This window comes from Streptomyces sp. NPDC051364 (assembly GCF_040682115.1).
In the GTDB taxonomy this organism is placed as follows: Bacteria; Actinomycetota; Actinomycetes; order Streptomycetales; family Streptomycetaceae; genus Streptomyces.
Genome location: NZ_JBFBAH010000019.1, coordinates 1 through 53,981, shown reverse-complemented (window position 1 = coordinate 53,981; position 53,981 = coordinate 1). Strand labels below are relative to the sequence as shown.

Below are 53,981 nucleotides of genomic sequence, written 5' to 3'. Positions count from 1 at the left end.
CGAGGGAGGTGGCGAGGACGAGCGCGGCTGCGGCCGTCGCTCGCACCCCGTGCTTGAGTAGTGCGCTACGCATGGGTCTCCTGTCGTGGAATGGCCCCCGGACAGGGCGGCACCTTCGGAGCCCGGGCGGCGTCAGCCACGCACGCTACGGGTTCGATCAACGACATCGACGCTCGAACTGACGTATTCGACACAGACGTCAGCCGCAATGACCGCCACGCCCACCGCGTCGAAGAACTCGGTCGACGGCCGGGAGAGGCGGTCGTCAGACGGGCGTGCCGATCCGCGAGATCGCCAGGGTGATCGGCCACCGCCTGAACCTGGACAAGCGCCACTGCTTCGCCTGAGCCGGTGCGCTGCTGCAGACGACGGGGCTCCAGGTCCGTTCGTGCCGATAAGACCCTCGCTCCTGTGCGCTCCCCCACTTGGCGCAAGCATCGTTGAGCCGCACCGACCATGATCAATACCCTGCCGACCGACGCGTGATCTCGCGTCTGTCGGAGGGAAGGCGAGCGACCCCCAGTGAAACTCCCGATGTTGCAGCGCATGGCCCGGCTCACCGCGGCGACCGCGCTGCTGACACTGCTCGGCACCACCCCGGCCGGTGCGGCCGACCAGTGGCAGAAGGTGGGCGGCGACGCCCGGAGCGGTGTCAGCGGCATCGCGTTCGAGAGCCGTACCGCGGACGGAGCCGGGGTGCACGTACTGGTCGTGCACGACAACAAGGGGGCCGGCCAGAAACGCCTCTCCCGGATCACACACTGGGAGGGCTCCGACGGCATCTCCCCCATCAAGTGGGACGGGCCCGAGCCCGTCGACCTGGAGGCCATCGAAGCCATCCCCCAGATGCCCGAGGAGTACCTGGCGCTCACCGGTCGCGGCATCGTGTACCGCCTGAAGGTCGTCGGTGGTACGGCGACGGTCGTCGACTACGCGCCGCTGCCGGCGATCGGGGAGGGCGACGACTTCGAGAGCTTGGCGCTCGTGGCCCAGAACGGGCAGCTCGCAGCCCTGTGGGCTGACCGCGGAGCGGGTGCGGCGCGTCCCGCAACGCTGTACTCGGCGACCCTCTCGTTCGCCCCGTGGGGCCAGCCGCAGTTCGGCAGCGTGACCCGCCGGGCCTACCGGGCCACGTACACGACCGACGACGAGACGCGACACATCTCCGACATCTCGGTGACCGACTCCGGGCGGATCATCGTGAGTTCGGCGGCGGACGCCGGTGACGACGGCCCGTTCGACTCGGCGGTGAGCGAGGCGGGCCGGGTGACGGTATCGGCGGCCGGCCGGGTACGGGTCACGCTGGCGGCGTCCCCGACCCTGCTCGGGACGTTCCCGCAGTACAAGATCGAGAGCGTGGAGTGCCTGCCGGGATCCACCGACGCGCTCCTCGGTACCGACGACGAGAACCTCGGCGGATACGTCCGGAGCATGCCCTTCTGCGGGGTCTGACCCTGGTCGCCGTCGGCAACGCGGCTTCCGAACGCCCGGAATGCGGCGGGCCTCGGACACGCGGCGCCAAAAGGTGAATCGGGACAGTGGTATCGGCGCCCGGCTGGTGGCCGGACGCCGATACCCGTCAGGTGCATGCCTTTGGTTGAGTCGCTCCCGGCGACCGGCCGCACCATCGCCGACGTGGCGGGAATCCGTGTCCGTGGCTGCCGCCGGGCTCCCGCCGTAGGCTGAATCTCGCACGTGATGGACAGGAGGCGCTGGGGTGGCCGAGACGATGGTGACCGAGGTGATGGCCGAGCTGGCCGCGCTCGAGGACCCGAAGGCACGCGAGGTGAACGAGAAGCACGGTGACGATCACGGTGTGAACCTCGGCAAGCTGCGCGCGCTCGCGAAGCGGCTGAAGACGCAGCAAGAACTCGCGTGCGGGCTCTGGGAGACGGATGACACCGCGGCGAAGCTGCTGGCCATCCTGATCTGCCGCCCGAAGGCGTTCGAGCGGGACGAGCTGGACACCATGTTGCGCCAGGCGCGGACACCCAAAGTGCACGACTGGCTCGTGAACTACGTGGTGAAGAAGAATCCGCACTCCGAAGAGCTGCGCGTAGCCTGGTTCGCCGATCCGGATCCAGTGGTCGCCAGTGCCGGCTGGGCCCTGACCACCGAACGTGTGGCGAAGAAGCCCGAGGGCCTCGACCTCTCAGGACTGCTCGACGTCATCGAGGCGGAGATGAAGGACGCCCCGGATCGCCTGCAGTGGGCGATGAACCACTGCCTCGCTGAGATCGGGATCGACCACGCCGAGCACCGCGCCCGGGCGATCGACATCGGTGAGCGCCTGGAGGTGCTCAAGGACTACCCGACCTCCCCGGGCTGCACGTCTCCGTTCGCACCCATCTGGATCGCCGAGCTGGTCCGCCGACAGCAGGACAAGACGCCGGCCTGATGGGTAGGGGCTCGTTGTCTCGGGCCGAGCCTGTCCGGGCGGATCATGTGACAACTAGTGCCGCGTCAGGCAACGTTCGCCCCGTCGCGACGCCCGGCACGCACTCTCGCCACGCCGGCCGAAAGATGCCTTCACCACCGCCGGTTTCCGCCTTGCCGTCATCAGCGAGCCGCAGCCTGACCCGGCCGCCCGTGAGCTGTTCCCCGACGACTTCCACGACCTTTCGATCAAAACCACCTTCCTGTTCTTCGTCGTCGAAGTACCGCCGTCGGCCACCGGCTCGGACGACCAGCCAGTCGCGGATCTGCGCAGGTCCACGCCGCAGCCGCCCCGGGCGGCGACGCCGCACCCCTGAAGTGACATCCACTACGGCGGCTGGACAGGCCCGAATCCCCGCTCGGGCGCCGTCGTCAACTCAACCGCCATCCCCACAGCGGCGACACCCTGGCACACCGCAGACCCCGCGCTGGCCGTCACCTCACGGTGGCGGCCGGCGCCACGGCATGCGGGGTGGACACAGACGGCCAGACGCCACACTGACGCATTCTGTTGCCCTGGTGGTGGTGTGTGCAGCACGGGCCACCCAGGGACCGGTCAGGCGGTGGTTGCCACCGGTGCGTTCTCGGTCTGGGCCGGTACGGCGGCCGGGGCCTCGGCGGCCGGGGTGTTGTGCTGGATCGCCGTGTAGTAGACGGTGGAGCCCTGCTTGGCGCGCTCCGCCAGGCTGCGGGCCACCAGACGCTCGGTGGTCGTGCGCACGAGGTTGTCGCTGAGGTTGCGGTCCGGGTGCGCGGTGGTCAGGGCCTGGGCGATCTCGCGGGCCGTCTTCGGTTCCGCCTGACCGCTCAGGTGCTGGTGGATGAGCTCCGTCAGCGGGACCGGCTTCTCCTTGGCCGCAGCCGCCTTCTCCGCCACGGGCTTCTTCGCCGCAGGCTTCTTCGCCACAGCCTTCACGGCCGTCGCCTTCTTGGCGGTGGCCTTCTTCGTGTCGGCGGTGGTTGCGCTCTTCGCCGCCGCCGGCTTCCTCGCCGACGTCGCGGTCTTCTTGCCGGTGCGCGGGGCGGGCACCGCAGTCGGGGTGTCGCCGATGGCCGCCCGCATCCCGACGAGGAGCTCGTGGTCCTGCTCCAGACCGGTCAGGTTCTCCTGCAGGGACGCGATCTCCTTGCGGATCCGCTCCTGCTCGGCGGTGTTCAGCGCGAGGTCGGCGGTGACCTTTTCGGCGTACTGGGACTTGAGAGTGGGCTCCTGCGCGGTCATGGGGGCTCCTTGATAGAAGGTGTTGCCTGCGGACTCTACCCAGGTCACCTGTGAGGTGTGTGGGTTTGAGCGATACCGGATACTCGCCTGTGGGGGACGAGGCGCGGTGGAGCAGGGCGTCAGGGGAAGCAGGTGTCCATCCCTCGGCGCGGTTGACGAGCGCCCAGTTCCCGCAGGTCAGTTCGGGTCATCGCTCGTGCGGGGTTCGTGGCGTGTGTGTGCAACTCATCGTGCGGTGCTCCGCTCGCGTGCCGCGGTGGAGGTGGGGTGCACGCGGGTGATGGGGCCCTTCCCACGGCGGTGCGGGCCAGTTCGGCCGCTTTCCGTACGAGCGCGGGACCGTCCCCTGCAGTGGGCCGGCCGCACCACAGGCGCATGCGGCCTGCGACGAACACAGCGGTGATCCGGTCGCGGTTGCCGCGTCGTACGAGCTCAACAGCACGGCGTCGGTCTGACCGGTGGCCTCCGCCTTGGAGGCGAGGCTGTAGAGCATCAGCTGCAGCGCCGCGACGAGGCTGAACCGGGGTGAGCCGAAGGGCAGCAGCTGCGGCGCGTTGAGCCGGCCGTTCCGGGCGGCGCGCCCGAGGTCGACGGAGCCGAGCACGGCGGCGAGCAGGCCCGGCATGACGGCAAGTTGGCGCAGGATGCCGGTGAACAGCAGGTTAGGAGACGACGGTGAACCCGATCAAACTGTGGAGGTGGCTGCCGTGGTCGGGAACCACGAGGCCGTGGACACCGTCCGGTTCGGGGAGGGGTCTTGTGGGTCTGCTCCACGTGTGGCCTGACCGTACGACGGTCCCCGGCATCGGGCCTCGACACGATGGGCGGACCGCGCGGGCGTAGGCTTCGCTCAGCACGGGCGCAGCAAGGGGGCGGAGTACATGACGGCTGAGACACCACAGACGTGGAGTTCGACCCTCGATTCGGTCGTGGTGTACGCGCAGGGCGCGGTCTGCCGCCGACTGGTCCGGGGCAGCGTGCCTGCGAACGGTCGGCTGCGGGTGACGGGGCTGCCCCGCTCGCTGGACCCGGGTTCGCTGCGGGTCCGTGTCCTGGGCGCCCCCGGGGTGCGCGTCACCGAGGCCCGGGTGGAGGTCGAGGCCGGGCAGCTCGGCACCGGCGCACCCGACACGTTGCGCCGCGAGGTCGTGCGGTTGCGGGACGACCGCGCGGCCGCGCAGGGACGCCGGGACCGGCAACTGGGTCTGATCGAGGAGGTCAGGGCTCTGCACCCGGTTCCGCCGCCCCGCAGGCGCGATGACCCGCACCGCCGCACGCCCGTCGACGCGTGGCTGGGGCTCGCCGATTTCGTCGAGGAGCGGCTGACACAACTGCACGCCCGCCTCGTCGAGCTGGAGGAAGCACTGCGCCGCGTCGAGCACGAGCTCGCCGTCGCCGCGGACACATTCGCCCGCGCCTCCACCGACGCACCGTCAGCGCACGTGGAGACCACGGTCTCCGCGGTCCTGACCCTCGACGCCATCGGAGACGCGGAGACGGACACGGACACGGACGCGGACGCGGACGCGGAGCTGAAGCTGGAGCTCGAATACGCCGTGCCCGGCGCCGTCTGGGTGCCCGCCTACCGTCTCACCCACCGTCAGGGCGACGGCACCGGCCGACTGGTCCTGCGCGCCTCGGTCGCCCAGCGCACCGGCGAGGACTGGACCGGCGTGCGCATCGCCCTGGCCACCGCCGACCTGCAGCGCCGCACCGACCTGCCGAGGCTCCGCTCGATGCGGATCGGACGCCGTCAGCCCGCCCCTGCGCCGTCCGGCTGGCGCGAGCCTCCTGCGGGGCTCGCCGACCTGTTCGCCGGGTACGAGGCGGCCGGCCCCCGCCCGGCCCCGCCGGCCCCGCGCACGGCACCTGCGGCTGTCCGGGTCGGTTCCGCATCCGGTCCCGTACCACCACCGCCCCCACCGCCGTCGGTGCCGATGCCCCAGGCGCCGCAGGGCTACGGCGCGGCGCCCGGCGCGCTCGCGGTCCCTGGTGGTGTGGACGGCGCCGCGCCGGCGGTTTTCGGCGCCGCCATGCCCGCCCCCGCGCAGCCGGGCCGGTCCCGTACGGCCGGCAGGCCGGGCGGCGGCGGCTTCGGCGCGGCCCCCGCCGCCATGGCTCCGCCGGCTCCCGGAGGGGCCCCGCCACCGCAGCCTCCGCCGCCTCCGGCCGGTCCGCCGCAGCCGAGCGGAGCCGAACTCAACTACGCCGCCCTGGTCCTGTGCGGCCCCGATGAGCAGGGCCGTCGCCGAGGCAGGCTGTTCCCCGTCTCTCCCTTCGACCCGGAGGCGGCCGAGTACCGCCGCCGCGCCGAAGCGGTGGCCGGGCTGCCGCTGCCCGGGCACGCCGTGCGTCCCCGCAGATCGGCAGGTTCCTTCGACCACCGCTTCGATGCCGCCGCCCGCGCCGACATCCCCTCGGACGGCACCTGGCACACTGTCACCGTCGGTGAGATCCCGGTCGGGCTGCGTACCGAGTACCTCTGCGTTCCGTCCGTCGAGCCGACCGTGTACGCGACGCTGCTGCTCTCCAATGCCACCGACCAGGCCCTGCTGGCCGGCCCGGTGGAGGTCACCGTCGACGGCGAATTCCTGCTGACCGCCGCACTGCCCACGCTCGCCCCCGGTGGTGTCCGCCGGGTCGGGCTCGGGCCGGCCGAGGGCATCCGGGTCACCCGTCGTACGAACCTGCACGAGTCGACGTCGGGCCTGCGCAACAACACCACCGTGCTCGACCACCGCGTCCACGTGGAGCTGGCCAACAGGCTCGCGCAGCCCGTCACCGTCGAGGTCCTCGAACGGGTACCCGTCACCACCGAACCGGACGTCCGGATCGAGGAACGGGCCGACTGGACTACACCCGAGGCCGGTACAGGGCCTGAGGACCATGCACCGGGCACCCGCGTCTGGCGGGTTGACCTGCCCGCCGGCGCCACCGCCGCCCTCGACGGGGGCTACGAGATCCGCATCCCGGCCGGCAAGGCCTTGGTCGACGGCAACCGCAGGAGCTGACACACCATGTCCACGGCCCTGAAGCCGATCGCCCTTCCCGTCACCGCCGTCACCTGCCTGGAGGACCGCGCCCACATCGAGCGTGCCATCGTGCTCGACCTTCAGGCCGGAGTCCAGCGGCTGCGTCTCGGGCCGGTCACTGCGCTGGCAGTCGACCGTACCCTCCACGCCGAGCTGACCGCCGATCACCCCGCGACCGTGCTCGACGTACGGATCGTCCGCACCTGGACACCGCGCGGGCCGCTGCCGTCCACCGACGACTCCGCCCTGAGCCAGAGCGTGCACACCCTCGAAGAGGAGCGGCTCGTCCTGGAGCAGCGCCGCGATCGGCTGCATTCCCGCCTCGACGTGCTCGGCCGTCTCGCCGCCGATCTCCTGCGGGAGATCGGCGAAGGCGCCGGCTCCGGGGAGACCGAAGGGCCGCGCTGGGCCGGGGAACTGGACCGGGTGGACGCCGAGCGCGACGCGTGCGGTGAGCAACTCCGCGCCGCACAGTCGCGGCTGGGCATGCTCGATGCCGAACTCGGGGCGGTCCAGCGGGCCATGGCCCTCGCCGAGGAGGAGCCCGCCGAGCTGGTCGGCCATGTCGAGCTGACCGTGGAGGCCGCGGCCGCCGGACCGGTCGGGCTGCGCCTGAGCCACCTCACCCCGTGTGCGCTGTGGCGGCCCGCCTACCGGGCCGTGCTCGAAGGGGACTCCCTGACGCTGGAGACCGACGCGATGGTCTGGCAGCGCACCGGCGAGGACTGGTTGGACGTACGGCTGACGTTGTCGACGGCCCGGTCGGCGTCGGCGACCGATCCACCGCGGCTGGGCGAGGACCGGCTGACGCTCAAGGACCGCTCCGCCGCGGAGCGCCGCACGGTCGACGTCGAGCTGCGCGAGGAGGAGATCGGGGACCTCGGTCCGGCGCCGGTGCTCGGCCTGCCGGGGGTGGACGACGGCGGCGAGGCGCGGGTGCTGAGCGCCCCCGCACCGGTCTCCGTGCCCGGGGACGGGCGCGCGCACCGTGTGCCGGTGTCTGCCTTCACCACGGCCGGGAGCAGCGAGTACGCCTGCTCACCCGAACTGTCCCCGCTGGTGACCCAGGTGGCGCGGTTCGCCAACCTGTCCGGCCATGCGCTGCTCGCCGGTCCCGTGGACCTGGTCCGCAGCAGCGGGTTCAGCGGCCGCGGCACGCTGGACTTCACCGCTCCCGGCGCCCCGGTCGAGCTCGCCTTCGGCAGCTGCGACGACCACAGGGTGGTCCGGCATGCCGAGGAGTCACGCGCCACCGCCGGCATCACGCAGCGGACCGTGGTCACGCGCACGGTTCAGCTGCACCTGTCCCGGTTCTCCGCTCCCGGGGAGCAGGACGAACGGGTGGTCGCCCTCCGGGAGCGGATCCCGGTTTCCGAGGTCTCGGCGGTGGAGGTGCGCCTGCGCAAGGAGGCCTGCTCGCCGGCGCCCGACGTGGTCAACGCCGAAGGCATCGTCCGCTGGGACGTCGCGCTCCCACCCGGCGGCCGGCGCACGGTCACCCTGGTCTACGAGCTGTCGGCGAGCGCCAAGGTCGCCGGGATCTGAGGACCAAGGGGGGTCTCCGCCGCTGAACCTCGACGGCCGACGGCTTCGGTCCGGGGCCTATTCGCCGCGCCCGGTGGCGAAGTCCCGTGCCCGGTCGACCAGTCCGGTGCCGGCGGACAGCAGCTTGCGGTGCGGCCTCGAGGCGAGGGCGCCGGGGTGGGGCCGGGTCGGCGCGAACCTCTTGGCCCGCCGCACCTTGTCGCCCAACTTGTCCAGGACTTCCGACGAGCATGCATGACGGAGCCGGGGAAACAGGTTGTCCTCCTCATCGTGCACATGGGCGATGACCTCCGCCTTCAGCACGGCGAGCACCCGGTCGAACTCCGGTCCCGCCGCGTCCAGTCCCTCGAGGTCCTTCAGCAGCTTCTCGACACGGGCATGGTCGGCCAATTCCTTGTCCGCAATGAGGTCGCCGTCCGGGAAATGCTCCCGGACCGCCGGGTAGAGGTGTTCTTCCTCCGCCACCTGGTGCCGGACCAGTTCGATGGTCAGCAGTTCGGCCGCCTTCTGCCGCTCGCCCGCCGGGGTCGTGTGCTCGATCCTGACGAACAGCCCGTCCACCTCGCGGTGATCGGCGGTCAGTTCGGCGATGATGTCCAGTGCGTGTCGCATGCCGTGGTTCCTTCCCGATCGGCCTCGACCGGGCGGGGCGCGCCGGTCCCTGCGCGCGTACCCGGGAGGACGCGGCCCTAACGGGACGGCGGAGCCGATCGGTCGGCCGGGCCGACGCGGACAGCGCGGGCACGGGCCAGGCAGGGCCGGGAAGAGACGGTGACGGCAACGGAGACCGCAGCCAGAGCAGCGATCACCGTACCGGGGGTGAAGTGCTGGGCGAGCCCGCCGGCGATCGCGGCTCCGATGCCCTGCCACGTCATCCGGCCGGCGGACTCGACGCCCTGGACCTGGCCGCGGACCGGATCCGGGGTCAAGGCGAGGAGCTGCTCCTGGAGCGGCAGGGTGGCGGCGAACCCTGCGCTGGAAAGGAACACCGCGGCCATCAACACCGGCACGGGCGGGTGGACGGCGAACAGCACGAACGGAGCGGCGAGCAGCAGTCTCAGGGCGAAGGCATAGCGGCGTCGCTGGTCGGCGGTCAGCATGCGCCCCACAGCCAGGTCTCCGAGGAGCATGCCGGCTGATCCGGCGGCCAGGAAGGCACCCGCGTGATCCGGTGCGTACGAGATGAACAGGGCCTCGCAGCCGACGATCAGGCCGTTCGGGACCCACAGGTTCACCAGGAGTGCTCGCCGGCCCGTGTCCGAGAAGAGCGCGATGTTCGTCGCCCAGGTCTGGCGCAGTCCGGGTCGTCGGGTCAGCCGGATCGAGCGTTCCCTGACGGTCGTGGCCACGACGCCCAGGCCGAGTCCGGCAAGGACCGCGGCGATGACGAAGACCTCCTGCGGGCTCAGGTGGCGCAGCAGTACGGCCCCGACGGCGTAGCCGACGACGGCCATGCCGCCGGAGGTGATGTTCATCAGCGAACGTGCCAGCGCATACGTGGCGGTCGGCACGGCTTCGGCGAGCAGTCCCATCCGCGTTCCGGTCCCCAGGGATTGGAAGAACCCCAGTACCAGGAGAAGGCCGAACCGGGCGGCCAGCGGCAGCCCTGGCACCGCCTGCGCGGCAACGCCCACCAGCGCGGCGCACTGGAGCGTGACGAGGGTCCGGCGAGGTCGGCTCCCGTCGGCGACCGACATGAGCGTCAGGGCGCCGAGCACCGTCGCGAACGTGGCGCCGTACATGCTCACGGCAGTCAGGAACGGCGATCCGGTGCGGCGATGGACCAGCGTGCCGAGCGCAAAGCCCGACAAGGTGTTCGCGGCGACGGTCAGGGTGAAGCTCGCATACAGGCCGGCGAACTCTCTGTTGCGGAGAAGGGCGAGGTAGCCGGTGGCGGGAGGGGCGGCGGGCTTGGAAAGGTCGGAAGGCATGAAAAAAGCCTCCGGACACACACCCGTCGGGTGCGGCGCCGAAGGCCAACGCGATCATTCTAGCAGTCGGCCCGGCTCTCGCTTCGCGGATGTGCAGGCGCTCGGTGAGCGATTCGGGGACGAGCAGTCCCACGACGTGCCCGCCGATCACGAAGAGCAGTCCGTACTGGAAGAGCGGGGCGCCGATGCTCAGCAGCCGGTGCTCGTGCAGCTGACCGGAGCGGGTGGTGAACCCGAAGCGGTCGTAGTGGTGGCGCCAGGCAGTACCGGCGACGAGCACGACGGCGACGAGGTAGGGCAGCACGCCCCACAGGGCGGTGTGCACGTGGTTCATCGACGGATCTCCTCGGCTGGGGCTGCCTGCGGGCGCAGCGCGGGAAAGGGCAGCAGGCCCACGGTCTCGGTGGGCGGGCCGCTGTGTGCCAGCTGCAGGGCGGCTGCGCGGCCGGCCGGTGAGGGGCCCGGCAACGTGAGGCAGACGGCCGTCAGGATGTCGGCGCAGGGAGTCTTGTGGTCGGCCAGGGCCATGCGGAGCAGTTCGAGAGCGGCCCGGTGTTCCTGCAGGGCCCGACGGCCTGCCTCGGGGCAGCGGGCGGCGAACTCCAGAGCCGGCGGGAGGAAGCCGGGCAGTTCGTCCACGGGCGGCTGCCGGCCGTGATCGCGGTACAGCTGCTGCCGGCCCGGCAGGGCCTGGCCGCGGCGGCGGGTGTCGCCGTCCGTGCAGTACGTGAGGTGCAGGGTGCGGCGGCGGCGGTCGAAGGTGGTCACGTAGTGGGCGGGCTGACGCGGCCCCGCGAGTCCGGCTGCCCGGTGGAGCCGCGGATGGCTGTCGGACGGCAGCGGTCACACACCCGCCTCGATCGTGGCAGAGCTCAACGGGAGCCCCTGAGTGTCGGTGATGGAGCAGCCGGTCAGTGCTCGGACTGCAGGCTCCGCCTTCCGTCCGGTGCCGGGGCCGGCGCGGCCGGGTCGACGGTCGCCGTGATGACCGTGGCGGTCAGCACGCTGGCCAGGGTGAGCCCGGCGACGAGCCACCTGGAGCGCGGGCGCTTCCGGTGCCGGGCGGTCACCCGGCGGGCCCGCGGGTGCGGTGTGGTGTCGCGTCGCTGGAGGGGCTCCTGGGGTGCGGGGTACCGGTTCATCGCAGATCGGGGTCCTCGGTAGGTCCGGCGGGTTCAGTGGGCGCTCAGTAGGTGAAGCACTCCGTGTGGATGCGCGCGGAGGGGACGCCTGCCCTGATCAGTGCCGCAGTGGTCGCATCGGCCATGCCGGGAGGCCCGCAGAGGTAGACGTCACGGTCGGACAGGTCGGGAACGAGCGCACGCAGGGCTTGGGGCGCGAGCGGGTCGTATGCGGCGTCGGAGCGTCCCACCAGGTAGTGCAGTGCGGCCTGTCGGTCGGCGGCGATGGCCTCCAGCTCATCGCGCAGGACCAGTTGGTCGGCGTCACCCGCCCGGTAGAGCAGAGTCAGGTCGCCGGGGCCCGCGGGCAGGGACTCGAAGAGGGCGCGCATCGGAGTGATCCCGATGCCGCCGGCGATCAGCAATACCTTGGGGCGGGTGCGCCGCCGCTCGGTGAGCGCACCGAACGGGCCGGTCGCAAGGACTCTGGTGCCGGGCCGGAGCCCGCGCACGCGCCGTGAGTGCCCGCCGAGCGCCTTCACGGTGATGCGGAGGCGGTCGTCGCGGGCGGGTGCGGAAAGCGAGAACGGCAGGGCGGTGTGCCACAGGCCACCGGTCAGGAACCGCCAGCGGAAGAACTGACCCGGCTCGGCCCGGAGTTCACGGAGCCGGCCTCCTCGGACGGTGACGGAGACCACGCCGGGGCCTTCCCGTTCGACGGTGGCGACGCGCAGCCCGTGCCGCAGGGCCTGACGGACCGGCACGATCCCGCGGTACCAGGCGAGCAGTACGCCGACGACGGTGTGCAGCAGGGCCCAGAACCAGGCGGTGAGGGCGGTGACGGCGACGTCGGGGCCGGCGAGCTGGTGGACGAAGCCGAGCGCGGCGGCAAGGTAGGTGAGGAGGTGGATGCCGCGCCAGGCCTCGTGCGAGACCCGGCGGCGGACGGCCCGGGCAGAGCACAGGCCCACACCTGCCAGCAGGGCGGCTCCCGCGAACGCGGCGGTGACGGCCGGATACCGGAACAGGGCCCCGGTGGCGGTCAGCAGGTCGGTCCCGGTGCACAGGGAGTACACGACGAGGGCGAACAGCCCGTGGGCGCCGCACAGGACCAGAACCCACCGGCCGCCGAAGGCGTGCCAGCGGGCGAGGCGGTCGGCGCCCACCCCGTGCTCGACCGCGGGCACGCGCGCCATCAGGAAGAGCATGGCGAGGATCCCGTAGCCCGCGAGGAGACCGGTGAGGTGTGCGGCCGCCCCGATGAGTTCGTCGGGGCGGGCGGACGGATGCACCTGCACGGCCCACAGCAGGGTGACGGCGGCCGCCCCGCCGGCCAGGCCGGCGCGCAACCGCTCGGGCGCGGTCTTCATCTGCGCCGGCCCGCGCCGGGGCCGGCGGCGGTCGCGGGGCCGGGAGGGCGCGCGGGAGAGCCATGCCAAGTTCGTTTCACTCGGCAACTATGTGCAAACTCGCTCGCGTCAAGCAATGGCGATGACTTCCGTCACGGACGACGAAAGGAGCGATATGTCCGCTCCTGAGAGTTATGGATGCCCCCAGTCGGCTCGCCGACAGCTTTACGCACTCGCCGTTTCGGCTTTGCATTCCTGCAGTACAGACACGTGGCGAGTGCCTGCCTAGCACACGCGGACGCGCGTTTTGGGCAATTCTTTACGCTTGCACGGCACTGGCGCAGCCCGGGTGCCCCCAGCGGCTGTCGACCTTGGTGATCATGTCGCCGACCGCGTACGACGTTCCGCAGGGGCAGCTGCCGGGGAACTTCGCCTTGATGGAGCCCCGGCTGCGGGTGGACTTCTTGGCTCCGGCTCCGGCTGCGGCTGCGGCTGCGGGCTTTGAGCGCGACGCGGACGTGCGGGCTGGAGCGGGCACGGGCATCGACGCGCTGCCGAGTGCCGTGCCGGCCGCCTGCTGGGTGACGGCGGCGTCACTGGCGGCCTGGTCGGCGATCGCATTCAAGTGGTCGCCGTCCTCACGGTGGGCCGGAACATAGCGGAATTCCACATCCCGCTCGGCCAGCAGCGCGTCGATCTGCTCGACGAGCTCCCGGTTGGCCACGGGTTTGCCCGCCGCGGTCTTCCACCCGTTGCGCTTCCAGGCCGGGAGCCATTGGGTGACCGCCTTCATGGCGTACTGGGAGTCCATACGGACCTCGACTGCGGTCCCCGGGGCCAGGGACTCCAGCAGCCGCTGGAGGGCGGTGAGCTCACCCACGTTGTTGGTGGCCCGGCCCAGCGGGCCGGCCTCCCAGCGCTCCGGTCGGCCCAGTGTGTCGGCGACGACCCACGCCCAGCCGGCCGGTCCGGGGTTCCCCTTGGCCGCGCCGTCGCAGGCGGCAATGATGCGATCAGACATCCCCCGATCATGCACCACAGCCGCCCCGCCGCGAATTCGGCTCGTAGGGACGGCACGGTGAGCGGGCCGACCGGATGCGTCGACCAGGAATTCCGCGCAGCCGGTCCGAAAGCCTCCTGGCCACGGGGGTGCCGGAGCGGCACAATGGGCCGGGTCAGCGCCGCCCGGCAGGAGAGCGTGTGCCCGTACCGATCATCATCGACTGCGACCCCGGACACGACGACGCCCTCGCGATCATGCTTGCGGCGGGTGACCCCGCAGTCGACCTGCTGGCCATCACCACGGTCGCAGGCAATCAGACGCTCGCGAAAACCACGCTGAACGCGCGCCGGGTCTGCACGGTCGCGGGCATCACCGATGTGCCCATCGCAGCCGGCTGCGCCCGGCCGCTGGTCCAGACGCTGAACGTGGCGGACGACGTGCACGGCGTGTCCGGTCTCGACGGGCCAAGCTTCCCCGAACCCACCGTGGACGTGGTCGCCGAGCACGCGGTGGACCTCATGTACCGGATCCTGACCCGGCACCCGGAGCCGGTCACTCTCGTCCCGACGGCGCCGTTGACCAACATCGCCCTGCTGCTGACCCGCCATCCCGATGTTGCCTCCCGCATCCGGGAGATCGTCCTCATGGGCGGCTCGACGGAGCGGGGCAACCGGACCCCGGCCGCCGAGTTCAACATCCAGGCAGACCCGGAAGCCGCGGACATCGTCTTCCGCAGCGGTGTTCCGCTCACCATGTGCGGCCTGAACGTCACGCACCAAGCGCTCGCCACGCCCGAGATCGTCGCCCGTTTCGAGCTCCTGGGCACCGACCTGGGGCAGGTCTGCGCCGAGCTGCTGACGTTCTTCGCGTCCACCTACCGCACGCTGTGGGGGTTCCAGGACCCGCCGTTGCACGATCCGGTCGCGGTCGCCCGGGTGATCGATCCGGGCATCGTGCACTGCGTGGATGCGAACGTCGTCGTCGAGCTGCAGGGCCGGTACACACGGGGCGCCACCGTCGTGGATCTGCACCGGTACATGGACCGACCGGTGAACGCGCAGGTGGCGCTCACCCTGGAAACCGGCCTGTTCTGGGACCGGATGGTCGCCGCCGTGACGGCTCTCGGCAACCGTATGGCCTGACCGGTCCGGAAGTCGTCACGAAGTGGGCTCGGCCATCAGACGGGCTGGGTGGCGAAGAGTTCCAGGTGGCCGCACTTCGGGCAGCGGTAGGCATCGATCTGGCGGCGGGGCCGCCCCAACCGCTTCGCGCCGCCGAACAGGCCACGCTCCAACGGCCCTACGATCCAACGGGCGTAGCCTCGCGACCCTTCGCCGGTGTCCTCGACGAATCCGGGCTCGAGGCCGACGGTCCCGCAGTACGTGCACCTGACATCACTCACCCCGCGAGCGTCTCACAACTGCTCCGGCATCGACACGGGTTGCGTGAAGTGGACGCCCACGGCGGTGCGATGCGGGCGGGGTTGGTCAGGCGGGCGTGAAGACGTCTTCGCGGGTGTCGTCGAGGATGAACCCGAGGTCGAGGCGGACGCGGACGGTCACGCGGTGCCTCTGCTCCTCGTACGCGATCCACTCGGGTTGCAGGGCGCCGACCTGCTCTTCGAGCTGCCGCCTGCTTTCCGTGGGCATTTCGTGGCCGAAGGTGTCGAGAAGCGACTTGAGCCGCTCGTACTCGCGAGCCTCGTGACTCTGATGGTGGTGCTCGACAACCCGCTCGACGGTGCCCTCGGTGCCTGCTGCCAGATACACGGACCCGGCGACGGCCTCCGGCGACGTCGTGGGCTCCCCCGTCATCGCAACCCAATCGGTCAGCCTGGTGTCCGCGGCCAGTTTCACCCGCTGGCCTTCTTTCAGCGTCATTGATTCTTCGTCTCTCAGATCGGTGCAGCCTGAAGTTGACATCCTCAGCGCTTGCGAAATACCTTCACCATTACTTAAGGGTATCAATCATCTAGTTCCTTAAGCATTCTCGCCACCCGGGGCGCACCATCAGAGGAAGGCCGGACATGAACCCCGCCCAGCACGGAGCGGCCGTCGCAGCCGAGACCGCCCGATTCGTCGCCGCGGTCAAGGCCGCCGACCTCTCCACCCCGGTGCCGACCTGCCCCGGCTGGACTCTCGCCGACCTCACGCAACACGTCGGCAGCGTGCACCGCTGGTTCACCGAGCTGCTTCGCCGGCGCATCCAGCAGCCGCCGACCAGCCGTGAGGTGGACCTGCGCCTGCCGGAACACCCCGAGGGCCTCCCGGACTGGCTGGCCGCGAGCGCCGCGGAGGCGGCGGAGGTGTTCGCCGCAACCGACCTGGACGCACCGATGTGGGCCTGGGGAGTCGACCAGCACGCCCGGTTCTGGGTCCGGCGCATGCTCTTCGAGACCCTCGTCCACCGCGCCGACGCGGAACTCGCACTCGGCATCTCCCCGTACATCGACCGCGTACTGGCGGTCGACGGCATTGACGAGTTCCTCACCAACCTGCCGTTCGCATCCTCCTTCGCGCCGCTGACCGGCCAACTGCGCGCCCCGGACCGGACCATTCGCTTCAGCTGCACGGACGGCGAAGGCGACTGGCTGGTCGGCCTGCTGCCCGACCGCTTCGCGCTCGTGGCCGACAGCGCCGGACCCCGTACGGCGGACGCCACGGTGCGCGGGTCGGCTGCGGACCTGCTCCTGCTCCTCTACGGCCGCCTGGACCGCCGGAGCGACGCCTTCCACGAGCTCGGCGACCCGGACCTGCTCACCCACTGGTTCGCCCACTCGGCCTTCTAAGCGGCCTCGGGGAAGTGGCGTGCGTTTTCGCGTCGTCCGGTGCGGTGCATCGCAAGGCGGAGCGGCACGCTTGTACTGGACGTACTTGAGCTTTCGGCCGGGGGGCGAGAGTGCGTGCCGGGCGTCGCGACGGGGCGAACGTCGCCTGACGCGGCACTAGACATCGCCTACGGGCTGCCAGGGCGCGGCGCGGAGGTCGGCAGTGCTGCGTCGCTCCCGCACCACGGGAGGTTCGTCGGCCGCCTGGCCGACCGCGATCATGGAAACGATCGACCAGCCGGGGTTCGGCCGAAGTTCCCCGGCGAGGGCGTCGAGATCGAAGGCCCGGAACTGGTGGGATGCCAGTCCCATGGCCTGGGCCTGGATACTCAGGTGGGCAACGGCCTGTCCGAGGTCGTAGTCGGCGAACTCGGAGTAGACGATCCGGGAGCCGTCGACATGGCGGCGGGTGAGCGCAACGACGAGCAGACCTGCGTCTCCCGCCCACCCGGCGGAGCTGGGCGCGAGATGGCGCAGCACCCGCTCGTGGTCCGGCTCGCCCGGCCTGACGGGAAGGAACGCCCACGGCTGGGAGTTCCCGGCGGACGGCGACCACCTCGCGGCTTCCAGGAGCAGCTCGAGGGCGTGGTCGTCGACGAGGCCCGACGGGTCGAACTTGTAGGGGCTGAACCGGTTGGCCAGCAGGGGGTGGATCCGGTCGGACCGCTCGAGATCATGAGGCACGTCCCGGACAACAGGCTGCCTGGGCGATTCATTTCCGCCCGAGCCGGTCGGCCAGGAAGGCGATGATCTCGTCGCGGGCCTGCACGGTGGGGTGACCGTCCTGGTCGACGAGATGTGCCGTGACGACGCTGTGGGCGCATCCGACGACGTCACGGAAGAACGGCGGAGGGTTCGTGTTCGCCGCGTCGGCCGGCAGGACGCGGCCGTCGAATGCATCGCCGAGCAGTGCTCGGTAGGCCGCGAACCGCTGACCGGTGCACCACTTGTCGTTCTCGAAGCGGTAGGCGAGAACCTTCAGTCCGTCTCGCCCGATGCGTTCCGCCACGGCAGCAGCGTCTTCGTCGCCGATCTCCAGACCGCCGGCGTCGTCGACGAGGACCATGCTCCGCCGCATCGGCGACGAAGCCGGCCGGACGCCCCTCGCGTACCTGCAAGCGGCCCGGGTGCGTCGGGCTCGGCACCTGCTGGAGACGACCGATCGGAGCGTCGCGGGCATCGCTGCCGACGTCGGGTGCCGCGACCCCGGTACCTTCAGCGGAATCTTTGCCAGACACACCGGCCTGCGGCCAAGGGAGTACCGCGCGATGTTCCGTCGGCACGATGACCACCGCGGCTGAACCAGGAAAGACACGCCCTCCACTCACACTCCGTGCACGTATCGGCCGGTACGCTACACAACGTGACGAACCATGTGGACGGTTCACCGTCCCGCTCAGACGCCCCCAGTCACGTCTACTACTTCGACGTGGGGACCGGCGACTGGCAGGGGCTCTTCACCTTCCGGGTCACGTCCTGGAGACGCCTGCGACACACCCGCGGGGTCGGGCTGCTGAACCGGGTGCTCGTCGTCGCCATGGACCTCACGCAGCGGCTGACCGGGCCGTCCCGGCTGGATTCGACCATCGTGGCGAGCCCGTCCGCGGGCGCGTTCGGCGTCGCCGACAACGTGGTCAGGGTCTCCAAGTTCGGCGTGACGCTGTACCTGTTGAAGGAGCGGTACGTTCTCGCCCCTGACGGCAGGGGTGTCACCGTCGAGGCGAACGAGCAGTTCAGTCCGGTCCCGGCCATCCTGACGCGGAAGTTCACCTACCCCGCGGAGATCCGGCCTTCGGGCCTGGGCTCCACCTACCACATGCCACTGCTGGGGAGCCCCTGGACCGCGACGTACGAGGTGGGGGCCGATCGGCAGAGCCTCGCGGGCGAACTCGTGTGCGACTGGGCGAAGGCGACGGAGAGCGCCCGCCGGATCTCATGACGGAGGACGCCACGGCTGTTGCCGCCGACAAGGTTCTCGGGGTCGTCGGAGAACTGACCGCCCGCGTCATGCGGTACGACGCCGCGCGGGATCCCCGCGCGGTGTTCGCGTACACGTACTTCCGCCTGTCCTCGGACCTCGCCGCGAGCCTGCGGACCGACGGGCCGGCGTTCAAGGCGCCGGAGTGGGTCGCCGAGCTCTCCGTCTCCCTCGCCGCGGCTTACTTCACGGCGATGGACGCCATCGACACCTGGCTGGGCCCCGGCTCCCGCCCCCGCGGGGAAGTCCGCTCCGCCGACATGCCGGAGAGCATCCCGAAACCCTGGCGGGACGTGTACGCCGCCTCGACCGTACGGCACTCCTACGTCCTGGAGGAGGTGCTGTTCTCGATGATGGCGCACATGTCGTACGACCTGCCGCTGGCGCTCCAGGCCCTGGCCCGGGCGGGCCAAGGGGAACTCCGCGACCACATCGCCGACTTCCACCGGATGAACGACCTCCTGGCCTCCTCCGTCGACGTGGTCCAGGACGAGATCTCCGCCCGGTACTGCCGTCGACTGCATTCGCTGGACCGCTTGTTCACCGGCGACGACGAGCTGTTCACGAGTTACGGGATCCGGGTCGCGCGGGGCATGGCATGGTTCAACTGCGACAGGCTCCTGGATCCTCAGGCGACCGCCGAGGCCAAGGGCTCCATCAGCAGGTCGACCGCCGCGTTCATCGCCGAGTTCCGCTCGCCGGACGATTTTCTGCGCCGCCACGCCTTCCGAATCCTGCGGGCCGTGGTCCCCTCCCGGCGGCAGTGGCCGCCACCGGGCACTCCCGTACAGGCAGCTCTGCGGTCCGTCTGAGCTCCGGTCCACGGGCCATTAGGGTCGTGCGGAACCGTCCCGGGTCACGTGGAGGCATTGTGGGCACAACTCTGGTCGCGTTGGCCGCCGCCACCGTCGGCGTGGTCGGCACGCTCCTCGCGCCCGTCCTGTCCCAGCGTCTGACGGCCCGTGCCCAGGCAGAGCAGTTCGACCGCCAGCAGCGGACGGACCGCGCCGTACGGCTCCATGAGCGGCAGATCGCCGAGGAGGAGCGGCGGCGCGACTGCTACGTGGCCGCCAACGCCGCGTACCGCCGCCACCGGGTCGAGCTGATGAACTTCCTGTGGCTGGTGCAGAAGGGGGAGGTCACGCCGGAGGGCCGGCAGGCGATGGAGGCCGCCCGGCATGCCCACCACGCCGCCTTCGCCGAGGCGCAGATGATCGCCTCCACCGCGGTGATGGACGAGCTGGATGTCATGACCACCGCGCTGTCCGAACTGTACGGACGGACGATGCGGCTGGAGGAGGGCCACCCGGTGCCGGGCGGCTCCTTCCAGGAGATACACGACGAGCTGCAGGAACTCTGGAGCCGCGGGCAGGACCTCCGCGCCGTGATGCGCGCCGACCTGGGCGTCGACGTCGGCCCGATCACCCGCCCCACGGCGCGCCCCTGAGCCGGGCGGCAAGGCGTCGCGAGGTGATCGACAGATGGCGCACTGACCCGACCCCCGTACGGGGCAGTGCGCCAAGAGGGGCCATCCCGCGTCACGCCGATCTCGTCCCTCTGCCTCCCGAGAACGATCACCACGCTATGGCGGCGGACTCTGCCCGGCACAGGGCAGCGCACGCCAGCGAGGGGACCGTGCGCGCCAAGGGGGACTCTCCACGCCGTGATGGGGACATCAGGCGCCGTGCCACGGCGATGACCTGGTAATTCCTGCTGGTCTATGCTCATCCGCTGTGATCTTGCATGCGCACCAGGGGACGACCTCCTCGGCCCTCACCCGTCTGAGCGTCAATGCCGCTCGTCGGCTCGGCATACCCCGGGACGGGTACGCGCATCTGCTGGGCGTGGCGCCTGAGCACCTCAACGACGACCTGTGCCGAACCCCCGCGGCCACGAGCATCCGTATCGCGGAACTGACGACCGTCCACGCTTCCTGGACCGAGTTGGCCTTGGTGCTGGCCGAGCAGTCGGACATCGGCGCCCTCGGGGTCTGGGACTACCTGATCACCTCCGCGCCCACACCGGTCGAAGGGATCCGAGACGCCTCGGCGTACTTCGCCACCGTCGCCGACACCGGAACGGACAACCTGCGGATCGTCGAGGACGGCGAGCAGATCACCATCAGCCACGTCAACGAGGCCGATCTGACGTACGAGGCGGCCTGCGCCATCCGCGCCTACGCCCTCGGCCTGTACCAACGGCGTCTGAGCGAAGCCGCACAGCGCCGCCTCGTTCCCCTCCGTGTCACCCTGGCCGCCGAAGCACCCCGTCGGCACGAGGCCCTGACCGGGCTGTACGGTACCCGCGCCATCGAGTTCGAGGCGCCGGTCAGCTCGATCACCTTCCTCGCCTCCGACTTGACCGCGCCGACGCCACACGCCCAGCCCGGCCTGTCGACCGTGCTTCGAAGACACGCCGAGCAGACCCTCGCCGGCGCGATCCCGCTGCACGACTGGCTGGACCTCTTCCGCACCGCCCTGGCCTCCGTCCACGACGAGGCCACCACTCCGACGCTGCCCGCGGTGGCACGCCGCATGGCCGTCAGTACGAGAACCCTCCAGCGCCGCCTCGACGAACACGGCACCACCTGGAGCAACGAGGTCGAGGCCGTGCGGCGGGCCCACATCACGCGCCTGCTCCACGACACCGACCTCGGCATCGACGCGATAGCCGCCCGAAGCGGCTACGCCGACGCCCGCGCCCTGCGGCGGGCGGTCCAACGCTGGTACGGCACCACGCCCGCCAGGCTGCGCCGCGACGGGCGCTCGCTCTGAAGGCCTCCCTCCACCCCTTCCCCGTCAGAGGCTGTTGCGGCGGCGCATCCTGAGGGGGTGTCCGTTCGGGTCGCTCAGGGCACGGTGCAGTGGCGTCGCAAGGAGGCGTCGGGCGGTCGGCAGGTCCGGCGGGACATGGCGGCGCAGTCTGCCCACAGGGCGCGGCCCACGACGGCCGCCCGCGAGCCACGCGTCCAGTGCCGAGGCGGCCCCCCTGAACGCATCGAATGCAGTCCCCGGATCGCACAGCCCCGGCTCTGCCCCGTCCTGCGCGTCGAGGTGTTCGCGCATCAGCTCCAGCCGCAGCTCCCGGGCGATGCGCCGGGCGCCGTCCCCCAGTCCGCCCGGATCGTGCGGCGGCCGCGGATCACGGCTCCGGTCGACGAGCTCGGCGAAGTACGCCGCTCCGTGGACCAGGGGCCGCGCGTCGTTGCCCTCGGACCAGGCGATACCGTCCGCCCAGCGCTTTTCCAGCCGGGTGGCGGGGTTTCCGCGTTCTCCGGGTTCCAGCAGCCAGTCCGAGGGGAACATGGCGCGACCGCCACGCACCCGCCTGCCCACTGCCGGCCCATCCACCCGCACAGCCCTGTGAGACGGCCTGGTCCGCGGCCGTACGGAGCGATGGTGCAGGTGTGCCGGCCGAGTGGGGCGTGGCTTGCGGGGCCGCGGCGGCGGTCCCATAGTCCGAGGTATGGATGCGCGCGAGAGGGCGCTCCGACGAGCGTACGGCCATGCCGCCCGCTGGTTGGCGAGCCTGGCCGACCGCCGGGTCCCCGCCCGCGCTTCGGTCGACGAGATCGTGCGTGCGCTCGGTGCCGAGCTGCCCGACGGGCCGAGCATGCCGACCGACGTCGTCGACCTGCTGGCCACGGCCTGTGACCCGGGGCTCACCGCTTTCCCCAGTGGCCGTTTCTACGGCTTCGTGGTCGGGGGCACCGAACCGGCTGCGCTGGCCGCAGACTGGCTGGTCAGTGCCTGGGACCAGAACTGCGTGATGCGCGCCGCCTCGCCCGCGTACGCGGCGGTGGAGGACGTAGCCGGCAGGTGGTTGCTCGATCTGCTCGGCCTGCCGAGCGCCAGCGCCGTCGGCTTCACCACGGGTGCCACGATGGCGAACTTCACCTGTCTCGCCGCCGGGCGCGACGCGGTACTGCGCCGCACCGGCTGGAACATCGCCCGCGACGGGCTCGCAGGTGGGCCGCCCGTACGCGCGATAGCCGGCGAGGACCGGCACATGGCCATAGACCTGGCGCTGCGCTATCTCGGGCTCGGCAGTCCGGAACTGGTGAAGGCGGACGATCAGGGACGCATCGAGCCCGAGGCCCTGCGGCGCACCCTGGCGGGCGGCGGGCAGAGCCCCACGATCGTGATCCTCCAGGCCGGAGACATCCACTCCGGCGCCTTCGACCCCTTCGTCGAAACGATCCGTGCCGCTCGCGAGGCGGACGCATGGGTGCACATCGACGGCGCCTTCGGACTGTGGGCAGCCGCCTCTCCGACGTACGCACACCTGACCGCGGGCTGCACATACGCCGACTCGTGGGCAACGGACGCCCACAAGACCCTGAACGTCCCCTACGACTGCGGGCTCGCCATCGTGCGCGACCCGTCCGCGCTCCGGGCAGCCATGGGCCTGCGCGGCGATTACCTCATCCAGGACGAGCACGGCGACCCCATCGACAAGGTGCCCGAGCTCTCCCGGCGCGGCAGAGCCTTCACCGTGTGGGCCGCGCTCAGGTCCCTCGGCCGATCGGGTGTGGCCGACCTCGTGGAGCGGCTGTGCCGACACGCCTCCGCTTTCGCCGCCGGCATCGCCGAGATCGAAGGAGCGACCGTCCTCAACGACGTGGTGTTCACTCAGGTCTGCGCCGAGTTCGGCGGCGACGAACGCACGGAGCGGGTGCTCACTCGGCTGCTCGACGACGGTACGGCGTGGATCAGTGGCTCCACCTGGCACGGTCGTCGCGTCATGCGGATCTCGGTGAGCAACTGGTCGACGACCGACGACGATGTGACACGCACCCTCGACGCCATCCGGCGGGCAGCCGTCAGGTGACCGGGTTCCGCCCGTGGTTCCATGGCGGCGTGGAGAGCATCACTCAGCGCCTCCTGACCAGAGGGTTCGGCCGGCCCAGCGGGCTGCTCGGCCGGCTGGGTGGCCGGCTCATGGCCCACGGCAACGCCGCGACCGAGCTGCATGCCGTCGCCCTCGCCGCGCCCGCCGAACAGGACGTCGTCCTGGCCGCCGCCCCTACGCGTGAGGCCGACGCCTGATGATCGGTTTCCCCCTGTCCGCGCGGATCCGGCCATCGCGCCGCGATTGCCTGCGCAGTCTGCTGCCTCCGGTCGTCGCATGGCTGATGACCAACCTCATCACCTGGCTGATCGCGAAAGCTTCTGTTTCCGGCGATGGATCCAAAGTGGCGTATTGGTCCACAAACGGTCGTCGCCGCTGGGATTCCGAACACTATCTGTCCATCGCCAAGACCGGCTACGAGATGTTTCGGTGCCGGGATCGCTACGCGAACTTTCCCGATGTCATGTGCGGAAATGTCGCCTGGTTTCCCGGATATCCGATGTCGGTCCGGGCGGTTTCCGCCACCGGCCTCTCCTACGAGATATCCGCTGTTGTCGTCACCGAAGCGTCCCTGTTCGGCATGTTCGCGGTGTTGTGGTGGCTTCTCGGCGTCCGGCTCACCTGGGCCACCGGCCTCACCCTGGCCATTGGCGTGGTTTTCCCCGGCGGTATCTATTTCCATGCGTTGTTTCCGATCGCCACCGGAACGCTGGCGTTGCTCGTCTGTATCGCCGGAGTGAAACGCGGCTCCTGGGGCATTGCCGCTGCCGGTGGTTTCGTGGCGGCCTCCTGCCATCCGGTCGGTGCGGTCGCCGTCGGCATGCTGCTGTTGAGCGCGTTCTTCGCATGGCAGCGAGACACGTGGCCTGTACGGCTCGCGAAGGGCGGGGCGTCAGCGGCCATCGCCAGCTGCGGCGTCCTGTGGGCCACATGGCTGATGTGGCAGGCGACGGGCCACTGGGACGCGTACGAGACCATCCAGAAGTCCAGTTACCAGCAAGGTGTCCTACGTCAGCCCTTCGACGAGATGAGGAAGGCGTACGATTTCCCGTTCAGCGACTGGTACCGGCCCGAAGGGCACCTGCCATGGCTGGTGGAGCACAGCCTCACCGCGCACAGGACCCAGCTCTGGCTGAATGCGGCCTTCTTACTGCTCGTAGTGGCGACGGCCATGGTTCGGCTCATCCGGAACCGCCGGCTCGGCGCCGAGGAGTGGGCCGCCTTGATTCTGACGGTGGCCATCTTCCTGTTGCCGTTCTTCGCCGGCGCGGAAATGTCGTGGTATCGCAACCATGCGCAAATGTTTGTCGGGCTCATCTTGGTCAAGCACATGTCCCGATGGGTCCAGGTACCGCTGTTGGCCTTTTGCTCGATCCAGTACGCCCTTTTGGGGGCGATGTTCTTCGCCGGGGTGCTGGTGTAACTGCTCCGCGCACAGCCAGGGCCGTAACCTGGCGTGGTGGACGGTGCAGCAAGTGGTGGCCCTGTGGACGTCGTTGTCCGCTTCAACGACTGCATCAACGCGCAGGACGTGGACGGCCTCGCCCTGCTGATGTCCGAGGATCATGTCTTCGTCGACTCGGCCGGCAGCAGGACCGGAGGCAGACAGGCCTGCCTCGAGGCGTGGCGGGGGTTCTTCGCCGCCTTCCCCGACTACCGCAACGTCTTCACGTCCCTGCGGTCCGAGGGAGACCTGGTGACGATCGAGGGGCACTCGGTGTGTACGGAGCCCGCGCTCGCGGGCCCGGTGCTGTGGACGGCCAGGGCCACAGGGAACCGGCTCGCCGAGTGGAGGGTCCACGAGGACTCGCCGGCCAACCGCAGGCGGCTGGACCTGCCCTTGAGGCCGGCCTGAACGCGATACCCCACATCTGCCCGCGGCTCGCATCGCCCCTGGCGCGGTGCCAGACTCTTCGTGCGCGCCGGAGGCGGTCATGGGTTTCTACGCCGAGCACATAGTCCCGCGGATCCTCAACCTCGCATGCGGCATGGGCGAGGCCGAGGCTCTGCGGCGCCGGGTCTGCCAGGGCCTGGAAGGCGAAGTGCTGGAGATCGGGTTCGGCTCCGGGCACAACGTCCCCTTCTACCCGCCGGCCGTCACCCGGGTGGCCGCCGGCGATCCCTCGGACGTCGGCTGGAAGCTGGCCGCCAAGCGTCTCGCTGCGACCACCACCCCGGTCGAGCGCTCGGGCCTCGACGGCCAGTCGCTGCCCTTCGCGGACGAAGGGCGCCCCGAAGTCCCTGGCCGCCGACTCCCTCGGCATCGCAGTGTCCCGTTGACAGCCCTCGGCGTGCGTCGCGCCGCAGGCCTCGCCGACAACGCCGTTCAGCGCGTCCCGTTCCTGTGCTCGGCGCCGTGAGGCCGCACGGTACCTTGGAGGGTCGCTCCGTCCCTCCGTACGTCCGCCTGCCGATTGGCGGTGTGCCCGCCTGACAGGTCTGCTCCCCTTGCCTCACTCTGCCGTCTCCATATCCGCGCGGCTGCGTGGCGTCCGGCCGTCCTGGCTGTCGCCCAAGGTGCTGCGCACCGAGGTACTGGCCGGGCTCGTGGTCGCACTGGCGCTGATCCCGGAGGCGATCTCGTTCTCGATCATCGCCGGGGTGGATCCGGCGATCGGCCTGTTCGCCTCCTTCACCATGGCCGTGACCATCGCCGTCGTCGGCGGCCGGCCCGCGATGATCTCCGCTGCCACCGGGGCGGTGGCCCTGGTCATCGCACCGCTGAACCGGGAGCACGGGTTCGGGTACCTGGTGGCCGCGGTCATCCTGGCCGGGATGTTCCAGATCGTCCTCGGCGCGCTGGGGGTGGGGAAGCTGCTGCGGTTCATCCCGCGCTCGGTGATGGTCGGCTTCGTCAACTCGCTCGCCATCCTGGTCTTCATGGCCCAGGTGAAGGAGCTGCGGGACGTGCCGTGGGCCGTGTACCCGCTGCTCGCGGCCGGTCTGGCGCTCATGGTGCTGTTCCCGAGGATCACCACCGCTGTCCCCGCCCCGCTGGTCTCGATCGTGATCCTGACGGTGATCACCGTGGCCGCCGGCATCGCCGTTCCGACCGTCGGCGACAAGGGTGCACTGCCGTCCTCGCTGCCGGTGCCCGGACTGCCCGACGTGCCGTTCACCCTCGACACCCTCACCACCATCGCTCCGTACGCCTTCGCCATGGCACTCGTCGGGCTGATGGAGTCCCTGATGACGGCGAAGCTGGTCGACGAGATCACCGACACCCCCTCGTCGAAGACCCGGGAGTCCGTCGGGCAGGGCATCGCGAACATCGTCACCGGCTTCCTCGGCGGCATGGGCGGCTGCGCGATGATCGGCCAGACCATGATCAATGTGAAGGTCTCCGGCGCCCGGACCCGGCTCTCCACCTTCCTGGCGGGCGCGTTTCTGATGGTGCTGTGCATCGCCTTCGGGCCGGTCGTGTCCGACATCCCGATGGCCGCGCTGGTCGCGGTCATGATCATGGTCTGCTTCGCGACCTTCGACTGGCACTCGATAGCGCCGAAGACACTCAAGCGGCTGCCCGCGGGCGAGATCACCGTCATGGCCCTCACCGTGGCCTGCGTCGTCGCCACGCACAACCTCGCCGTCGGCGTCGTCGCGGGATCCGTCACCGCCATGGTCATCTTCGCCAAGCGTGTCGCCAGGCTCGCCGACGTCACGGCGGTCACGGACCCCGACGGCGGGCAGGTCGTCTACGCCGTCACCGGTGAGCTGTTCTTCGCCTCCTCCAACGAGCTCGTCGGCCGCTTCGACTACACCGGCGACCCCGACAAGGTCGTCATCGACCTGTCCGCAGCGCACATCTGGGACGCCTCATCGGTTGCCGCACTGGACGCGATCGAGCACCGGTACGCGCAGCGCGGCAAGAGCGTCGAGATCACGGGACTGAACGAGCCCAGCGCCCGCCTGCACAAGACCCTGAGTGGCGAGCTCGCCTCCGCCGGCTGACCGAGGATGATGAACGGCATGAGTGACCGTGCCGAGTTCCTCACGTGGGTCAGGACCGCCCTGTACGAGGCGGAGCGTGCGCTGCACAACGGCGACCTGGCCACCCGCCGGGCACTCCGGTCACAGAGCGAGCCCGTGAGCGTCCTGGGGGCATGGCGCAACACCAACGGCCGGCAGGAGCTCGGCACGCTCTTCAGCGCCCTCGGGTAGAGCGTCTCCGACTGCACGTCGTACGCGTTCGAACTGCAGGCGTACGACGCCCGGCGCGCGGCCCGTACCGGGCCCGTGGAGATCCTCGACCATGCGGTCGCGGTGGCCATGGTGCACGGGCCGGAGCGGCCCCTCGCGCTGCTCGGCGTACTGGACGAGGACGACCGGCTCGCCGGACACCACCGCCTGCACGCGGTGCGCGGCCCGTATCGCGCAGGACGGCATGCGGGGCGTCGGCCGTCAGGAATCGAAGCGGCGGCGGGAGGACGTGCTGGAGCGCTACGGCCTGCTCGAGCGGACCGTGTACCCCACCGCCCGGTCTCCCGCCATCTCCAACAAGTGGGCGCCTCGTTCCGATCGCCTTCGTCCGGAACGGCTCGGAAATCGTCATGTGCACACCGACGAACGCCCCGAAACTCCCGGCTCTGCGCCACAACCCGGCCGTCGCCCTGACGATGGACATCGAGAAGGTGCACCCGCCGAAGATCCTGCTGCTCCGCGGTCGGGCCGAGCTGGACGTGGTCGAAGGCATCCCGGACGAGTTCCTTCGATCGAACGGCGCCGAGGCGATGACACCCGAGCAGCGGGTCGAGTGGGAGGCCGAGGTCCGATCGCTGTACGACGGGATGGTGCGGATCGTCGTGACCCCGACCTGGGCGAAGCTGATCGACTTCGAGACGACCCTGCCGAGCGCGGTGGAGGAACTGGCCCGGCAGCGGAGCGAACGCGAACGCGGCTGACCTGCATGATCCGCACGGCGGGCGGTTGCCTCGATGCGCAGTGAGCCGGGGCCGCGGCGGGGCGGGAATGCGTGGACCGGGGCTTCGGTTACACCAGGCAGCTGGCATGCGCGAGTCAAATATCGCGCCAGTGTCGCTGAGAGGAGCACCACGTGGCACGCAACGTCACGCGCCCCGTCGTCCGACTGAAGTCGACGGCCGGGACCGGCACCACCTATACGACGCGGAAGAACACCCGGAACAGCCCCGACCGGCTCGTCCTGCGGAAGTACGACCCGCTGGCGGGGCGGCACGTCGCGTTCCGAGAGGAACGCTGAGGCCCACCGGACGCCGCCGGGCGCGCACGCATGCACTCGGCACACGCGCATGAGGAAGGAAACCGCATGAAGCCCCGTATCCACCCCGAATCCCGCTCCGTCGTCTTCCGCGACCGCGCAGCCGACATGGCGTTCCTGTCCCGGTCGACCGCGCACGCCTCGGGAACGATCGAGTGGGAGGATGGCAAGACCTACCCGCTGGTCGACGTCGAGATCTCGTCGGCGAGCCACCCGCTGTACACGGGGACCTCACGGATCGTGGACACCGAGGGCCGCGTAGAGCGCTTCAACCGTCGCTACGGCCGCTGAGCGCGGTCCCACAGCTGACCCGCTCGGCCCGGTACGGCGTGTTCCGCGAAGCGGGAGGCGATACTGGCATTCCACGTACGGCAGGCTGCTTCGGCCGGACTGTACGCCTGTCGGGCGGCGGGCCGGCCGGTGGGGGCGCAGCAGTTCCGATGACTCCGAGGGGAGCCGTTCATGACCACGGCGAAAGACCTGTTCATCATCGCCATGGACCCGCAGCCGGACCGTTCGGTGGGGCAGGGGGACCTGTCGCTCGCACTCGCGGGAGCCGAGCTGATCGATCTCATCGGCGCGCAGGCAGTCGCCTTGGACGGGGACAGCATCGTGCCGGGTCCGCAGTCTGCGCTGGATGATCGCCAGCTGGGCGAGGCGTCGGCGGCGCTGGTTCGGCAGGTGCCGTACGAGCAGGTCGAGGACTGGCTGTGGCGCAGGGGCCGCGACCTCGCCGCGGCGTACCAGGCCGCCCTCGAGGCGGACGGTCAACTGGCTCGGGGGCGAAGCGGCCGGTCCCTCTTCGGGGCCGAGCGCCTGGAAGTGGTCGATTCACCCGCTCGCCGCCAGGCCCTCGGCCGCCGGGAGGCGGACGAGCCCGTCCTCGCCGCCCTCGCGGCCGTCGTGGGGATTGCGAGCGGGCCGTCCGAGGAGCAGCCGAGCCTCGACGACGAAGCGGTGACGACCGTGCTGGCCTTCGTCAACGACGCGGTGATGGAGCTGGAAGCCGTACGCCAGAGGCGGTCCATCGAGAAGGCGGCGTTCGCCAACGTCTGGCGCGGTCCGTGACCGGTAGGTGACGTGGCCTGCGTTCGACCGCTCCCGGCCCCGGTGCTGTCGGCTCGACGACCTCGGCTGAAAGACGGCCGAAATGCAGCAGGTCGCCGAACCGGCTCCCGGACCGGGGCGCGAGCTTCTAGGCTGGTCACATGCGCCACACGCTCACCAGCCTCGCCAGTGCCTACGAACTGGAGCGCGTCAAGCGTGCCCCGGCCGGCGGGCGCGACTTCATGGCCCGGGCCGCCGCCTATGAAGAACGGATGGCACAGCGCCCCGACCTGCGCCACTGGTCCCCCGTGGACAACGCCGATCCCGGAGACGACGGGCCCACACGTGTTCTCGACGCCGACCTCGACGCGTGGACACGCCTCGGCGACGGCCCGAACCGCGGCGCGTGGCGGATGGCGCGGTTCAACCGCCCCGAGCAGGAGGAGCAGCCCGGCGGCGCGCTGACCTGGCAGGAGCTCACGTACCACTACGGGCCCCTCACCGAAGACAGCCCCTGAGGCACCGCCGGCCGGGTGGTGCAGCGGCAGGCCCGTCGTGCCGACGATGCGACGAGCTGGTTCCGTGCGAAGCCGAACGGTCAGGCCGACACCGTGGGCAGAGCGCCGAGGAACGCGCGGACGTGGCGGAGCCACGTCGCGCGGTCGGCGTCGTTCAGGACGTGGGCCGCGCCGGGCAGTTCGAACAGCCTGGCGCCCGGGATGCCTGCCGCCAGACGCCGCGAACTCACGGGGTGCACCAGCCGGTCGCCGGTGGGTGCCACCACCAGGGTAGGCACGGACAGGTTCTCGAGGTCTGCCCGGACATCCACGCGGGACACCAGGTCGAAGTGGTCCACTGTGCCGGGCGGCAGCCCGGTCAGGGTCCGGGCCACCAAATCCTCGAGGTCGGCCGGAGCGATGGTCGCCAGGTCGGTCGGCGACATGCACGACAGACAGGCGAACCGGGCCACGTCGCTCCACTGACCCGCCCCGGCCAGGGTCTTGATGAGCCGCGCAGCCAACCCCACGACGGGGTCTGCCACAGCGAACCCGGCGGTGAGGACGAGCGCCGTGACCCGCTCGGGGTGCCGGGCGGCGACACGGACGGCCACGGCGCTGCCCAGCGACTCTCCGAGCACGGCGAACGACTCCTGCCCTACAGCCAGAGCGGAGACGACCAGTCGGTCGGCGAGTTCGTCCAGTTCCAAGGGCTCGGTGGCCACAGGAGAGCCGCCCGCCCCCGGGTAGTGCGGGCCGATGAGCGTGTGGTCGCGGGCGAGGTCGTCGAGCCCGATGCCGAAGTTGCCGTGGATGCCGCCGCCGGCGCCGTGGGCGAGCAGCAAGGCGGGACCGCTGCCCATGAGGACGACGTCGAGGTGAGAGGGAGGAAGCGCGTGCTCGGTGTTCATGCCCCGACGCTAAACTCTGACACCGGTGTCAGAGTCAAGTCGCCGTGCTGCGGAGGGGGGTGGGTCACGTGCTGATGAAGGAGATGGTCCGGCGTACGGGAGTCCATGAACGGCTGCTGCGCTATTACGAACAGCAAGGGCTGCTGGCTCCCCAACGGCTGCCGAGCGGCTACCGGGTCTACGGCGAGGCGGATGTGGAGACCGTGCGCCGTATCCGGTGCCTGCTGGCGGCAGGACTTCCCACTGCGACGATCGCCCAGGTACTGCCTTGCATTCGCCCGGACGACGACCGCCTGGTGCCCACCTGCCCTGACTTGCTGACCCGGTTGGAGCAGGAAAGGGAGCGGATCACCCGCTCCATCGAGGAACTACAGGCTTCCCGCACCATCCTCGACTCCGTCCTGATGCCGCCCCGCCCCCGGTCGGCAGCGGCCGGGGGCGGGCAGGCGTGACGGTCGATCAGCAGTTGCGGATGGAGTAGACCGGCGTCCAGTCCTGGCCTTGCTGACCGCCACCGGGCGTGAAGGACTTCACGACGCCGCCGCCCTGGTTGTACAGGTACGACGCGGGGTTTCCGGTCTGGTTGTCGAAGTACCACCCGTTGCCGTTCCAGTTGTACACCGAGTACCGGTTGCAGTTGTAGAGGTAGAAGATCTTCCAGTCCGACGTCGTCGGATCCCAGACGAGGGTGCAGAGGTTCCCGCTGTCGCAGCCGTAGCTGCCACTCGCCGGCACGTGAGAGGTGCGGACGCCGGGCGAGATGCCCGGGGACGAGGCAGCTGCGAGGGACGCCGGCCGGGCGTTTGCGGGCGCGGCCGGCGCGACCAGGACGCGGGCGCTCGCGCCCTGGTCCGAGGGCGTGGCGGCCTCGGCCGACCCGGTGGTGAACGCCGCCGTGAGCAGCATCGTGGTGACGCCGACCATGCCGAGAACGGAACGCTTGACGCGCATCGTGGACTCCTTGCCAGAGCGGTGTGAAGTACCTCGAGACTCGTGGAGGAGCCGTCCCGGCAGTACCTCGCACCTGCGAGGGTCAGCAGTTCGGTACCCAGGCGTGGGAGCGCGGCCGGTCCGAACCGGCGAGGTTGGTCCTGGTGCGCACCTTCACGCAGCCCAGCAGCTCCCGCCGGTCGGGCTGCGCGTAGTAGAGGACGTCGACCTGGGTCGCCCCCTCGGCGAGGTCGAAGCCGTTGTTGTAGACCGACCGGGGCCCGCTGTGGGCCGCCCACGGGCAGGGGGCCTGGCCGTCGCTCCAGTCGGTGTCGCCGTCGACCCAGGAGCAGATCTCGCCCCGGCCGTCCTCCTCCGCGAAGAAGCAGACGGCACCGCGCCGGCACCGGCCGTACCCCGCATCGGCTGCGCCCCTCAGCGGGAGCAGCCCGGTGCCCCAAACGACCCCCAGGACGGCGAGCGCCGCCGTCCCGGCCGTGATCACCACGCGGCCCCGCCGTCGCGGCCCGAGGGCGCGCGAGCCCTTCGGTGCCCGCCTCGGCGCGGTGCGGCCCGCGGCCGCCGCCTCGACCCGGCTCAGCAGTGACGCCGCAGTGTGCCGGGCCCGGTCCTCGTGGCTGCGGGCCAGGCAGTCGCCGACGATGTCGCGCCAGGGCTCCGGCAGTTCCGGCGACAGGCGCAGTTCCTCCTCGCCCCTGGCGTAGCGCAGCGCCGCGTCCCGGCGGGCGGCGGACGCGCCGCCGGGCAGCGGCAGCGAGCCGGTCAGGACGACGTGGGCCAGTACGCCGAAGGCCCATATGTCGGCGGTGGGACGGATCTTCGTCCCGCGTTCACCGATCTCCGACCAGAGGAGGTCCGGCGGTGTGTAGTCGGGCGTCGCGAACGCCGCCGAGTACGCGTGGGTGCCCTCCAGCTCCGCCGCCGTGTTGAAGTCGCCGAGGCGCGCCGTACCGTCGGGCATCAGCAGGACGTTGCCGGGCTTGAGGTCACCGTGCACCCAGCCCGCCCTGTGCAGTTGGTCGAGCCCCTCGCAGACCTGGGCGAGGAGGGTGGGCCCCGTCGGCGGCACGCCGTCGGCCAGCAGGGCGTCCAGGGACCCCTTCGCCTCCTCCAGGACGAGTACGGTGGCGCCGTCGAGTTCGGGGCGGCCGGGATCGTCGAGCGTGAGCACCTCGTACATCCGGATCAGCCGGGGCGTGCACACCCGGCGCAGCACCTCGGTCTCGCGGTCGGCGAGTTCGCTCAGGTGCCGCAGCTGGCGCGGGGTACGGGTGCCGGTCGGGAGGAGCTTGAGCGCGGCCCGGCCGGGCAGGCCCGGCTCGGGGACGGCGCGTCGAGCCGCGTACACGCTGGCGAAGGCGCCGGCTCCGAGCAGGTGGCCGACGACCCAGGGGCCGATCCGGTAGCCCGGCGGGACCGCGAGGGCGCCCCGCTGCCCGGCCCGCCCGGTCAGGGGGCGGTACCGGTCGGGGCGGCCGGCAGGGCCGCCAGGTCGTGCTCGCGGACCAGGTCGAAGCGCAGGGCCAGCGACACCAGGGTGTCCTTCTTGCCGACCAGCCGCGGTCCCGGATCCGCCGTGTCGGGTCCGGGCTTGAGGCGGAGCTTGACCGCGAGGTAGTCGATGCTCCACTGCACGGCGGCCCGGTTCGCGGCCGGCCACGACGGCCTCAGCCGTTCGACGACCTGCTCGACGGTGGGCAGCGGAGCGTGCGGTACACCGCGCAGCCGCGGCTCGCAGAGCGCGGTGAGGACCAGGAAGTACCGGCTGGAGCGGTCGAGCGGGAAGGCGAGCGCCGTCGGCTCCCCGCCGGGCTCGCCGAGCTCGCCGGGTTCGTCCTGGTCGGCGTAGTCGTGGCGCGGCGCCCAGACGTCCAGGGTCAGCAGTTCGGAGCCGGCCGGCAGGACGAGGCGGGCGAACTCGAACGGGACGGGTGCGCCCAGCCGACCGGGCGCGATCTTGATGTGCTCGCCGGCGCCTTCCGGGTTCTCGACCACGTACGTCGACGCACGGCTCAGGTTGCTGAGCGACCAGTACGTGCCGGTGGCGATGATCTCCCCCGCGGAGCGCGAGACGCCGGCGTGCGGGACGTGCAGGCGGCCGTCGCCCGCGCTCTCGCGGCCGAACCGGAGGGTCTGCCCCGGTGCCAGGCGGATCTGTGCGGCCGGGGACATGGTGGGTCCCGGAACCACGACGATGCTGTACACGCTGCTCCCATCCCCCAAGGTGCCGGGGGCAGGTTAGCCAGCGGAATCAATCGTTTCTGTAAAGGTTGGCCGGTACTCAACACTCGCCGCGCCACTCGAAGCGGTCGATGGTCCGGCCGCCGGCGGGCAGGTTTCCGCGCCCCTCGTCCCAGCCGTAGTGCAGGCAGGCGGTGCCGCCCTCCCTGAAGTACACCTGCACGTGGTCGTAACCCGGCTGCGGCGTACCGTTGTTGAAGAAGGACCTGCGCAGGCCGCAGCGGCTTTCGGGCTCGTCGACGGCGGAGCGGCAGACGGTGCCGGTGCCGTCGGCTCCCGAGTAGAAGCAGACGTGGCCGGACGGGCAGTCCAGCCAAGCTGCCGGCGCGCCGGTGCAGTTGCGGCTCGTCACGCTCGGCCAGTCCTTCCCTGCGCCCGTGTACGCGACACCGTCGAAGTAGGCCGGAACCCGATGGCTCTCGTCGGTGAAGTCGCCGGAGGCCAGGAAGCGCTGCTCGTAGTGCAGGTGGGCCCAGTCGGAGGCGCCCGAGGTGCCGATCCGGCCGATCCGTGTGGACGGCTCGACGGCGTCGCCCTTCTTGACGTAGGTCGCCGGGTCGTCCTTCAGGTGGTAGTACGCCGTGAACCAGCCGTTGCCGTGGCTGATCTGGATCGTGTTGCCCGAGCCGTTGTTCCAGTACGCGGCGGACACCGTACCGGCGGCGGACGCCAGTACGGGCAGGCCGTCGGATCCGGTGTTGCCCTCCACCACCATGTCCAGCGCGGGGTCGTGGCCCCAGGTGTGCAGCTCCCAGGTCGTGCCGCACGGGAACGGCAGCTGGAACAGCGGCTTCGCCCCGGCCGCCGCCCTCGGGGGCGCGGCCGAGGCGGGCACGCCCGCCAGGACGAGTCCCGCCACGGACATCAGCACCAGCGCATGCAGCATGCGCACGTACCGCTTCATGTCTCCCCCTCGCGGCCCTGTGGACGGCGCCCTGCCAGGCGTTGTCGCGCACCATGGTCGGGGGCGGGGGACGATCACGACACCTCGCAGGTACGAGGGTGCCCGCGGCCTGATGGCTGGCGGGGCGTCCGCCTTCAGTCCGCGCCGGCGGGTACCAGGACCTGCCCGAGGTACTCGGGCGGGAAGAACTCCGCGGGCGAGGTGACGCCCGCGGCCACTCGGGCAAAGCCGTCCATGGCCGGAACGCTGTGGCACACGGCCTCCAGCAGCCGTGCCCTCTCCGGCGTCGGCCCTTCGCCGCCTCGCTGACGGCGTCCCGGGTATCCGGGGCCGGGGCTGGATCCGGGTGCATATGCCCAGTTTCGCAGCCTGGAGGCCCGCGCCGCGCGTGTGCACGCAGCGCCGGTCCGTGCGCCGCACAAGGCCGGGGTGCGGGCGGGGGTGGTCAGGCGGCCGGGGTGTTCAGCACGTACGTACGCGAGGCGTGTACGGCACTGCGCAGTGCGGGGAGGTCGACGTCGAGGACCTGTCCGTTCCACTTCCGGGGTTCGCCGTTGATCAGGACCGTGCTGATGTTGCGCGGGTCGGAGCCCAGGACGATGGTGCCGATGGGATCGTTGAGCGGCATGTTGTTGAGGTCCTCGGCCTGGATGACCAGAAGGTCGGCCTTCTTGCCCGGTGTGAGCGAGCCGGTGACGCCTGCGAGTCCGTTGGTCCGTGCGCCCTGGAGGGTGGCGAAGTCCAGGACGTCGTGGGTGGTGATCCGGGAGGGCTGCCGGTCGGTGCCGTAGGCGGCGTTGACCGCGCGCATCCGCTGGAGGGCGTGCAGGGTCCGCATCTGGGTGAACATGTCGCTGGCCAGGGCGACTTCGACGTCGATGCTGAGGCCGGGGCGGATGCCGGCGGACAGGGCCTCGTCGACGGCGGGAATCGCGGTCTCCAGGCCGATCTGGGCGTCGGAGGTGGGGGCGAGCGACACGGTGCTGCCGGTCTCCCCCATGGCCTTCCATGCCTCGGAGGTGAGTCCGGTGGAGTGGATGAGGGTGACGTCGGGGCCGAGGATGCCGTCCTCGGCCCAGCGCAGCACCGCCTCGGAGGACGCCGCGCCGAAGACGGCGTCCACACTCACCCCGATGCCCAATTCTTTGGCCACATCGGCCAGTTCGGGTCCGTAGGAGAGTGCAGGTCCGGCGATCTCATCGGTGGCCAAGGCCGCCAGCCGCAGGGTCAGCAGCTGGTCGTCGCTGCTGAAGTACCGGTCCTTGATGCGGGTGAGATCGCCGGGCCACTGCCGGTCCCAGTCGCCGAAGTGCGGGCCCATGGAGGCGTGCACTCCGCGGATTCCGGTGTCGAGGAGGGCCTGGATCGCGGCGTCGGAGTGCTCGCGGGTGCGGGAGTTGTGGGAGAAGTCGAGCATCGTCGTGATACCGCTGTCGATCGCCGTCAGGGCGGCCAGCCTGGTGCCGATGTACATGTCCTCGGGCCGGTAGACGGTGGCGTGGCCGGCCAGGGTGGTCATGACGTAGCCGGCCAGGTCGTCGACGTCCGGCATGATCCGGCGCAGCTGGGCCTGCCAGGCGTGCCGGTGGGTGTCGACGAAGCCGGGGGTGAGGATCGTGCCGGTGGCGTCGACGACAACGGCGTCGCCCCCGCCGAGGTCGCCGCCGACCGCGGTGATCGTGTCGCCCTCGACCAGGAGATCGCCGCGGTCGATGACGCCGAGGCCGGGGTCCATGGTGACGATCGTCGCGCCGGTGAAGAGGATGCGCCGCCGGCCGGCGGGCCGGCGCCGGATCTGCGCGAGGACGGCATCGAAGGCGTTGGCTTGGACGTTCATGACAGGACTTCTTTCCGTACACCGAAGAGGGAGATGGTGAGTTGCGGCTGCCGGGCGGCGACCGGAACGGCTCTGCCATCAGCCTCGGTTGCGTTGTCTGCGGCAACCAGGCCGCCGTGTTCCCTGGTGTCGCGCACCCAGGATGCGGACGTGTCGTCGCGCGCAGCGGCCACGGCCGTCCCCGCCGCTTGGTCGCCGGTCCCCCGGTCTGCCATCATGGACGAAACGGAACCTTGCTCCGCGGAAACAATACGGAGCATCGTTCCGCTGTGCGGGACTCGTTGAAGGAGCGTCGCAGTGAACGACGGCGGACAGGGCGCGGGAAGCGCAGCCGGGTCCAAGCGCAAGGACGCCCGGCGCAATCAGCAGACCCTGCTGGAGGCAGCCGCCGCGGTGTTCGTCACCTCGGGGGTGGAAGCGCCGGTACGGGACATCGCGGCTGCGGCCGGCGTCGGCATGGGCACGATCTACCGCCACTTCCCCACCCGGGCGGACCTCGTCATCGCCGTCTACCGCCACCAGGTCGACGCCTGCGCCGAAGCCGGCCCGGCCCTGCTGGCCGCCGGTCCGACACCGCACGCCGCCCTCGAGCGGTGGGTCGACCTCTTCGTCGACTTCCTCGTCACCAAACACGGCCTCGCGGCCGCGATGCAGGCCGACAATTCCGGCTTCGAGGCGCTGCACGCCTACTTCCTCGACCGCCTGGTGCCGGTGTGCGCCCAGCTCCTCGACGCTGCCGCCGCCGCGGGCGAGATCCGCTCCGACCTCACCGCGTACCCCCTCATGCGCGGCATCGGCAACCTCTGCATCGGCGCCGAGAGCGACCCCCGCTACGACGCCCGCCGACTGGTCGCACTCCTCGTCGCAGGACTACGCCAACCCTGCTGACTGCGGCGCGGGTCCCATGGAACGGAGTTCCGCGAAGGCGGCCACGGTGGCACTGGCGGGCTCGGCCTGGTAGACGACCAGCTGCTGGTGCGGGGCATCGTTGACGGTGAAGGCCGAGAACTGGATCTCCAGAGCGCCGACCCCGGGGTGTACGAGGTGCTTGGGCTGCCGCGTCTTGCCCCGCACCTCGTGCCGCGCCCACCGTGCGGCGAATTCCGGGCTCTTCGCGCACAGCGTGTCGACGACCTCGGTGATCCGCGGGGACTCGGGGTCGTATCCGTACGCGGCACGGATTTCGGCGACGCAGGAGTTCGCGGCCTTCTCCCAGTCCTGGTGGAATCTGCGTCCGGCCGGGTCCAGGAAGACCATACGGGCCAGGTTGTCGAACTGATGGAATCCGCTGTGCAGGGCCGCGGCGAGGGTGTTGTACGCCAGGACGTCCAGGGCCGGTCCCAGGACGAAGGCGGGGGTGTCGGACCAGCTGTCGAGCAACTGCAGGAGCTGGGGGCTGACCCGGGAACGAGCGGCGGGAATCCCACGGCGCCCGTGGGGCGCCCGGGTGAGTCTGCGCAGGTGGCCGAGTGCCTCGTCGTCGAGGTGCAGGGCTGCGGCGATCGCGTCGACGACCTGGGGCGACGGGCCGGTCTCCCGGCCCTGTTCCAGGCGCATGTAGTAGTCGGGGCTCACGCCCGCGAGGAGGGCGACCTCCTCGCGGCGCAGCCCCGGTACCCGCCTGCGGCCGTGCGCGGGCAGGCCTATGTCCTGCGGCTTGAGGGCTTCGCGCCGCGCTCTGAGGAACTCTCCCATGGGACTGCCGTCGCGCATGAAGTCAACGTACTGGACAAGAAATGCCGGCCGGTGTGGTGGGGAGGCGGGACGGCTACTGGAACTGCTCGGTCCGGCTGGCGACGAGCCGGCCGCTCGCGAACCCTTCCACCCGGGCGGACTGCGCGGTGGCGGCGTCCGGCACGGTGACGTCGGCCTGACCGTCGGTGAGGTCGATCGAAGCGCGCGGCCGCTGGTCGACGTAGACGTCCAGTCGGTCGACGTTGGTGACCTTCACCTTGAGCCGCAGGGCGCCGTCGGTGGTGCTGGCCTCCGTGATGGACACGGCGTGCGGCGTCAGGCTCTGCAGGATCTGGCCCGCCCGCTCCAGCAGGTCGGCGTTGTCCTCGAGCAGGTCCGCGCGCGTCATGCCGTGAAGCTCGTCGGGCGTGACGCCGAGGTCCTCGACGGGGGTGCCGGAGTTGTCGCGTACGCGCAGGGTCCGGCGGATCGCGACGCGCATGCCGGCCTGCTTCGGCAGCCGCACGTACGGCGATGCCGGATCGCCTGCCAGGAGGTCGGTGAGGAGCTCCTGCGTCCACACGTTGGCGCCGCCCGCGCCCGTGCACTGATCGGTGCCCAGGACCGGGCCGATCCGATGGTCCTGGAAGCCGGCGGAGAAGATGTCGGTGGCGGAGTAGCAGCGGGCGTTGGTGATGAGCACGACCGGACCGAAGTACTGCTGGCCGATGGAGTTGGCGGCGTCCTCCGGGCTGAGCGGGAAGGCACCGGAGTACACGGCCCCGATCTCGACGGCCTGGTCCATGGAGGGCACCCACGCACCGAGATCGATCCGCGGGTCGTCCCGGTGCTTCCGGCAGATCCGCAGGTTGAGCGGCGTGTTGATGAACTGCACGGGCTCGGGGGTGATCCGGCCGGGCGTGAAGAGCTGCAGGGCCAACTCGGCGGCGTACACCAGGCCGCCGCCGTTGTCCCGGACGTCGAGGATCAGGCCGCGGTCCGGCAACAGGCGGATCAGCCGCACGAGTTCCCCGAGGTACGACTCGAGGTCGTCCACGGCGAAGGTGAAGATCCGCAGGTGGCCGTAGGTGCCGGCCGAGGTCTGCACCTCCTTGGCCCGGAAGACCTTTGGCAGCGTGGTGGCGATCTCCCCGGCGCGCAGTCCGGGAGCGGGATCGCCGGCCTCGACGGCCCTGGCCTGCGCGAGGATGCGCGGAGCGAAGAGCAGCACCTTGGCGCGGCTGATCTCGTCGGCTTCGAGGTCCAGCCCCTGGGCCGCCGCAACGCTGCTGACCGAGTCCGCATCGACGAAGGTGGGCAGGTTGTCGACGATCCTCCAGCTCTCGCGGAACTCGCGCTTGGTGCCGTCCGTATCCAGGTAGCTGACGGTCACCCACTCCTCGAACGGGGGCAGGTGGATGCGCAGCGGTCGCAGGGTCAGCGACTGGACACCGCGGCTGCGGCGGGCCTCGGGGTTGCTGCCGGCGAAGCGGGCGGCGTTGAGGTCGACGGCGTCGGCGATGGGGATGCCGCTCCAGTGGGTGATCTCGGTGCCCGGCGCGAAGCCCGGGGCCGAGAAGCCCTCGGCCACGTGCGTGACCATGAAGTGGGCGCCCTGCTGGTCGGTGTACCGCTCGATGAGGAACGGCAGGTAGGCGATCTTCCCGACGAACGGCGTGGGGAGGAGGTAGTTGGTGTGCAGGTCCCTGACCGAGTGGAAGATCTCCGACATCTCGGAGTGGAACATCCATTCCTGCGGCATGGTCTGAGGCGTCTGCCGCTCCATGCGGTGGATGAGCAGCCGCAGGCGCTGGGTCGGGTTGACGGCGTACATCGCCGACTTGAGCGGCAGGTGGACGTAGTTCTGCTCCAGCATGATCAGCGCCTGGGCGGCGATGAGCCGCCGCTCGTCCAGCGTCAGCGCGCCGGCACCCTGCAGGAAGGTGGCCAGGCCGATGGAGGCCGCCAGGTGCTCGCGTACCGGCTCGGCTGCGTTCGGGAGGAAGTCGGGGATGGTCCTGTCGGCTGCGTCGGTCATCGCGGCTCCTGAGGGCGGGACGGATCTCGGGGCTGTCGCCGTCAGTTATCGGGTGGCTCAGCCTCCACGATGAGTCGTCCACGAGTTCTTCGCCCGAACGGGTGCGCAGCGGACGCGGAAGGAAACGTGACGACTGCACTTCGTCCTAGACGCGGATCGCGATCTTGCCGCGTACTCGGCCCTCCCGCAGGCGGCGTATCGCGTCCGGGACTTCGGCCAGCGGGTACGTACGGTCCACCACCGGGGTGAGCGCGCCGGACTCCACGAGCTCCCCCAGGACGCGCAGGTCCTCGGGGCGGGGCGTGGAGGCGAGGCCGCGCAGGCGGTGGCGGGTGAACGGCGACAGCAGCAGGGCTCGCAGCTGCCGGTCGTGGCCGCCGATCCAGCGGCCGTCGGTCTCGCCGCCGACGATGACCAGCGTCCCGCGCGGGGTCAGGGCCCGGCGCAGCCTGTGGAGGGGACGGTTGCCGGCGATGTCGAGAACGAGGTCGTAGCGGTGGACCCCGTCGGTGGGGTCCTCGCGGGTGTAGTCCACGGCCTGATCGGCGCCGAGGGAGCGGACCAGGTCCGCCTTGGGGGCGCTGCACACCGCGGTGACCTGTGCGGCCCCGAGCGCCTTGGCCAGTTGCACGGCGTAGGTCCCGACCCCGCCTGCGGCGCCGATCACCAGGACCCGCTGGCCGGGCTTCAGCCGGCCGGTGCGCAGGGCCTGGAGGGCCGTGGTCGCCGAGATCGTGACGACCGCCGCCTCCTCGGGCGTGAGCCGGGCCGGCCGCGGCGCCAACTCGTCCTCCTTGGCGCAGGCGTACTCCGCGAAGGAGCCGGTGCACGTGCCGTACACCTCGTCGCCCGCACGGAAGCGGCTGACGCCCGGCCCGACGGCCTCGACGCAGCCTGCGACGTCCAGACCGCGGACCCGTTGTTTGGGTGCCCGCAGGCCGAAGCCCGCTGCGCGGAGCGCGTAGGGCGTGCCCGTCATGAGGTGCCAGACCCCCTGGTCGAGGCCGGCCGCCTGCACGCGCAGGAGGACCTCGCCCGGCCCGGGGACGGGCTGTTCGGTCTCTTCGAGGCGCAGGACGTCGGGCGGTCCGTACACGTCCTGGACGATGGCTCTCATCGGCTGTCTCCCTCGTTGCCTGTGCTGCCGCTGGTGGGATCCGAGTACTGGAAGACGCTGTCGAGGGGGACCCCGAACACCCGGGCGATCTGGAAGGCCATCTCGAGCGAGGGCGAGTAGCGGCCCTGTTCGATGGCGATGACCGTCTGGCGGCTGACGCCGATGCGGCGGGCGAGCTCGGCCTGGGTCATCTCGCCGTGGGCGAAACGCTGGGCCCGGATGGTGTTGGTGACCCGCGTCGCCTTCACCACGGGTGGAATCCGAACCGGTACGAAATGACCTTGACCACCGAGCTGAGCACCGACGACAGGACGAAGGCCAGGTAGATGGCGTTGGCGATCCAGAACGGAGCGGCTTCGGCCATCGCGAGGAGCAGGCCGGCCACGCCGCCGATCACGACGAAGGACTGCCCTACGTACTCGCCGAAGCGGTGGATCTCGCGGTCGCGCTGGTCCTTGACGTTCGCCTCCTTCGGCGAGAGGGCGGCGATCGCGATGTGGGCGGCGATGGACGCGACGATCGACAGGCCGACCGTCCACAGCAGGGCTCCCGCGTACGGCGCGCGGGTCAACGGCACCCCTGCCGGGCGCCCCAGTACGACCCACAGGTACACCGCGTAGGACCCGACCGCGACCACCAACATGCTCCAGGCACGTTTCTCCTCGACTGCCACTGCCACTCCCCATGTCAAGAAAACCAGACATGGGAAGTGTCAAACAGTCGCGACACGATGTCAAGAATTCTTGACCAAGACCCCACCGGGGCAGCGACCCCCAAAGCCCCTGGGGCATGCACATTTCCGGTGGTCACAGCGGCGCCACGGCTTCGGAATGCCGACGGGGTGGCCCCATGCCACGCTGAGACGGGGAATCGCGCCGGCTCCGGCATGCACGGCCGACCGGACGGCGCTGCCAAGCAAGGAGGCCGACATGGCCAGTGACTCCACCCAACCCACAGCGGCCGCCGTCAACCCGAGCCCGTGGCACGGGCCCACGTCCGGAACCACCGTCCTCGCCGGAGCGCTGATGATCTTCGGTGGGGCGATGGCGATCTTCGAGGGGATCTCGGCCGTCGTCAAGGACCCCCTGTTCATCGCCACACGCCACTACGTGTTCGAGTTCAGCCTGGCGGGCTGGGGCTGGGTCCATCTCATCGTGGGCATCGTTCTCGTTCTGGCCGGCTGCGCCGTGCTCAGCGGAGCCCTGTGGGCGCGCTACTTCGGCGTATTCGTCGCGGGGCTGGGCGCGGTCGCCAACTTCCTGTGGATCCCGTACTACCCCTTGTGGGCCACGATTCTGGTCGCCGTCGACCTCTTCATCATCTGGGCGCTGTGCCATGGCATGCACCAAGAGGCCGCCGGCTGACAGGCGCCGGTTGACTCGTCAACCCCAGAGCGAGCAGGAGGAGTTCGACATGCCCGAAGCGGACACCGGGGTGGCCGCCGAGGTAGACGCCGAGGTGGCCGTCCTGATCGTCGGGGGTGGGCCCGTCGGACTCACTGCGCGAGCGCTGCTGGAACGCTGGGGCGTGCGGGCCTTGCTGGTCGAGAAACACGTCGAACTGTCGCCCTTCCCCCGGTCCCGGCTGGTCAACGTGCGCACGATGGAGATCTATCGCCAGCTCGGTCTCGCAGCCGAGATCACGGCCAACGCGTTCGCACCCGAGTACGGCCGCGTCCGCTTCCGCGACACCCTGCACGGCGACGACTTCGCCACGGCGGCGATGGTCGGTGTCCACGCGCCGGTGCCGGAAAGTCCTGCCATCGGCGTGGTCACCTCGCAGGACCGGCTGGAACCCACCCTGCTCGCCGCAGCAGACTCCCACGTGCGGTTCGGGGTCGAGCTCATCGACCTGGTCGAGGAGGCCGAGAGCGTCGTGGCCGTACTCGTCGACCACCGGCAGGGCCGCGGTCGGGAGACTCGCGTCCGGGCCCGTTACGTGGTCGCCGCCGACGGCGCGAACTCCGGCGTCCGGCAACGGCTGGCCATCGACACCGTCGGCCCCGGAGCGCTGGGGAGCTTCACCACCGTACTGTTCGACGCCGACCTCGACCGCTGGCGCGCCCACCAGCCCGCCGGGGTCTACTTCACCGCGCACGGATCGTTCGGACCGCTCTACCCCGAAGGGGGCTGGGCCTGGTTCGGTCCGACGCCCGAGGATGCTGCGCACGTCGACTGGTCCGCCCTGGTCTCACGCGCCCTCGGCCCCGGTGCCGGTGTACGAGCCGATGTGCTGCGGGTCCAGCAGTGGATGATGAACGCCTTCGTCGCCGAACGCTTCCGCCGCGGCCGGATCCTGCTCGCAGGCGATGCCGCGCATGCGATCCCCCCGATCGGCGGCCTGGGCATGAACACCGGCGTCGCCGATGTGCACAACCTGTGCTGGAAACTGGCCGGCGTTCTCCACGGGTGGGCCGGCCCAGGCCTGTTGGAAACGTACGAGACGGAGCGACACCCCGTCGCCCACCGGACTCTGCGCCGGTCGGTGGCCAACACCCAGCTCATGGTCCAGGTACTGAACCGGCGCCGCGACCAGCTCCAAGCCGGCGAGGGAGCCTCGGCCCAGGTCGAACTCCCCTGGTCGGAAAGGTACTTTGCCCAACTCGGTCTCGTGCTCGGCGTCGGCTACCACTCTGCCGCCGTACTCGGCGACGACGGCACCCCACCCGAGCCCTCCGACAGCGGAACGGACTACGTCCCCACCACGAGGCCGGGCCACCGGATGCCGCACCTCTGGCTGGCACACAGCCGCTCCACGCTCGACGCCTTCGGCGAATGGTTCACACTTCTCACCCCGGACCCCGCCCGGTGGGAGCAGCAGTCCCGCACACCGTGGCCGCTTCGCGTCGAGCTCCTTCCCGAGGAGCACCTCGAACGCTGCGGTCTCCGCCCCCATGGGGCACTCCTCGTCCGACCCGACGGCCACATCGTCGCCCGCTGGAGCGACCGCCCGCCGAGCGACTCGGTCCTGCGCCACGCCGTGACCACGACCACGCGCCCGACAGCCCCCGGCGCCGGCCGGTGAGTCAGCTTGCGTACCGGCACACGACGACCCACCCGCCACCGGGAATGGGAACGCCGCTCTTCGCACCGCAACCGATCTTCTGGTACTTGCTGTCGATCATGTTGTAGTAGTGACCCCACTTCCGGTAGCCGGCGGGGTTGCTGACGTAGTCGTGGTCGGGATCGGCGTCGTAGTCGCTCTTCTCTGCGGCCCATGACCCCGTGGCCTGACCCGGCGGATAACCCGACATGTTCTCGGCGGCGTTGTTGATCGGGGCGTGGTTCAGCCGGCCGCCTGCCGTGGACGCCGGGTCGTCGGCCCAGGCCTGGGCCTCGGCGGCGAGCGCGGCATCCCAGACCAAAGGCTGCTGGTTGGCCTGTTGGCGCACGGTGTTCGTCTCGGCGACGATGGCCTGTTGCTCCGCGGGACTGAGCTCGGCGGGGACCACCGAGTGGGAGACGGTCGCGGTCGCACCCGTCGCCGCCAGCACCATGCCTCCGGTCATCAGTGCCGCCGCGAAGAGGGCCGAGGCCCGATGGTGTACCCGAGAAAAAGTCTCCATTGCGACTCCCTGGTCGCACAGAAAACAGCAGCAGGAACAAGCCTGCTGGGACGTGCCGGCACGGGTCGCGGCCGTCGGTAGCGGGCCGCACGGCCGGCTGTGCGATGGCCGAGAGGCCATCGGCGACGAAGCGGTCTGATCGGCGGCCGCACACGGCCGCCCTCCGTAGGACCAGCCTATGACCCGGGCGTCCGCGCGGCGAACGGAGTGACAGGCAGGAAGGCGTCAGCAGCGGGTCGACGGGCCGCTCTGGCGGGTGAGGTTGTCGTTGGACATCCAGCCGGATGCGCTCGAGTCGGCGGCGCGGACGAAAGTCCACTTGTTGCCGTACGCGTTGACGGTGTAGCAGTGGAGCAGGAGTTTCGTGCCGGACTTGGCCGTCGCCACGGAGGAACACGTTTGGTAGGGCCCGGTCACGATGTGGTAGTTGCCGGTCATGTAGCCGTATGTACCCGGGTTCCGGTCCTGATGGTTCCAACCGGTGCAGCTCGTGGATACGGGGCTGGGCTCGGCCGGCGGAGAGGCCGACGCCTTCGGGGCCGAGCCGCCCTTGCCGCTCGTCGTCGGCGTGGGCGACTTGCCGGCCTTGCCGCCGGTCTTCTTCGGCTCCGGAAGCCGGGAGTCGTCGGACGCGGGCACGGAGGGGCTGCGGGCGCCCTGAGGCGACGCCGCTTGTGCCTGCTGCTGACCGCTCTTGCCGCCCGGCCGTCCCACCACGGCGTACGTGATGCCGCCCCCGGCGAGTACGACGGCGACCGCCGCGGCGATGACGATGCGTCCGCGGGCCGCTCTTGCGGCGCCGGGAGCCTGGGCGGCGGTCGGTGTGCCGGTCTGCCCGAACGTGCCCGGCCCGCCGGGGGCCGGGTAGCCGGCGTAGGGCGGCTGCGGGGAAGGCTGGAGAGAGGGCTGCGGGTACGCCACCGGAGCCGGGCCGTAGCCGGGCGGAGGCACCGGGACGACGGGGGGTGCGACCGAAGCGGTGCCCGCCGTCGCGGGCGGGGCAGTCACAGGGGCAGCCACAGGAGTGGCAGCAGGGGCGGTCACCGGGGCGGTCACGGGGGCGGCTCGGTCCCAGCTCCGGCCCTGGGCCACCGCCTCCAGCATCTCGCGCGCCTGCCCGGCGGTCGGCCGGTTCGCCGGATCCTTCGCCATGAGCGCCTGGAGCACGGGCGCGAGCGCTCCGGCTCGACGGGCCTGCGGCAGCGGCTCGGTGACGATCGCCGACAACGTGGACCACGCGGACGTGCGGCGGAACGGTGACGTGCCCTCCACGGCGGCGTACAGCGTCATGCCGAGTGACCAGATGTCCGACGCGGGACCGGGCTCCGTACCCTGCGCCCGCTCCGGCGGGAGGTAGTCGAGCGAGCCGATGATGTCGCCGCTGCGGGTCAGCTTGGCCATGGCCTCGTCGCCCGAGGCGTCCAAGGTGGCGATGCCGAAGTCGGTGAGCACGACCCGGCCGTCGCGCTCCAGCAGCACGTTGGCCGGCTTGACGTCACGGTGCAGGACCCCGGCCCGGTGCGCGGCGTCGAGTGCGTCCATCAGCCTTGCGCCGATCGTCGCGGCCTCGCGCGGCTCGAGCGGGCCGCGCCTCGTCAGTACGTCGTCGAGCGAGGGCCCGTCGACGAGTTCCATCACGATGACCGGCAGGCCCTGTTCCTCGGTGACATCGTGCACGGTGACCACACCGCCGTGCCGGATACGGGCGGCGGCCTGCGCCTCCCGCTGCATCCGGGTCCGCAGATCGGCCAGTTCGGCCCCGGAGGCGTCGGTGTAGGCCCGCATGACCTTGACGGCGACCTTTCGGCCGAGGAGTTCGTCCACGGCCCGGGCCACCACGCCCATGCCGCCGCGTCCGATGACCGCGGTCACCCGGTACCGCCCGCCGAGCACCTTGCCGACCAGCTCCGAGCCGTTCGCCTCCCCCGCCGTCACCACACGCTCCATCCATCACCGTTGGTCAACTCCCGTACTGAGCAGGCCCCAGCGTAATGGCACGCACATTCGGACAGGCATGCGCCCGAGCCCGGCGCGTCGAGCGCGCCCGCTAGGGTGCCGGCCATGACTGATGATCGGATACGGGTCGAGCAGACCGTCACGGCCTGGCGCAGGATCGAGACGTGGCTCGAGGAGTACGCGCCGCGGAGCCACCGGCGTCTGCCACCGCCGGCCTCCGAGGAGGAGATCCGGACCGTGGAACGGGAGCTCGACCTGGTGATCCCCGCCGACGTCCGGGCGTTCTACCGGATCCACAACGGCACCGGCCCCGACGTCGACTTCGAGTGGTCGACCTGGGACGGTCCACTGCCGATCCCCGAAGACGCGTGGGATCCCGAGCAGGACCCCAGCGGATACATCCTTCCGGAAGGGGGGATCGGGCCGCTGGAGAAGGTGACGTACTGGTTCGACGGACCGGCCGGGTACGAGCGCGAGGAAGAACCGCAGCAGCGATATCTGGCTTTCGTCGCGTCGGACCCGGACGGGCTCTACGGGCTGTTCGCCGATTGCACTCCCGGGGAGGGGTACGGCGGGCTCGGCAGTTACGCCGAGGCCGACGTACCCACGCCGGGGCCCTGGCCGTCGTTCGCCGCGTACCTGACCGCCGTGGCGGACGCGTTGCACGACGGGCGGGGCGTCGGCACCGACACCGACGTACCGGGTGTCCTGCACCAGTCCTTGCACTGGGACGACCCGCGGTCGCCGTCGGCGCAGGCCTGGGCGCCGATCCGCGGATAGCCGCCGGTCAGGGGCCTTCGTCGTACGTTCCCGCCTCCACCTCGAGGGCGAGCTGCTGGAGTACCTCGATCGACGAGATGTCCGTCCGGCCGCCGTCGTGCGCCATGGCGAGGCTGGTGAACGCCAGGCTGAATCCGGCGACCATCGTGTGCAGAGCCGGCCCCAGTGCCTCCGCGACGAGGCGGGCCACCTGCTGCGGGGCCGAGTCGGCCGGCACGCTGATCGAGGGCAGCATCTCGTTCAGCAGCTGGGTGACGACGCCTGCTTCCGTCTCGGGACCGTCGTCGTGCTCGCCGGCTTCGGCTGCCCGGCGGATCTCCTGGGCCTCGGTGAGGATGCCGATGACTCGCTTGAGGACCTCTGCACGTTCCATCGTCGGAGCGTAGCCCCAGCGCGCTCGGGCCGGGCTCACGTTCCCGGATCTCCTCCTTCCCTGGTGGCAGCCGCGTGATGACGGGGGGGGAGGCCTCGTTCGGTGGCCCGGGGCGGCCGTTAGGGTGAGTTGATCATTTCTTCAAGAAAGGCCACGCGGCTCACAGTGACCGAATCACGCCCCCACACCCTGTTCTCCTTCGGCACGCTGATGGACGAAAGGGTGCAGACCGCTCTCTTCGGCCGAGCCGTGCCCACTGCTCCGGCGTCGCTGGCCGGCTACACCACCCGGCCCCTGCCGATCACCGACCCGGCCGTGATCGCCGCCAGCGGCCTCGACGTACACCTGATCCTGGAGCGCAAGATCGGCGCCGCTGTCGAGGGCGCCGTACTGCACCTCACCGATCAGGACCTCGCCGCCGCCGACGCCTACGAAGTCGACGACTACGCGCGCCGACGGGTGGTGCTCACCTCCGGGGAGAGCACCTGGGCCTACCTGGACGCGAAACCGCTGCGCTCCGCACAGCGCATCGTGATCGTGGGCGACAGCATCGCGTACGGGCGCTGTGATCCGCGGGGAGGGTGGGCAGGCCACCTGGCGGCTGCCCACATCGCGGGGAACGAGGCTGAACACCGGGTCTTCAACCTGGCCATACCCGGCAGCACCCTGACCGACATCAGCGAGCAGACACCCGCGCTGCTGGGCCCGCGCCTGCCGGACACCCTCCTCGTCGCCGCCGGTATCAACGACTCCGCCCTGCCGCTCGCCGTCGCGGAGACTCACGTCGACGGGCCGGCGCCGGCGCACCTCGCGGACCGTCTCGGCTCGCTGGCCGCCACGGCCCTCGGCCACAATGCGCGACTCGTCGTCGCGGGACCGACATGGATCGACGAAGCACGCACCCGCGACTACGAGGGCCTGCGATTCACCCGGGCACGAGCGCTGGACCTGCGTGCATCCCTGCGGGCCTGGTGCGTTGGGAACCACGTCGACTTCCTCGACATGTGGGAGCCGCTGCGCGAGAAGAGCGAACTGCTCGTCGACGGCCTGCACCCCACCCCCGAAGGGCACGAGGCGGTCTATCGGCATCTCAACGCCCTCAGTCGCTGAGGAACACGGAGTGAACGACTCGAACGGACTGGGTTTCTACGTACCAGGAGTCCTGCTGCTCGTGGCTGCGGGCCTCAAGCTCCCCGCCCTCTGGCGCAACCCCCGCGACGAACTCCTGCGGTCCGTCTGCATCCTCCTCGCGCTGGCGACCGCCGTGTTCGGGTTCACCGCGATTCCCACCATCGTCGCGGTCAACCGGATCACGGGAGTCCCGAACGCCGCCGCACCGCTCGTGTTCTCGCTGCTCACGGCCTTCTCCGGGGCCAACATCGTGCTCATCTTCCGCTGGAGCAGCGGCCCGGAGGACGCCGAGCGGACACGCCGACGCTCCCGCCTGTGCAACGTGGTCACCCTCGCGGTGATCGCCACCATCAACGTGCTCTTCGCGCTCGGTGACGCCCCCGTCGAGCGCCTGCGCGATCTGGACACCTATTACGCGTCCACGCCGTACATCAGGGAGATGATCCTCCTCTACCTCGCGGCTCACACCACCGCAGCCGTCACCATGACGCTGCTGTGCTGGAGGTGGGCGCGCGAGGTGCAGGGCGCGCTCCGCTCGGGGCTCGGGCTGATCGCCGTCGGGTACGTGCTCAACCTCTTGTACGACATCGCCAAGTTCACCGCGATCGGGGCCCGCTGGGCGGGCAGCAACGACTGGGACGTCCTCAGCTCCGAGATCGCACCGGCCCTCGCCTCCGTGTCCGCGCTCCTGATTGCGACCGGGTTCGTCCTGCCGCTCATCTCCCAGCACATGACGGGCCAATGGCGGATGTGGCGCCGGTACCGTCAGCTCCGCCCGCTGTCCCAGGAACTGAAAGCGGCGACGCGGCGCAGCATCGAGCTGGCCAACGGGCCCTGGACGTCCATCGAGATCCGGTTGACCCAGCGCGAGTCGGACATCCACGACGGGATCCTCGCGGTCAGTCCCTACCTGCACGCCGGCGTACGGGAACAGGCGCTCCGGGAGGAGCTGGAAGCCGGCCGTCCGGCTGATGAGGCTGCGGCCGTGGCCGACGCCGCCGCCCTGGCGAATGCCGTCGTCCAGTGGGGCCGTGCGCAGAACGCGGCGCAAGAGGAGCCCGTGTCACGGGACGCGGGCCCGGTCCTTGCCTCGCCGAACAGCCCCCTGGGCCTGGTCCGGATGTCCCAGGCACTGACCAGGTCGGCCACCGTCCGTTCCTGCCGGCGAAGCGCCGCCCTGGAGAGCAGCACACCATGACATCGCACCCTTCCGCGTTACCCCGCGTGGTCGTTCTCGGCGGAGGCCTGGCCGGCACTCTCGCCGCGGCGGCCCTCGCCCCCCACGTCGGCGAGATCCTGATCCTGGAGCGCGACAGCGCGCTGCCGCAGGCACCCGCGCCGCGGGCGAGGCTCCCCCAGGCCGCGCACGCCCACACGCTGTGGGCCGGCGGGGCCGATGCCATGGAGGAACTCCTTCCGGGGGTCACGGCCGACTGGCTCGCGGCCGGCGCCCACCGCATCCCGATCCCCAACGGGATGGTCTCGTTCTCGCCGGCCGGCTGGTACCGCCGCTCATGGGATCCGACCCACTACGTGATCGGCGCCGGCCGCGACCTGATCGACTGGGCCGTACGCAGGCGGGTCCTGGGGATGCCCAACGTCGGACTCCGGACGCGTACGAAGATCACCGGGCTGGCAGGAGACGGCGCGCGGGTGCGCGGCGTGTACGTCGAACAGGCCGCGCACGACGGACAGGAAGCGCCCGGGGGTCCGAGCCTGGTCGAGGCCGACCTCGTCATCGACGCAACCGGCCGCGGCTCGAAGAGCACCCGGTGGCTCCTCGACATCGGCGGCCCCGAGGTGCGCGAGACGGTGGTCGACGCCGGCGTCCGCTACGCCAGCCGGCGGTACCGCGCGCCGGAAGGAGCGGAGACCGACTGGCCGGTGGTGCACATTCCTGCCGATCCCCGACAGGCCCGGCCCGGGCTCTTCGCCACCATCATCCCCATCGAGGACGGCCAGTGGCACGTCAGCCTCTCGGGCACGCGCGGCGGCGAGCCCGCCTCGAGCGAGGAGCACTTCGAGGAGTTCGCCCGCGGGGTCCGCCATCCCCTCGTGGCCGATCTCCTCGCCCGCGCGGAGCCGATCAGCGACGTCAGCGTGTACGCGCGCACCGCCAACCACCACCGCCACTTCGAGCGGGCCGGGCTCCCCGAGGGATTCCTCGTCCTCGGTGATGCCGCCACCAGCCTCAACCCCGTCTACGGACACGGCATGTCCGCCGCGGCCCTCGGCGCCCTCGCTCTGCGCGGCCAGGCCGCACGGACGCCGGTCACCTCGGCGGGCTTCACTTCACGGGCGCAGCGTGCGATGACGCGGCCGGCGGCTGCGGCATGGCTGCTGGCGGTCGGCCAGGACCGCTTCTACCCCGGCGCGATCGGCAGGAAGCCGAACCTCGCGGACCGGCTGAGCGCGCAGTACGTCCACCGCCTCGTCCACACGGCCACGGGCAACGGCATGGTCGTCAAACGGGTCACCGACGTCGTCACCCTGCGGAAGCCGGCCGGCATCCTCGCCGGCCCGGCAGTTCTCCTGGCGGCAGCACTCGGGCCCCGCAAGCCCGTGCTCGACGGCCCTGAACTGACGGCACGGGAGCGGGAAGTCCTGGCCCGGCCCCCACTGCGCTCACCGGAGACCTCGAGCGCGACCGACCCCCGGTAGTCCCACCGCTCACCGTGCAGCGGCGTCGGCCAGAATCGCCTCGAGGCGTGCCCGGCATTCGGCGACGAAGGCGGGGTAGGTGTGCCAGTAGTACGAGAGCCCGCTCACGGCGACCGCGATCGCCCAGGCCCGGGCGCGGGCCCAGGTCGGTTCGTCGAGGTCGAGGGTGTTCCAGTAGGCCTGCCGCGCTTGGGGCGGCAGGTCCCAGACCGTGGCGTGTTCGGCGTCGGGAAAGCCGACCGACAGGGCTCCGAAGTCGATGACCGCGTGGAGCTTGCCCTCCCTAACCAGGAGGTTGGTGGGCTTGAGGTCCCCGTGCAGCCACACGTGAGGCCCGGGAGGCTCGGGCAGCACGAGCGCGGTGCGCCACAGCTGTTCCAATGCCTCGACGTCGAGCTCCGAACCCAGGGTGGTGCGGCAGTCGTCAAGGCCCTTGCCGAACCACTCGTCGCAGGCCTGCAGGCTGCCCCCGCGGTACCACCTGAGGTCGTCCGAGCGAGTCGCTCCCATGAGGCCGACGCCGTGGAGCTGCCGTACGACCGCCGCCAGGTCGGCTCCGAAGGCGGTCCAGTCCCGGACGGTGTCCGGGCCTGCTTCGTCGCCGTCGAACCAGCGGTAGACCGACCAGACGAGCGGGAAGGCAGCGGTGGGGGTCCCGGCGTGGACGGGCTCGGGGATGGGACACGCGAGGCGGGGTGCCAGGCGCGGGAGCCACTCCTGTTCCTTGTGCACCGACCGGGCGTTGTCGGCGGTTCGGGGAAGTCGCACGACCAGGTCGTCGCCGAGCCGGTACATGACGTTGTCCGTACCCGCACCCGCGGGCGACAGCGGCAGGCCGGCCCACTCCGGGCGCTGGGCCTCCAGCAGTGACCTGACGAGCGCCTGGTCGATCGGGACCTCATTGTGGTGAAGCGTCATGTGCGCAGCTTCTCCGCCGGATGGGACGGCGGGCCAGTGGTTTTCGTTCCACGGTGCGTTGTCAGTGCCGGCTGGCATGATCCCTGCCATGTCTGATCCCACCCGTGCCATTGCCGCGTACTGGGACGCAGCCGCGGCGGCGTTCGACGACGAGCCGGATCACGGCCTGCGTCACGAGCGCACCCGCGCCGCTTGGGCCCGGCTCTTGAAATCCTGGCTCCCCCTCGGGCCGGCCGATGCTCTCGATGTCGGTTGCGGTACCGGGTCGTTGTCCCTACTGCTGGCCGAGGCCGGGCACCGGGTCACCGGCGTGGACCTGGCGCCCCTGATGGTGGAGCAGGCCGAGGCCAAGCTCACGGCCGCCGGCTTTGCGGGCCGGTTCCTCGTCGGCGACGCCGCCGTTCCGCCGACCGGGCAGGAGCGGTACGACGTCGTTCTTTCACGGCACCTGCTGTGGACCCTGCCCGACCCCGGGGCCGCGCTCCGGGAGTGGGTCGCGCGCCTCGGCCCGGGAGGCCGGCTGGTGCTGGTCGAAGGGCGGTGGCGTGAAGCGGGCCGGAGCGGCGTGCCGTATGTCGCCGGAGCCGAGTCACTGCCCTGGCACGGCGGTATCACCGCCGAGGACCTGGCCGCCGCCGTCCGTCCCCTCGTATCGGACCTGCGCATCGAACCGCTCAGCGGCTACCCCGAGCTGTGGGGCGGAACCGTCACCGACGAGAGGTACGCGCTGATCGCCCGGGCCTGACGCGGCACCAAGCGGTCTCGGGGAAGTGGGGCACGCCCCCGCGCAGCCCGGCACGGCACCTCGCCGCGTTGTCGCGGCACCCGAGTACGCCCGGTACGGGGGCG

59 protein-coding genes and 4 pseudogenes (1 of these 63 running past the window's edge) are annotated in these 53,981 nt (G+C 70.9%); 33 read left to right on the top strand and 30 right to left on the bottom strand.

Annotated elements, in window-relative coordinates:
* Window positions 1–73, bottom strand: partial view of a hypothetical protein gene (locus AB0M76_RS30270; RefSeq protein WP_365955906.1) — the beginning only. Its footprint begins 854 nt before the window's first position; only the first 73 of its 927 coding nucleotides appear in the window; it begins with the start codon at window positions 71–73; its stop codon lies beyond the left edge, outside the window.
* A 473-nt stretch (window positions 74–546) separates the two neighbouring features.
* On the opposite strand from AB0M76_RS30270, the gene AB0M76_RS30265 reads away from it, so the two are divergent.
* The 3 genes and pseudogenes from AB0M76_RS30265 to AB0M76_RS30255 form a co-directional block, all read left to right on the top strand.
* Entirely contained in the window at window positions 547–1,452 is a 906-nt protein-coding gene (locus AB0M76_RS30265) for a hypothetical protein (RefSeq protein ID WP_365955905.1), read from the top strand.
* A 277-nt stretch (window positions 1,453–1,729) separates the two neighbouring features.
* On the top strand, window positions 1,730–2,398 hold the full coding sequence (locus tag AB0M76_RS30260) for a DNA alkylation repair protein (RefSeq protein ID WP_365955904.1): 669 nt from the start codon (window positions 1,730–1,732) through the stop codon (window positions 2,396–2,398).
* A gap of 124 nt (window positions 2,399–2,522) precedes the next feature.
* Window positions 2,523–2,753 (top strand): annotated as a pseudogene (locus AB0M76_RS30255) (SAM-dependent methyltransferase); the annotation flags it as partial.
* A 239-nt stretch (window positions 2,754–2,992) separates the two neighbouring features.
* Here the strand turns inward: AB0M76_RS30255 and AB0M76_RS30250 are convergent.
* Complete coding sequence (locus AB0M76_RS30250; RefSeq protein WP_365955903.1) at window positions 2,993–3,658, bottom strand: hypothetical protein; 666 nt, start codon at window positions 3,656–3,658, stop codon at window positions 2,993–2,995.
* Between the two features lie 225 nt (window positions 3,659–3,883).
* Window positions 3,884–4,092, bottom strand: a pseudogene (locus AB0M76_RS30245) (amidohydrolase); the annotation flags it as partial.
* A 447-nt stretch (window positions 4,093–4,539) separates the two neighbouring features.
* Between AB0M76_RS30245 and AB0M76_RS30240 the strand changes: the two are divergent.
* Together AB0M76_RS30240 and AB0M76_RS30235 are read left to right on the top strand one after the other, a co-directional pair.
* Window positions 4,540–6,669, top strand: coding sequence for a DUF4139 domain-containing protein (locus AB0M76_RS30240; RefSeq protein ID WP_365955902.1), 2,130 nt, complete (start codon window positions 4,540–4,542; stop codon window positions 6,667–6,669).
* A gap of 6 nt (window positions 6,670–6,675) precedes the next feature.
* A complete protein-coding gene (locus AB0M76_RS30235; RefSeq protein ID WP_365955901.1) occupies window positions 6,676–8,235 on the top strand; it encodes a DUF4139 domain-containing protein in 1,560 nt (519 codons plus the stop codon).
* A gap of 57 nt (window positions 8,236–8,292) precedes the next feature.
* On the opposite strand, the gene AB0M76_RS30230 is transcribed toward AB0M76_RS30235, so the two are convergent.
* The 7 genes and pseudogenes from AB0M76_RS30230 to AB0M76_RS30200 form a co-directional block, all read right to left on the bottom strand.
* On the bottom strand, window positions 8,293–8,847 hold the full coding sequence (locus tag AB0M76_RS30230; RefSeq protein WP_365955978.1) for a hemerythrin domain-containing protein: 555 nt from the start codon (window positions 8,845–8,847) through the stop codon (window positions 8,293–8,295).
* A 77-nt stretch (window positions 8,848–8,924) separates the two neighbouring features.
* Window positions 8,925–10,166, bottom strand: coding sequence for a hypothetical protein (locus AB0M76_RS30225; protein ID WP_365955900.1), 1,242 nt, complete (start codon window positions 10,164–10,166; stop codon window positions 8,925–8,927).
* Between the two features lie 43 nt (window positions 10,167–10,209).
* A pseudogene (locus AB0M76_RS30220) lies at window positions 10,210–10,500 on the bottom strand (respiratory nitrate reductase subunit gamma); the annotation flags it as partial.
* On the bottom strand, window positions 10,497–11,006 hold the full coding sequence (narJ, locus tag AB0M76_RS30215; protein ID WP_365955977.1) for a nitrate reductase molybdenum cofactor assembly chaperone: 510 nt from the start codon (window positions 11,004–11,006) through the stop codon (window positions 10,497–10,499). The pseudogene AB0M76_RS30220 and the gene narJ, both read right to left, overlap by 4 nt.
* Before the next feature lie 71 nt (window positions 11,007–11,077).
* Complete coding sequence (locus AB0M76_RS30210) at window positions 11,078–11,308, bottom strand: hypothetical protein (protein ID WP_365955899.1); 231 nt, start codon at window positions 11,306–11,308, stop codon at window positions 11,078–11,080.
* Window positions 11,309–11,352: 44 nt separating this feature from the next.
* Window positions 11,353–12,726 carry a ferric reductase-like transmembrane domain-containing protein gene (locus tag AB0M76_RS30205; RefSeq protein WP_365955898.1) on the bottom strand — a complete coding sequence of 458 codons (1,374 nt, stop codon included), beginning with the start codon at window positions 12,724–12,726 and terminating at the stop codon, window positions 11,353–11,355.
* A 229-nt stretch (window positions 12,727–12,955) separates the two neighbouring features.
* The gene (locus tag AB0M76_RS30200) at window positions 12,956–13,657 is read right to left on the bottom strand and encodes a ribonuclease H (RefSeq protein ID WP_365955897.1); all 702 of its coding nucleotides are present in this window, start codon (window positions 13,655–13,657) and stop codon (window positions 12,956–12,958) included.
* A gap of 179 nt (window positions 13,658–13,836) precedes the next feature.
* Here AB0M76_RS30200 and AB0M76_RS30195 point away from each other — a divergent pair, with 179 nt between their 5' ends.
* Window positions 13,837–14,781, top strand: coding sequence for a nucleoside hydrolase (locus AB0M76_RS30195; RefSeq protein ID WP_365955896.1), 945 nt, complete (start codon window positions 13,837–13,839; stop codon window positions 14,779–14,781).
* 35 nt (window positions 14,782–14,816) lie between these two features.
* Here the strand turns inward: AB0M76_RS30195 and AB0M76_RS30190 are convergent, their stop codons facing one another.
* Together AB0M76_RS30190 and AB0M76_RS30185 are read right to left on the bottom strand one after the other, a co-directional pair.
* Window positions 14,817–15,041 (bottom strand): hypothetical protein, encoded by a 225-nt coding sequence (locus tag AB0M76_RS30190; RefSeq protein ID WP_365955895.1) that lies wholly within the window; start codon window positions 15,039–15,041, stop codon window positions 14,817–14,819.
* A gap of 85 nt (window positions 15,042–15,126) precedes the next feature.
* Window positions 15,127–15,561 carry a hypothetical protein gene (locus AB0M76_RS30185; protein ID WP_365955894.1) on the bottom strand — a complete coding sequence of 145 codons (435 nt, stop codon included), beginning with the start codon at window positions 15,559–15,561 and terminating at the stop codon, window positions 15,127–15,129.
* 104 nt (window positions 15,562–15,665) lie between these two features.
* On the opposite strand from AB0M76_RS30185, the gene AB0M76_RS30180 reads away from it, so the two are divergent.
* Complete coding sequence (locus tag AB0M76_RS30180; RefSeq protein ID WP_365955893.1) at window positions 15,666–16,427, top strand: maleylpyruvate isomerase family mycothiol-dependent enzyme; 762 nt, start codon at window positions 15,666–15,668, stop codon at window positions 16,425–16,427.
* Window positions 16,428–16,583: 156 nt separating this feature from the next.
* On the opposite strand, the gene AB0M76_RS30175 is transcribed toward AB0M76_RS30180, so the two are convergent.
* Together AB0M76_RS30175 and AB0M76_RS30170 are read right to left on the bottom strand one after the other, a co-directional pair.
* On the bottom strand, window positions 16,584–17,150 hold the full coding sequence (locus tag AB0M76_RS30175) for a nitroreductase family protein (RefSeq protein WP_365955892.1): 567 nt from the start codon (window positions 17,148–17,150) through the stop codon (window positions 16,584–16,586).
* Window positions 17,151–17,178: 28 nt separating this feature from the next.
* Window positions 17,179–17,532, bottom strand: coding sequence for a hypothetical protein (locus tag AB0M76_RS30170; protein ID WP_365955979.1), 354 nt, complete (start codon window positions 17,530–17,532; stop codon window positions 17,179–17,181).
* Between AB0M76_RS30170 and AB0M76_RS30165 the strand changes: the two are divergent.
* The 5 genes and pseudogenes from AB0M76_RS30165 to AB0M76_RS30145 all read left to right on the top strand — a co-directional run.
* Window positions 17,519–17,767, top strand: a pseudogene (locus tag AB0M76_RS30165) (helix-turn-helix transcriptional regulator); the annotation flags it as partial. The gene AB0M76_RS30170 and the pseudogene AB0M76_RS30165 overlap by 14 nt on opposite strands.
* Before the next feature lie 62 nt (window positions 17,768–17,829).
* A complete protein-coding gene (locus tag AB0M76_RS30160; RefSeq protein WP_365955891.1) occupies window positions 17,830–18,405 on the top strand; it encodes a hypothetical protein in 576 nt (191 codons plus the stop codon).
* A complete protein-coding gene (locus tag AB0M76_RS30155) occupies window positions 18,402–19,256 on the top strand; it encodes a DUF5995 family protein (protein ID WP_365955890.1) in 855 nt (284 codons plus the stop codon). The genes AB0M76_RS30160 and AB0M76_RS30155 overlap by 4 nt, the downstream gene beginning before the upstream one ends.
* Window positions 19,257–19,315: 59 nt before the next feature.
* Window positions 19,316–19,891 (top strand): hypothetical protein, encoded by a 576-nt coding sequence (locus AB0M76_RS30150; RefSeq protein ID WP_365955889.1) that lies wholly within the window; start codon window positions 19,316–19,318, stop codon window positions 19,889–19,891.
* 286 nt (window positions 19,892–20,177) lie between these two features.
* Window positions 20,178–21,218, top strand: coding sequence for a helix-turn-helix domain-containing protein (locus tag AB0M76_RS30145; protein WP_365955888.1), 1,041 nt, complete (start codon window positions 20,178–20,180; stop codon window positions 21,216–21,218).
* 24 nt (window positions 21,219–21,242) lie between these two features.
* Here the strand turns inward: AB0M76_RS30145 and AB0M76_RS30140 are convergent, their stop codons facing one another.
* On the bottom strand, window positions 21,243–21,749 hold the full coding sequence (locus AB0M76_RS30140) for a hypothetical protein (RefSeq protein ID WP_365955887.1): 507 nt from the start codon (window positions 21,747–21,749) through the stop codon (window positions 21,243–21,245).
* A gap of 160 nt (window positions 21,750–21,909) precedes the next feature.
* Between AB0M76_RS30140 and AB0M76_RS30135 the strand changes: the two genes are divergently transcribed.
* The 12 genes from AB0M76_RS30135 (at window position 21,910) to AB0M76_RS30080 (ending at window position 30,096) form a co-directional block, all read left to right on the top strand.
* A complete protein-coding gene (locus AB0M76_RS30135) occupies window positions 21,910–23,274 on the top strand; it encodes a pyridoxal-dependent decarboxylase (RefSeq protein ID WP_365955886.1) in 1,365 nt (454 codons plus the stop codon).
* A 29-nt stretch (window positions 23,275–23,303) separates the two neighbouring features.
* Window positions 23,304–23,492 (top strand): hypothetical protein, encoded by a 189-nt coding sequence (locus AB0M76_RS30130; protein ID WP_365955884.1) that lies wholly within the window; start codon window positions 23,304–23,306, stop codon window positions 23,490–23,492.
* Window positions 23,492–24,718, top strand: a complete 1,227-nt coding sequence (locus AB0M76_RS30125; RefSeq protein WP_365955883.1) for a hypothetical protein — start codon at window positions 23,492–23,494, stop codon at window positions 24,716–24,718. The genes AB0M76_RS30130 and AB0M76_RS30125 overlap by 1 nt, the downstream gene beginning before the upstream one ends.
* Window positions 24,719–24,781: 63 nt before the next feature.
* Window positions 24,782–25,150 (top strand): nuclear transport factor 2 family protein, encoded by a 369-nt coding sequence (locus AB0M76_RS30120; protein WP_365955882.1) that lies wholly within the window; start codon window positions 24,782–24,784, stop codon window positions 25,148–25,150.
* A 79-nt stretch (window positions 25,151–25,229) separates the two neighbouring features.
* Window positions 25,230–25,655 (top strand): hypothetical protein, encoded by a 426-nt coding sequence (locus AB0M76_RS30115; RefSeq protein WP_365955880.1) that lies wholly within the window; start codon window positions 25,230–25,232, stop codon window positions 25,653–25,655.
* A gap of 88 nt (window positions 25,656–25,743) precedes the next feature.
* The gene (locus AB0M76_RS30110; protein ID WP_365955879.1) at window positions 25,744–27,246 is read left to right on the top strand and encodes a SulP family inorganic anion transporter; all 1,503 of its coding nucleotides are present in this window, start codon (window positions 25,744–25,746) and stop codon (window positions 27,244–27,246) included.
* 18 nt (window positions 27,247–27,264) lie between these two features.
* The gene (locus tag AB0M76_RS30105; protein WP_365955878.1) at window positions 27,265–27,456 is read left to right on the top strand and encodes a hypothetical protein; all 192 of its coding nucleotides are present in this window, start codon (window positions 27,265–27,267) and stop codon (window positions 27,454–27,456) included.
* A 389-nt stretch (window positions 27,457–27,845) separates the two neighbouring features.
* The gene (locus tag AB0M76_RS30100) at window positions 27,846–28,196 is read left to right on the top strand and encodes a hypothetical protein (RefSeq protein ID WP_365955877.1); all 351 of its coding nucleotides are present in this window, start codon (window positions 27,846–27,848) and stop codon (window positions 28,194–28,196) included.
* Window positions 28,197–28,348: 152 nt separating this feature from the next.
* On the top strand, window positions 28,349–28,513 hold the full coding sequence (rpmG, locus tag AB0M76_RS30095; protein ID WP_365955876.1) for a 50S ribosomal protein L33: 165 nt from the start codon (window positions 28,349–28,351) through the stop codon (window positions 28,511–28,513).
* A 66-nt stretch (window positions 28,514–28,579) separates the two neighbouring features.
* Window positions 28,580–28,822: a type B 50S ribosomal protein L31 gene (locus AB0M76_RS30090; protein WP_365955875.1), complete on the top strand. Its 243-nt coding sequence runs from the start codon at window positions 28,580–28,582 to the stop codon at window positions 28,820–28,822.
* A gap of 171 nt (window positions 28,823–28,993) precedes the next feature.
* The gene (locus tag AB0M76_RS30085) at window positions 28,994–29,599 is read left to right on the top strand and encodes a GPP34 family phosphoprotein (protein WP_365955874.1); all 606 of its coding nucleotides are present in this window, start codon (window positions 28,994–28,996) and stop codon (window positions 29,597–29,599) included.
* Between the two features lie 140 nt (window positions 29,600–29,739).
* Entirely contained in the window at window positions 29,740–30,096 is a 357-nt protein-coding gene (locus AB0M76_RS30080) for a hypothetical protein (RefSeq protein WP_266660143.1), read from the top strand.
* A gap of 80 nt (window positions 30,097–30,176) precedes the next feature.
* Here AB0M76_RS30080 and AB0M76_RS30075 read toward each other — a convergent pair whose 3' ends face one another.
* Window positions 30,177–30,986, bottom strand: a complete 810-nt coding sequence (locus tag AB0M76_RS30075; protein ID WP_365955873.1) for an alpha/beta fold hydrolase — start codon at window positions 30,984–30,986, stop codon at window positions 30,177–30,179.
* Between the two features lie 68 nt (window positions 30,987–31,054).
* Here AB0M76_RS30075 and AB0M76_RS30070 point away from each other — a divergent pair, with 68 nt between their 5' ends.
* Complete coding sequence (locus tag AB0M76_RS30070) at window positions 31,055–31,438, top strand: MerR family transcriptional regulator (protein WP_365955872.1); 384 nt, start codon at window positions 31,055–31,057, stop codon at window positions 31,436–31,438.
* A 7-nt stretch (window positions 31,439–31,445) separates the two neighbouring features.
* On the opposite strand, the gene AB0M76_RS30065 is transcribed toward AB0M76_RS30070, so the two are convergent.
* The 5 genes from AB0M76_RS30065 to AB0M76_RS30045 all read right to left on the bottom strand — a co-directional run bounded on the left by AB0M76_RS30065 (window position 31,446) and on the right by AB0M76_RS30045 (window position 36,919).
* A complete protein-coding gene (locus tag AB0M76_RS30065; protein WP_365955871.1) occupies window positions 31,446–31,937 on the bottom strand; it encodes a hypothetical protein in 492 nt (163 codons plus the stop codon).
* Window positions 31,938–32,019: 82 nt separating this feature from the next.
* Window positions 32,020–33,390 (bottom strand): protein kinase, encoded by a 1,371-nt coding sequence (locus AB0M76_RS30060; protein WP_365955976.1) that lies wholly within the window; start codon window positions 33,388–33,390, stop codon window positions 32,020–32,022.
* On the bottom strand, window positions 33,387–34,142 hold the full coding sequence (locus AB0M76_RS30055; protein WP_365955870.1) for an FHA domain-containing protein: 756 nt from the start codon (window positions 34,140–34,142) through the stop codon (window positions 33,387–33,389). The genes AB0M76_RS30060 and AB0M76_RS30055 overlap by 4 nt, the downstream gene beginning before the upstream one ends.
* Window positions 34,143–34,218: 76 nt before the next feature.
* The gene (locus AB0M76_RS30050) at window positions 34,219–35,082 is read right to left on the bottom strand and encodes a peptidoglycan DD-metalloendopeptidase family protein (protein WP_365955869.1); all 864 of its coding nucleotides are present in this window, start codon (window positions 35,080–35,082) and stop codon (window positions 34,219–34,221) included.
* A 445-nt stretch (window positions 35,083–35,527) separates the two neighbouring features.
* Entirely contained in the window at window positions 35,528–36,919 is a 1,392-nt protein-coding gene (locus tag AB0M76_RS30045) for an amidohydrolase family protein (protein ID WP_365955868.1), read from the bottom strand.
* A gap of 297 nt (window positions 36,920–37,216) precedes the next feature.
* On the opposite strand from AB0M76_RS30045, the gene AB0M76_RS30040 reads away from it, so the two are divergent.
* On the top strand, window positions 37,217–37,807 hold the full coding sequence (locus AB0M76_RS30040) for a helix-turn-helix domain-containing protein (RefSeq protein WP_365955867.1): 591 nt from the start codon (window positions 37,217–37,219) through the stop codon (window positions 37,805–37,807).
* Here the strand turns inward: AB0M76_RS30040 and AB0M76_RS30035 are convergent.
* The 5 genes from AB0M76_RS30035 to AB0M76_RS30015 all read right to left on the bottom strand — a co-directional run bounded on the left by AB0M76_RS30035 (window position 37,790) and on the right by AB0M76_RS30015 (window position 42,421).
* On the bottom strand, window positions 37,790–38,632 hold the full coding sequence (locus AB0M76_RS30035) for a helix-turn-helix transcriptional regulator (RefSeq protein WP_365955866.1): 843 nt from the start codon (window positions 38,630–38,632) through the stop codon (window positions 37,790–37,792). The genes AB0M76_RS30040 and AB0M76_RS30035 overlap by 18 nt on opposite strands.
* A gap of 55 nt (window positions 38,633–38,687) precedes the next feature.
* Window positions 38,688–40,631, bottom strand: a complete 1,944-nt coding sequence (locus AB0M76_RS30030; protein WP_365955865.1) for a S41 family peptidase — start codon at window positions 40,629–40,631, stop codon at window positions 38,688–38,690.
* 145 nt (window positions 40,632–40,776) lie between these two features.
* Window positions 40,777–41,748, bottom strand: a complete 972-nt coding sequence (locus AB0M76_RS30025) for an NAD(P)-dependent alcohol dehydrogenase (protein ID WP_365955864.1) — start codon at window positions 41,746–41,748, stop codon at window positions 40,777–40,779.
* Complete coding sequence (locus tag AB0M76_RS30020) at window positions 41,745–41,969, bottom strand: helix-turn-helix transcriptional regulator (protein WP_365955975.1); 225 nt, start codon at window positions 41,967–41,969, stop codon at window positions 41,745–41,747. Before AB0M76_RS30020 ends, AB0M76_RS30025 begins: the two co-directional genes overlap by 4 nt.
* A gap of 23 nt (window positions 41,970–41,992) precedes the next feature.
* Window positions 41,993–42,421, bottom strand: a complete 429-nt coding sequence (locus AB0M76_RS30015) for a hypothetical protein (protein ID WP_266660160.1) — start codon at window positions 42,419–42,421, stop codon at window positions 41,993–41,995.
* 352 nt (window positions 42,422–42,773) lie between these two features.
* Here AB0M76_RS30015 and AB0M76_RS30010 point away from each other — a divergent pair, with 352 nt between their 5' ends.
* Both AB0M76_RS30010 and AB0M76_RS30005 read left to right on the top strand, forming a co-directional pair.
* Window positions 42,774–43,112, top strand: coding sequence for a hypothetical protein (locus AB0M76_RS30010; protein ID WP_365955974.1), 339 nt, complete (start codon window positions 42,774–42,776; stop codon window positions 43,110–43,112).
* 49 nt (window positions 43,113–43,161) lie between these two features.
* Window positions 43,162–44,772 carry an FAD-dependent monooxygenase gene (locus AB0M76_RS30005; protein WP_365955863.1) on the top strand — a complete coding sequence of 537 codons (1,611 nt, stop codon included), beginning with the start codon at window positions 43,162–43,164 and terminating at the stop codon, window positions 44,770–44,772.
* A 1-nt stretch (window position 44,773) separates the two neighbouring features.
* On the opposite strand, the gene AB0M76_RS30000 is transcribed toward AB0M76_RS30005, so the two are convergent.
* Window positions 44,774–45,313, bottom strand: coding sequence for a CAP domain-containing protein (locus AB0M76_RS30000; RefSeq protein WP_365955862.1), 540 nt, complete (start codon window positions 45,311–45,313; stop codon window positions 44,774–44,776).
* 225 nt (window positions 45,314–45,538) lie between these two features.
* Window positions 45,539–47,260 (bottom strand): serine/threonine-protein kinase, encoded by a 1,722-nt coding sequence (locus AB0M76_RS29995; protein ID WP_365955861.1) that lies wholly within the window; start codon window positions 47,258–47,260, stop codon window positions 45,539–45,541.
* A 114-nt stretch (window positions 47,261–47,374) separates the two neighbouring features.
* Here AB0M76_RS29995 and AB0M76_RS29990 point away from each other — a divergent pair, with 114 nt between their 5' ends.
* Window positions 47,375–48,049 carry an SMI1/KNR4 family protein gene (locus AB0M76_RS29990; protein ID WP_365955860.1) on the top strand — a complete coding sequence of 225 codons (675 nt, stop codon included), beginning with the start codon at window positions 47,375–47,377 and terminating at the stop codon, window positions 48,047–48,049.
* A 7-nt stretch (window positions 48,050–48,056) separates the two neighbouring features.
* Here the strand turns inward: AB0M76_RS29990 and AB0M76_RS29985 are convergent, their stop codons facing one another.
* Window positions 48,057–48,422 carry a hypothetical protein gene (locus tag AB0M76_RS29985; RefSeq protein ID WP_365955859.1) on the bottom strand — a complete coding sequence of 122 codons (366 nt, stop codon included), beginning with the start codon at window positions 48,420–48,422 and terminating at the stop codon, window positions 48,057–48,059.
* 165 nt (window positions 48,423–48,587) lie between these two features.
* On the opposite strand from AB0M76_RS29985, the gene AB0M76_RS29980 reads away from it, so the two are divergent.
* The 3 genes from AB0M76_RS29980 to AB0M76_RS29970 are packed head-to-tail and all read left to right on the top strand — an operon-like array spanning window position 48,588 to window position 52,214.
* A complete protein-coding gene (locus AB0M76_RS29980; RefSeq protein WP_365955858.1) occupies window positions 48,588–49,532 on the top strand; it encodes a GDSL-type esterase/lipase family protein in 945 nt (314 codons plus the stop codon).
* 10 nt (window positions 49,533–49,542) lie between these two features.
* Window positions 49,543–50,751, top strand: coding sequence for an MAB_1171c family putative transporter (locus AB0M76_RS29975; protein ID WP_365955857.1), 1,209 nt, complete (start codon window positions 49,543–49,545; stop codon window positions 50,749–50,751).
* Window positions 50,748–52,214: a pyridine nucleotide-disulfide oxidoreductase gene (locus tag AB0M76_RS29970; RefSeq protein ID WP_365955856.1), complete on the top strand. Its 1,467-nt coding sequence runs from the start codon at window positions 50,748–50,750 to the stop codon at window positions 52,212–52,214. The genes AB0M76_RS29975 and AB0M76_RS29970 overlap by 4 nt, the downstream gene beginning before the upstream one ends.
* Window positions 52,215–52,223: 9 nt before the next feature.
* Here the strand turns inward: AB0M76_RS29970 and AB0M76_RS29965 are convergent, their stop codons facing one another.
* Entirely contained in the window at window positions 52,224–53,132 is a 909-nt protein-coding gene (locus AB0M76_RS29965; protein ID WP_365955855.1) for an aminoglycoside phosphotransferase family protein, read from the bottom strand.
* Between the two features lie 88 nt (window positions 53,133–53,220).
* Here AB0M76_RS29965 and AB0M76_RS29960 point away from each other — a divergent pair, with 88 nt between their 5' ends.
* Entirely contained in the window at window positions 53,221–53,877 is a 657-nt protein-coding gene (locus tag AB0M76_RS29960; RefSeq protein ID WP_365955854.1) for a class I SAM-dependent methyltransferase, read from the top strand.
* Window positions 53,878–53,981: the final 104 nt, after the last annotated feature.

Coding starts and splice junctions, on each gene's coding strand:
- AB0M76_RS30140 (WP_365955887.1), bottom strand. CDS start 21,749: ATGTTCCCCTCGGACTGGCTGCTGGAACCCGGAGAACGCGGAAACCCC.
- AB0M76_RS30025 (WP_365955864.1), bottom strand. CDS start 41,748: ATGAGAGCCATCGTCCAGGACGTGTACGGACCGCCCGACGTCCTGCGC.
- AB0M76_RS30000 (WP_365955862.1), bottom strand. CDS start 45,313: ATGGAGACTTTTTCTCGGGTACACCATCGGGCCTCGGCCCTCTTCGCG.
- AB0M76_RS30135 (WP_365955886.1), top strand. CDS start 21,910: ATGGATGCGCGCGAGAGGGCGCTCCGACGAGCGTACGGCCATGCCGCC.
- AB0M76_RS30180 (WP_365955893.1), top strand. CDS start 15,666: ATGAACCCCGCCCAGCACGGAGCGGCCGTCGCAGCCGAGACCGCCCGA.
- AB0M76_RS29960 (WP_365955854.1), top strand. CDS start 53,221: ATGTCTGATCCCACCCGTGCCATTGCCGCGTACTGGGACGCAGCCGCG.
- AB0M76_RS30185 (WP_365955894.1), bottom strand. CDS start 15,561: ATGTCAACTTCAGGCTGCACCGATCTGAGAGACGAAGAATCAATGACG.
- AB0M76_RS30065 (WP_365955871.1), bottom strand. CDS start 31,937: ATGCGCGTCAAGCGTTCCGTTCTCGGCATGGTCGGCGTCACCACGATG.
- AB0M76_RS30200 (WP_365955897.1), bottom strand. CDS start 13,657: ATGTCTGATCGCATCATTGCCGCCTGCGACGGCGCGGCCAAGGGGAAC.
- AB0M76_RS30225 (WP_365955900.1), bottom strand. CDS start 10,166: ATGCCTTCCGACCTTTCCAAGCCCGCCGCCCCTCCCGCCACCGGCTAC.
- AB0M76_RS30090 (WP_365955875.1), top strand. CDS start 28,580: ATGAAGCCCCGTATCCACCCCGAATCCCGCTCCGTCGTCTTCCGCGAC.
- AB0M76_RS30210 (WP_365955899.1), bottom strand. CDS start 11,308: ATGAACCGGTACCCCGCACCCCAGGAGCCCCTCCAGCGACGCGACACC.
- AB0M76_RS29965 (WP_365955855.1), bottom strand. CDS start 53,132: ATGACGCTTCACCACAATGAGGTCCCGATCGACCAGGCGCTCGTCAGG.
- AB0M76_RS30265 (WP_365955905.1), top strand. CDS start 547: ATGGCCCGGCTCACCGCGGCGACCGCGCTGCTGACACTGCTCGGCACC.
- AB0M76_RS30050 (WP_365955869.1), bottom strand. CDS start 35,082: ATGAAGCGGTACGTGCGCATGCTGCATGCGCTGGTGCTGATGTCCGTG.
- AB0M76_RS30115 (WP_365955880.1), top strand. CDS start 25,230: ATGGGTTTCTACGCCGAGCACATAGTCCCGCGGATCCTCAACCTCGCA.
- AB0M76_RS29985 (WP_365955859.1), bottom strand. CDS start 48,422: ATGGAACGTGCAGAGGTCCTCAAGCGAGTCATCGGCATCCTCACCGAG.
- AB0M76_RS30100 (WP_365955877.1), top strand. CDS start 27,846: ATGTGCACACCGACGAACGCCCCGAAACTCCCGGCTCTGCGCCACAAC.
- AB0M76_RS30080 (WP_266660143.1), top strand. CDS start 29,740: ATGCGCCACACGCTCACCAGCCTCGCCAGTGCCTACGAACTGGAGCGC.
- AB0M76_RS30260 (WP_365955904.1), top strand. CDS start 1,730: ATGGTGACCGAGGTGATGGCCGAGCTGGCCGCGCTCGAGGACCCGAAG.
- AB0M76_RS30250 (WP_365955903.1), bottom strand. CDS start 3,658: ATGACCGCGCAGGAGCCCACTCTCAAGTCCCAGTACGCCGAAAAGGTC.
- AB0M76_RS29990 (WP_365955860.1), top strand. CDS start 47,375: ATGACTGATGATCGGATACGGGTCGAGCAGACCGTCACGGCCTGGCGC.
- AB0M76_RS30010 (WP_365955974.1), top strand. CDS start 42,774: ATGATCTTCGGTGGGGCGATGGCGATCTTCGAGGGGATCTCGGCCGTC.
- AB0M76_RS30105 (WP_365955878.1), top strand. CDS start 27,265: ATGAGTGACCGTGCCGAGTTCCTCACGTGGGTCAGGACCGCCCTGTAC.
- AB0M76_RS30230 (WP_365955978.1), bottom strand. CDS start 8,847: ATGCGACACGCACTGGACATCATCGCCGAACTGACCGCCGATCACCGC.
- AB0M76_RS30155 (WP_365955890.1), top strand. CDS start 18,402: ATGACGGAGGACGCCACGGCTGTTGCCGCCGACAAGGTTCTCGGGGTC.
- AB0M76_RS30085 (WP_365955874.1), top strand. CDS start 28,994: ATGACCACGGCGAAAGACCTGTTCATCATCGCCATGGACCCGCAGCCG.
- AB0M76_RS30170 (WP_365955979.1), bottom strand. CDS start 17,532: ATGGTCCTCGTCGACGACGCCGGCGGTCTGGAGATCGGCGACGAAGAC.
- AB0M76_RS30030 (WP_365955865.1), bottom strand. CDS start 40,631: ATGACCGACGCAGCCGACAGGACCATCCCCGACTTCCTCCCGAACGCA.
- AB0M76_RS30005 (WP_365955863.1), top strand. CDS start 43,162: ATGCCCGAAGCGGACACCGGGGTGGCCGCCGAGGTAGACGCCGAGGTG.
- AB0M76_RS30125 (WP_365955883.1), top strand. CDS start 23,492: ATGATCGGTTTCCCCCTGTCCGCGCGGATCCGGCCATCGCGCCGCGAT.
- AB0M76_RS30045 (WP_365955868.1), bottom strand. CDS start 36,919: ATGAACGTCCAAGCCAACGCCTTCGATGCCGTCCTCGCGCAGATCCGG.
- AB0M76_RS30235 (WP_365955901.1), top strand. CDS start 6,676: ATGTCCACGGCCCTGAAGCCGATCGCCCTTCCCGTCACCGCCGTCACC.
- AB0M76_RS29970 (WP_365955856.1), top strand. CDS start 50,748: ATGACATCGCACCCTTCCGCGTTACCCCGCGTGGTCGTTCTCGGCGGA.
- AB0M76_RS30240 (WP_365955902.1), top strand. CDS start 4,540: ATGACGGCTGAGACACCACAGACGTGGAGTTCGACCCTCGATTCGGTC.
- AB0M76_RS29995 (WP_365955861.1), bottom strand. CDS start 47,260: ATGGAGCGTGTGGTGACGGCGGGGGAGGCGAACGGCTCGGAGCTGGTC.
- AB0M76_RS30075 (WP_365955873.1), bottom strand. CDS start 30,986: ATGAACACCGAGCACGCGCTTCCTCCCTCTCACCTCGACGTCGTCCTC.
- AB0M76_RS30035 (WP_365955866.1), bottom strand. CDS start 38,632: ATGCGCGACGGCAGTCCCATGGGAGAGTTCCTCAGAGCGCGGCGCGAA.